The following is a 55,614-nucleotide window of genomic DNA, read 5'->3' as shown; positions in this document are numbered from 1 at the left end:
GGCAACCGGATCATCCATGTCCGTTGAACGTACCAGCCGCGGGCGGCGATAAATGGCCAGAAAGCCCAGGCGAACAGGAGTCGCGCCCAGCGTCCGATGGTACGGCCGATCAGCCTGAAAAAACCGGCGATCCGGTCGAGCATCGTTTTCTCCTTGCCGTGGTGGACCAACATTGTCTGCGCACTGACATATGCGCTCGCTCCGGCAAGGACAATATCGTGCTGATATTATTGTTTCTTCGGCGCGAGCTAGAACGGAAAGCGCAAGCGCAGCCGCTTGGAGATTTTCGTCGTATCGATGACCGGGTCTCCGGAGCTGTCTTCCTGATCCGGCCGGAACGCCTCGAACTTGCTCGCAAAGGCAGCATCCGCGGTCCGCTTGCGATGTTCCAGCTCCTGCGGCACCAGCATATTGCGCTCGAACAGTTCGATCGGCCCGGCAATGGCGGGAAAAAGTTCGGCTGAAATCTGGACCTTCGATCCCGGAATATCGGTGTCGACCTGTGCCTGATAAATCAACAGCCTTTCTTCGGTGTCGATGACGACCTTGCGCGTCAGCGCATTGCACCGACCAACCTGGGTATTGAGTGCATCGACGAAAACCTGGAACAGATTGATGAAGCGCTCGCGGCGCTGGCTATCCTCCCGCATGCCGCGCTCTTCGTCAGCAACGCGCTCGGCGTCCGCCTTCAGCGCGCGGCGCTCCTCTTCCATGCGCTCCCATTCGGCTTTGCTGCCGTAGAGGCCAATCCTGCCCTGCGTGGTGAGCGCCTTGGCATTCAATTCCCGGATACGAAGGCGCGCGATATCAATCTTGTCCACCAGCCGACGGCGCTGTTCGACGATGCCGATCAGGCCATGCTCTCCCAGCTTGTGAAAGTCGATCGCGATTGTGCGGTAGCTCGCGATAACATCAGCGGTGGCATCGGACTTGACCAGCAGGTTACGCAGCCGCTCCACGACAGGGGCAGCGCGCACCCGCGCGCTATGACGACGCCACATCCGCTGGCGCGAAAAGCGTCCGATGAATTTCTCGCCGGCGGTAAGGCCACGGAAGCTGTCGAGGTCCGCCGAAACCTTGATCGTCAGCGTGTCGAGAACGGATACGAGCTCCGCAAGCAGATTGGTCAGGCTCGTGCCGTTTGCCACAAATGCCTGGAAGCGGCCGTTCTCGACAAGGAAGCGCTCGTCGTCGACTGCCGCCCCTTGGCGGGCGAACTCGTTAATGAAATCGACGCAGACTCTAGCCTCAAGACGCAACTGTTCCACGAGCGCTCGCGCGGCTTCCAGCTGAGTGTCAAAGGAGAAAGGCTTGCGCACCGGGACGCCTCCATGAATCGGTTTCCGCGAAACTAGCGCATAAGCCGCCAATCCGGAATCGATTTGAGGAGTGCCTACACCGCCTCCGCTCGCCACTCCCCGTTCATGGCGTCATCCCAATGGCGCCGGCAGAGCGACACGTATTTTTCGTTGCCACCGACGTCGATCTGCGCACCTTCGTGCAGGACCCTTCCGTCCGCATCGAGGCGCACCACCATCGTCGCCTTGCGCCCGCAATGGCAGATCGTCCTGACCTCACGCATCTCGTCGGCAATCGCGAGCAGTTCTTCCGATGCCGGAAACAGCTTTCCCTGGAAATCGGTCCGCAGGCCGTAGACCATCACTGGGATGTTCATCCGGTCGACGATGCGCGCAAGCTGCCAGACATGCTCGCGCGTCATGAAGTGAGCCTCGTCGACGAAGACGCAAGCGATTGGCTCCCCTTCCTTGCCGAGCTCGCCGATCAAAGCCTGCAGGTCCGCGTCCGGTTCGAAGGCAATCGCGCTCGCCTGCAGCCCGATCCGGGAGCCGATAATTCCCTTTCCGGCGCGCTCGTCGAAGGCCGCGATCAGCAGAACGACGCGCATGCCGCGCTCCTCGTAATTGTAGGAGGCCTGCAGCAGCATCGTCGACTTGCCGGCGTTCATGGTCGAGTAGTTGAAATAGAGTTTTGCCATCGTTTTCTCCGTCTTTCGCTTCTTGGAAGCTCGAAACCGCGAAGAAAAGTCCCCCATTTTGATAATCACAAGAAATTCACGCCGGAAAATCGCCAAAACCCTTGAAATCCCGGCACTCCGCGAAAAAATGCCCTACGTCGCAATCGGGTACTCCAATGCGGCGCAAACGCACTCAGGTCGCTTGTAAAACTCGGCTATTGGTGATTGGCTTGGGAACGTAAGACTGGGAGTCTAAAATGAAAACGACAAGCGCATTCAAACTGACTACCGCCACCGCAGTTGCCGCTCTCTCTGTTGCAACAGCAGCATTTGCCGCGGACCCCGATAGCTGCTCCGCCGTCCGTCTTTCAGACGTCGGCTGGACGGATATCACCGCTACCACCGCCACCACAGCGGTCATTCTGAAGAACCTAGGCTACGAGCCCGACATTAAGGTTCTGTCGGTTCCGGTTACTTATCAGTCGCTCAAGAACAAGGACATCGACGTGTTCCTTGGCAACTGGATGCCGGCCCAGAAGAAGGACGTCCAACCCTACCTCGATGAGAAGACCGTCGATTCCCTCGGCGTCAATCTCGAAGGCGCCAAGTACACGCTCGCTACCAACGCCAAGGGCGCTGAACTCGGCATCAAGGATTTTAGCGATATCGGCAAGCACAAGGACGAGCTTGACGGCAAGATCTACGGGATCGAGCCCGGCAACGACGGCAACCGCCTCGTCATGACGCTGATCGAGAAGAACGAGATGGGAATGGGCGGGCTTGAACTCGTCGAGTCCTCCGAACAGGGCATGCTCGCGCAGGTCGCCCGTGCCGACAAGGACGGCAAGCCGGTCGTGTTCCTGGGTTGGGCGCCCCACCCCATGAACGAAAACTTCAAGATGACCTACCTTACCGGCGGTGACAGCACCTTCGGCCCGAACTTCGGCGGTGCGACGGTCTACACCAATACCCGTGCCGGCTACACCACCGAATGCCCGAACGTCGGCAAGCTCATCTCGAACCTGAAGTTCAATCTGGAAATGGAAAACCAGATCATGGGCAAGATCCTCAACGACGGTGAGGATCCGCAGGTTGCCGCGACCGAATGGCTGAAGGCAAATCCGAACGCAGTTGATCCGTGGCTGGCAGGCGTCACGACGAAGGATGGCAAGGACGCCCTTGCCGCCGTGAAGTCCGGCCTCGGCCTCTGAAACTGATGACGGGGCGGCCCTCGCCGCCCCTTCTTGTTTCACCTCGATCTTTGCTCTTTCGGATAGGCGCGCTCCTTGAATTGGATCACCGACTATAAAATTCCTATTGGCCCCTTCGCCAAAACGACCGTCGATTGGTTGACGTCGAGCGGCGAGTGGTTCTTTAACCAGCTTGCTTTCGTTTTATCGCACGTTATCAATGCGTTGCTCTTTATCTTGCAGGCTCCGCATCCCCTGATCGTGCTGGCCGCGATCGTCGGCATTGCATACTGGCTACGCCGCTCCATCGGCGTCGCGGTCTTCACCCTGCTCGGCTTGCTGCTGATCATGAACCAGGGCTATTGGAAGGAAACGACGGAAACACTGGCACTCGTCCTGGCGTCGACGTTCGTCAGCATGGCCGTCGGCATTCCGCTCGGTATCGCCGGTGCGCGGCGCGCATGGGTGTTTTCGATCATGCGGCCGGTCCTCGACCTCATGCAAACCATCCCGACCTTCGTCTATCTGATCCCTGCGCTCATCCTTTTCGGCCTTGGGATGGTTCCGGGCCTGATCGCAACCGTGATTTTTGCGATCCCCGCTCCGATCCGCCTGACCCGCCTCGGCATCATATCGACGCCGCCCTCTTTGGTTGAAGCCGCAGAGTCATTTGGCGCGACACCGATGCAGGTACTGCGTAAAGTCGAGCTTCCCTTTGCCATGCCGCAGATCATGGCCGGCCTCACGCAGACAATTATGCTCTCCCTCTCGATGGTGGTCATCGCCGCTCTGGTTGGCGCCGACGGTCTCGGAAAGCCTGTCGTGCGCGCGCTCAATACGGTCAACGTCGCCATGGGCTTCCAGGCGGGCCTCTGTATCGTCATCCTCGCAATTATTCTCGACCGCATGTTCCGCGCGACGGGTGAAGGAGAAAGCGCATGACCGCGGTCCGTTTCGACAACGTCAGCATCGTCTTCGGCGACAAGCCGGAGAGTGCCCTCGCCCTCGCGGACCAGGGCAAGAACCGTGACGAGATCAGCGCCGCAACCGGACTCGTGCTCGGCGTGGCAGACGCCTCCCTGAGCGTCCAGGAAGGCGAAATTCTCGTCCTGATGGGCCTTTCCGGTTCAGGCAAGTCGACCCTGTTACGCGCCGTGAACGGGTTGGCGCCCGTCGTGCGCGGCGAGGTGTCGGTCGCAACGCCGAATGGCCCCTGCAGCCCTTACAAAACGACGGCCAAAGGTCTGCGTGACCTGCGCATGCACACCGTTTCCATGGTCTTCCAGCAGTTCGCGCTGCTGCCATGGCGAACGGTCGCGGAAAACGTCGGCTTTGGCCTTGAACTCGCGGGTATGCCGGACGCCGAACGCAAGAAGCGCGTCGGCGAGCAACTCGAACTCGTCAACCTGACCAAATGGGCTGACCGCAAGGTCAATGAGCTGTCTGGCGGCATGCAACAGCGCGTCGGCCTTGCCCGCGCCTTTGCCACCGGTGCGCCTATCCTGCTGATGGATGAGCCGTTCTCGGCGCTCGATCCGCTGATCCGCACACGCCTGCAGGACGAGCTCCTCGAGTTCCAGCGACGCCTGAAGAAGACCATCCTGTTCGTGAGCCACGATCTCGACGAAGCGTTCCGTATCGGCAACCGCATCGCCATCATGGAAGGCGGGCGCATCATCCAGTGCGGCACCCCGCAGGAGATCGTGAAGAACCCCGCGGACCAGTACGTCGCCGATTTCGTCCAGCACATGAACCCGATCAGCATGCTGACGGCCGAGGACGTGATGCAACGCGGTCTCGGCCACGCGGCCGCCGGTGCAAGCGTCAGCGGCACGGCGCGTGCGGAAACGCCGCTCATCGACATCCTTGATGCGCTGTCGCGCCAGCCCGGCAGTATTGGCGTCGTGGAAAACGGCGCGATCATTGGGACCATCTCGGCGCAGGATATCGTCGAAGGCCTCACGCAGCATCGGCGCAAAGAACAGGCTTGATCCCTGCGTCCGCTTCCGCCAAGAAAGTGGACATGAAAGATCAAGCTTCCGTTCTCAGGGAAACGGACGGAGAAGCCCGCAAGCTCGCTCGCACGCTTCTCCGCTCCGCCCGTTATGCCGCAATTGCCGTTCTCGATCCCGGGACCGGCTTTCCCTTTGCCAGCCGGGTTCTCCTCGGCACGGACATTGACGGCGTACCCGTCATTCTCGTCTCAGGCCTGTCGACGCATACTCGTGCGCTCGACGCCGACCGCCGCGCGTCGCTTCTGACGGGCGAGCCCGGCAAGGGCGATCCGCTCGCCTATACCCGCCTGACGACCCAATGCCTAGCCGAACCGGTCGAGCGCGACAGCGAGATCCACGCGCGCATCCGCAGCCGCTTCCTCAATCGCCATGCCAAGGCCAAGCTCTACATCGATTTTCCGGATTTCCGTTTTTTCCGGCTCATGCCGCAGTCGGCCAGCCTCAATGGCGGCTTTGGTCGCGCCTATGTCTTGGAAGGCGAGGACCTGACGATTCGATCCCCCGGCAATGAAGCCGTGGCAGCTCAGTCAGACACGATAGTGCAAAAATTGCTAGCTGAGCGCCCAGATCTGGCAGCGACAGCCGCAGCGGGCCTCAAGGCTGGCAACGGCGATTGGCGCATTTGTGGAGTGGATTGCGCCGGTTTCGATCTCATTTCGGGTGATTTGCTTCTGCGCTGCGAGTTCGAGACCGTCGCACAGGGGGTCGATGATATTTATTCACATATATCTAACATGAAATACGCAATACCTGAAATTTAGCTATATACAATCTTGAAGCGGTATTGATAGTTTTCGCCGTCCGGCATTGAGCGGGAACACGCGTTCTTGAAATTAGTTTCACACCAGGAAGAAAATATGGACACAATCGATTTAACCGCCAATGCAAACGTTGCAGCTGCCCTTTTGTCGGCAATGGCAAACCCCAAGAGACTTCTGATCCTCTGCAACCTGGTCAAGGGCGAGATCCCCGTCGGCGCGTTGGCGCAGGAAGTCGGTTTGAGCCAGTCCGCGCTGTCGCAGCACCTATCCAAGCTGCGCGCCCAGAAGCTGGTCAAGACGCGACGCGACGCACAGACGATCTACTATTCAAGCAATTCCGAGCCGGTCCTCAAGATCCTCGAAGCCCTCACCGACATCTATGCTGTTCAAAGCCGCGCAAAGTCTGCGGCGTAAGGACGCGCTGACATAACGTCAGCCTATAAGCCCCACTGCCGAGGGATGCATCCGGAATAGTGCGGCACCTTATTTCAGTACGTCTTCATACTCTTAGACCGGCAGCAATGCCGGTCTATTTTTTTGCACTGCGCCAGCCGGCGCGAGCGCCCGCTGGCAACGGCAGCCGCTTGACGCCCGGACAAGCGCTGATAATTTGACCGGGCAGTAAAAAAACCGCCTCAGCCAATAACGGGAACGGCCTCCGAAACGGCCATGGAGAACAGCATGTCCAACCGCCTCAATACCACGCCAAACGACCTCCGGGCCTTTTGGATGCCCTTCACCGCGAACCGACAGTTCAAGAAGGAGCCGCGTCTCTTTGTCGGCGCGAAGGACATGTACTACCAGACCCACGACGGCCGCCAGGTGCTCGACGGCACTGCCGGCCTCTGGTGCGTCAATGCCGGCCACTGCCGGCCGAAGATCACCGAGGCGATCCGCGAACAGGCTGGCGAACTCGATTACGCGCCAGCCTTCCAGCTCGGTCATCCGAAGGCCTTCGAGCTGGCAAACCGCCTCGTCGACATTGCACCCGAAGGGATGGATCACGTTCTCTACACCAATTCGGGATCTGAATCGGTCGAAACGGCTCTTAAGGTCGCCCTCGCCTACCATCGGGTGAAGGGTAACGGTTCGCGGTTCCGTCTCATCGGCCGCGAGCGCGGCTATCACGGCGTCAACTTCGGCGGCATCTCCGTCGGCGGCATCGTTTCCAACCGCAAGATGTTCGGTGCCCTGCTGACCGGTGTCGATCACCTGCCACACACACATCAGCCAGGCAAGAACGCCTTTACCCGCGGCCAGCCGGAGCATGGCGGCGATCTGGCGACGGAACTCGAGCGCATCGTCACACTGCACGACGCTTCGACGATCGCAGCCGTCATCGTCGAACCGATCGCCGGCTCGACCGGCGTCCTGATCCCGCCTAAGGGCTACCTGCAGAAGCTCCGCGAAATCTGCACCAAGCACGGCATCCTGTTGATCTTCGACGAAGTCATCACCGGTTTCGGCCGCCTCGGTGCCCCGTTCGCCGCCCAATACTACGACGTCAAGCCTGACATGATCACCACCGCAAAGGGCCTGACCAACGGCGTCATCCCGATGGGCGCGGTTTTCGTGACGTCGGAGATCCATGACGCGTTCATGAGTGGTCCAGAACACATGATCGAGTTCTTCCACGGCTACACTTATTCCGGCAACCCGATCGCCTGCGCGGCAGCTCTCGGCACGCTCGACACCTACAAGGAAGAAGGGCTGCTGACCCGCGCCGCGGAGCTTGCGGACTACTGGGCCGACGGACTGCACTCCTTGAAGGATTGCCCGAATGTCATCGACATCCGGAACACCGGCCTGATCGGCGCCATCGAACTTGATCCGATCGCCGGCGAGCCCACCAAGCGCGCCTTCACCGCCTTCCTGAAGGCCTATGAGAAGGGCCTGTTGATCCGCACCACCGGCGACATCATCGCGCTCTCGCCGCCACTGATCATCGAAAAGCACCACATCGACGAACTCTTCGGAAAACTCCGCGAAATTCTTCAAAACAACATCTGATCGATGCGCTTTGGGGCCCGTTTTTGCCAGATCAGGCAAAAACGGGCCCCATTTCTTTATCTTCTTGCGAAATCCGCGGTAAATTCCTAAGAAACTTGCTGTGCACTCGCCGAAGCCAAACATGGCAGGCGGATGCTTCGGCCGTGCGGCTGCTCATCGTCTCTTGGCGCATCCCGCAAGGGCTGTTGTACGATCTGGGCACACTGCTGCGGTACTTAATCGCGGGTTTGAAAACCCACCCAAGGAGAAAGAAAATGAGTCTGAAGACTTTGTCGGCGGCCCTTGTCGCCTCGCTTGCCTTTGCGCCGCTCGCCCATGCAGATATCACCATTGGCCTCATCGCGCCGCTGACCGGTCCGGTTGCCGCCTATGGCGACCAGGTGAAGAATGGCGCACAGGCTGCTGTTGACGAGATCAACAAGAAGGGCGGCATCCTCGGCGAAAAAGTCATCCTCAAATACGCCGACGATGCCGGCGAACCGAAGCAGGGCGTTTCCGCCGCAAACCAGCTCGTCGGCGACGGCATCCGCTTCGTCGTTGGCCCGGTCACCTCGGGCGTCGCCATCCCGGCTTCTGACGTTCTCGCCGAAAACGGCGTGCTGATGGTGACCCCGACGGCAACGGCTCCCGATCTCACCAAGCGTGGTCTCGCCAACGTTCTGCGCACCTGCGGTCGCGACGACCAGCAGGCTGAGGTCGCCGCCAACTACGTTCTGAAGAATTTCAAGGACAAGCGCGTCGCGATCATCAACGACAAGGGCGCTTACGGCAAGGGTCTGGCCGACTCGTTCAAGGCAACCCTGAACGCCGGTGGTATCAAGGAAGTGCTCGACGACTCCCTGAGCCCCGGCGACAAGGACTTCAGCGCGCTCACGACCCGTCTGAAGGCCGAGAACGTCGATGTTGTCTATTTCGGCGGCTATCACCCGGAAGGCGGCCTGCTGGCCCGTCAGCTGCATGACCTCTCCGTCAAGGCCGTCATCATCGGCGGCGACGGCCTATCGAACAGCGAGTTCTGGAACATCGGCACCGACGCAGCCGGTGGCACGATCTTCACCAATGCCATGGACGCAACGAAGAGCCCGGACTCGCAGGCAGCTGCGGACGCACTTAAGGCCAAGGGCATCCCGGCCGAGGCCTTCACGCTCAACGCCTACGCCGCAGTCGAAGTCCTGAAGGCGGGTATCGAGAAGGCCGGTAGCGCTGAAGATTCGGAAGCAGTCGCCAAGGCGCTGAAGGGCGGCGAAGCGATCCCGACGGCAATCGGCAAGCTGACCTACGGCGAAACCGGCGACCTGACCTCGCAAAGCTTCGCGCTCTACAAGTGGGAAGCCGGCAAGATCGTTCCGGCCGAATAAGCCTTCGATCTCCCGATTTCGATCGCCGGGCGTCCCTCTGGGGCACCCGGTTTTCGTTTGTGGACCGGCCGACAAAGCCGATCTCGCTTTGTCGGACACATGGGCTATAACTGGTGAAACGCCAGCACGAGGATGCCATGACTGCCAAGCTTGAACGCCTCATCGACCAGGGAACGGGCCGCCTGCCCGCCGACATCGTTCTGAAAGGCGGCCGTTTCTTCGACCTTGTGACCGGCGAACTGGTGGCATCCGATGTCGCGATCGCACAGGATCTTATCGTCGGCACGTGCGGCAGCTACGACGGCGAAACCGAGATCGATATCTCGGGCAAGATCGTGGTGCCGGGCTTCATCGATACGCATCTCCACATCGAGTCGTCGCTGGTGACGCCACACGAATTCGACCGCTGCGTCCTGCCCTATGGCGTAACGACAGTCATCTGCGACCCGCACGAGATCGCAAATGTTCTCGGCACCGAAGGCATTCAGTATTTCCTCGATTCGTCCCTCGAAACGATCATGGACATCCGTGTCCAGCTCTCCTCCTGCGTGCCTGCGACGCATCTGGAGACATCGGGCGCCGACCTTCCGATCGAGCGCCTCCTTCCCTTCCGCCATCATCCGAAGGTAATCGGCCTTGCCGAGTTCATGAATTTCCCCGGCGTGATCCACAAGGATCCGATCTGCATGGCGAAGCTCGACGCCTTCCAGGGCGAGCACATTGACGGCCACGCCCCTCTGCTCTCGGGCAACGACCTCAACGGCTATCTCGCCGCCGGCATCCGCACCGAGCACGAATGCACGAGTGCTGCCGAAGCGCTGGAAAAGATCCGCAAGGGCATGCACATCCTCGTGCGCGAGGGCTCTGTTTCGAAAGATCTCGCAGCCCTGATGCCCATCATCACCGAGCGCCTGTCGCCCTACATCGCCCTTTGCACCGATGATCGCAACCCGCTCGACATCGCCGAGCAAGGGCATCTCGACTACATGATCCGTACCGCGATCAAGAGCGGGGTGGAGCCGCTTGCCGTCTACCGCGCCGCCTCGATCTCGGCTGCCCGGGCCTTCGGCTTGAGGGACCGCGGTCTCGTCGCCCCAGGCTGGCGCGCGGACCTCGTGGTCATCGACAGCCTCGAAAACTGCCGCGCGGATCTGGTCTTTGCTGCCGGCCGCCAGGTGACCACGGAACTTTTCGCCACACGCAAGCCGGTGGAGCCGGTCGGCCTCGACAGCGTCAAGGCCCGGCCCGTGAACGCCGCCCACTTCGGCGTTCCTGTGGCCGATGGCGAAACGCCTGTCATCGGTGTCACTCCCGGCAAGATCATTACCGAACACCGCCGCTACCGGCTACCGGTGAAAGGCAACCAGACCGCCGTCGATCTCGGCAACGACATCATCAAGGTCGCTGTGATCGAAAGGCACGGCAAGAACGGCAACCATGCCAATGGCTTCGTCCAGGGCTTCGGCCTGAAGAAGGGTGCGATTGCCTCCACCGTCGGCCATGACAGCCACAACATCTGCGTCGTTGGCGTCAGCGAGGACGACATGGCGCTCGCCGCCAATCGCCTCGGCGAAATCAACGGCGGCTTCGTGGTTGTGGAGGATGGCAAGGTCACCGGCGAGATCGCCCTGCCCATTGCCGGCCTGATGAGCCTCGAGCCCTACGAGACGGTGCGCGACACGCTCCACCATCTACGCAAGGCCGCCTACGCGCTCGGCACGACGCTTGAGGAACCCTTCCTGCAGGTGGCCTTCCTGCCGCTCCCGGTCATTCCGCACCTGAAGATCTCGGATCGGGGAATGGTCGATGTCGACAAGTTTGCGCTGATCGGCTGACGTCTAGCCAGCCACCCGCGCACAGAACGCGTCGAGCGCGACAAGCTTGATTGGGCCGGTTGCCGCTCCCGCCGCAAAGCCCGGCATAGCCAACCGTTCTCCTATCACCATTCCCGCCGGCGGAATGAACTGTGCTGGCTTGCGCGTCAGGTTGAAGACAAAGAGCAGCGTCTCGCTTCCCTTGGTGCGCGTGAAGGCGAGCAGGTCCTGATTGGTCCCGATGAACTCCATCGCGCCGTCAAGCAATGCCGGATGGCCTTTCCGGAATTCGAGCGTCTGCCGGTAGTGGTTCAGAACGGAATGCGGATCGCTCTCCTGCGTGTCGACGGAAAGCGCTGCCTGCTCGTAAGGAACAGGCAACCAGGATTTTTCGGCCATGGTAAAGCCGGCATGCGCCTTCGCAGCCTCCCAGGGCATCGGCGTGCGGCATCCGTCGCGTCCCTTGAAGGCCGGCCAGAAACGGATGCCGTAGGGGTCACGCAGATCCTCGAAGGCCAACTCGGCCTCCGGCAGGCCGAGTTCTTCCCCCTGATAGAGGCAGATCGAGCCGCGCAGCGTCGCCAGCACCGACATGGCGAGCTTGGCAACGACTGGCCGCTCCTCCGGGGTCTTTGCGAAGCGGCTCACATGACGGTTGACGTCATGGTTCGAGAAGGCCCAGCAGACCCAGCCATTGGCAACCGACTTCTGGAAGGCATCGACGCAACTGCGGATATGGGTAGCGGTAAACTCCGGTCCGAGCAGGTCGAAGGTGTAGCACATGTTCAGCTTGTCGCCGCCGGCGGTATAGGCAGCCACCGTCTTCAACGAGCGTGCTCCGTCGCCGACCTCGCCTACCGTCGCGCGCGCTTCGTAGTGGTCGAGCAAGGCCCGGAAGCGCTGGAGGAAGCCGATGTTTTCCGGCTGCGTCTTGTCATAGAGGTGGTTCTGCATGCCGTAAGGGTTCGTATCGGGCGCATCGAGACCGGCATCGCTCTCGTCGGGCGCATGCGGGGGATTGTCGCGAAGAAGCTTATCGCAGAAGTAGTAGTTCACTGTATCAAGGCGGAAGCCATCGACGCCACGGTCGAGCCAGAACTTCACGGTGGCGAGCACGGCATCCTGAACCTGTGGATTGTGGAAGTTCAGATCCGGCTGCGAGGTCAGGAAGTTGTGCTGGTAATATTGCCGGCGTACGCCATCCCATTCCCATCCAGGCCCGCCGAAGATCGAGAGCCAGTTGTTGGGTGCCGTGCCATCTGGCTTCGGATCTGCCCAGACATACCAGTCGGCCTTGGGATTGCTTCGGCTTGAGCGGCTTTCGACGAACCAGGGATGAACATCGGACGTGTGCGATATCACTTGGTCGATGATGATCTTGATGCCGAGCCGGTGAGCCGCCGCCATCATCTCGTCGAAATCATCGAGCGTTCCGAAGATCGGATCGACATCGCAATAGTCGGAAACGTCATAGCCCATATCGGCCATCGGTGACTTGAAGAATGGCGACAGCCAGATGGCGTCTACGCCGAGGCTGGCGATATGGGGCAATCTCCGGGTAATGCCCTTCAGGTCTCCGAGGCCATCTCCGTTCGTATCCTGAAAGGATCGTGGATAGACCTGATAGATAACCGCACCTCGCCACCAGTCCGCTGTTTTGCCCGCAACCGACATCAGCCGTCTATCTCCTACCTTCATTCGATGATGCCAACACTAAAGCGGGCGGGACAAAAAACAACCTTCAGCCGAAATCAGTCGAACATCCCAGCTTCTGCATTTTGCGCTTTAGCTTTTCGCGGTGCTTGATGTCCTTGCTAGGCAGCTTACCGCCCACCGTGTTTCGTTCCTGCAAGGCGAGTGTCTGACAATCCCACTTTCGCTTGCCTCCGCCTCCGTGTGCGGAAGCGAGACCGGTTGAAAGCGATAGCGCCGCAACCAGCGAAATACCAATCAGAGGGCCTGAGATCGTCTGCAAGCGTGTGTCCCCGTAACTGCGCGAGTGCCACTATGCGCGCTGCAGATAGGGTCAACAATCCGGCCTAGAGTCGCAGCCACATGCCGCTCGTGGCTTGTCAGGAACAGCCTCTACGCGTATCAGCGAAAGCGGGAAAATTCAGGGAGGCTTTCTGTGAGCGGGCGTTTTCTATCGATCGGTGAATGCATGGTAGAGCTTTCGCATGCAGGCGCCGGCTTGCTGCGCAAGGGCTTTGCCGGCGACACGCTGAATACAGCCTGGTACGCCCGCGCCTGCCTGCCGGCGGATTGGTCGGTCGAGTATTTTACCGCGCTCGGCGACGAAGCCATGTCCGATGAGATGATCGCCTTCTACAAGCAGGCTGGCATCGGCACGGAATTTATCAGGCGCATCAAGGGCAAGGCGCCGGGTCTCTACATGATCAGCCTCAAGGATGGCGAGCGCTCCTTTAGTTACTGGCGCGACAACTCCGCCGCCCGCCAGCTCGCAGCCGACGCGGAACTCCTTCGCGAGGCGATCGAGGCCAGCGACGTTGTCTACTTCTCCGGCATCACACTTGCGATCCTGTCTCGCAACGACGCCGACACCCTGCTCACCGAAGTCCGCCGCGCCAAGGCCGCCGGCAAGATCGTGGCCTTCGATCCCAATATCCGCCCGCGGCTCTGGTCGGGCTATGACGTGATGCATGCGACGATTAGCGAAGGTGCGCGTGCCTCTTCCCTGGTGCTGCCGAGTTTTGATGACGAGGCAACGCACTTCGGCGACGTTTCGATTGCAGCAACGATCCAGCGCTATCGCACCCTCGGCGCGACGGACGTGGTGGTCAAGAACGGCGCAGAAGGAGCAACGTTGAGCTTCGACGGCGTGGAGAGATTCGTCCCGGCTGAGAAGGTCGAGCAGGTCGTCGACACGACCAGCGCCGGCGACAGCTTCAACGGCGCATTTCTCGCCCGCTACCTCGAGACCAAGGACGCGCCCGCCGCCGCCGCATTTGCTGCAAAGGTTGCCGCACGCGTCGTCAGCGAACATGGAGCCCTCGTTGCCTGGGAAAAACTTGGTATCAACCACGCCTGAGCAACACCGGACGATCGGTGTAGCGCAACTGTAATATTTCCATCATCGACGGTCGCCAGAATGTGAAGCGCGGGAATCGAGTCCCCGGGTCTGCCGGGAGTTTGGCCGGCGCCCCCGCGGGCGCGGCTTGGATGGAATTGGGGCGTGCTGCAGCATATGTCGGATGTTGGGGGCAACGAAGGCCGGAACGCATCTCGGCCGGGGGTGGCGGAACGGCTGGTCATTGTCAGCGATGCCTGGCATCCGCAGGTCAACGGCGTCGTCCGTTCGATCGAGAACACCAACCGCGAACTGGCGAAAATGGGCATTGACGTGGCAATGGTGACGCCGCAGGGCTTTCACAGTGTGCCCTGCCCCACCTACCCCGAAATTCGTCTTTCCATCGCCAGCTACCGCCGCGTCGCGCGCGAGATCAGAAAACACATGCCCTCCTACGTTCATATCGCAACGGAGGGTCCTTTGGGGCTGACGGCGCGGCGCTGGTGCCTGAAGAACCGCATGCCCTTTTCGACCAGTTACCACACCCGCTTTCCGGAATATGTTTCGGCCCGTTTGCCCATACCGAAGAGCTGGCTTTATGCGTTCGTCCGTTGGTTCCACAATTCCGGCGCCGGTTGCATGGTCGCGACCCCAAGCCTCGCGCGCGAACTCTCCGACAAGGGCATTCGAAACCTCATGCCGTGGAGCCGCGGCATCGATGCCGATCATTTCCGCCCCATGCCCCTGGACGACGCGCCGTTCGGCCTTGCCCGCCCGATCTTCATGACAGTCGGCCGCGTTGCCCTGGAAAAGAACTTGCCGGCCTTCCTGGATCTCGACCTACCGGGATCGAAGGTCGTCGTCGGTGACGGGCCGGCTCGTGCCGAGCTCGAGAAGCGCTATCCAGATGTCCACTTCGCCGGCCTGAAGGTCGGCGAGGAACTGGCGAAGGCCTACGCCCAGGCGGATGTCTTCGTCTTCCCCTCGCTGACGGATACGTTCGGAAATACGATCCTCGAGGCCCTCGCGTCAGGCGTTCCCGTCGCCGCCTACCCTGTCACCGGCCCCCTCGACATCATCGCAGACGACAACGACGTCGGAGCACTCGACGACGACCTGAAAACGGCCTGCCTAACGGCGTTTTCAGCGTCGCGCGAGAAGGCACGCGAACTCGCGCTTCAATATTCCTGGGAAGCGGCGACGACACAGTTCATCAACAACATCCGCGCCGCCAACGGCGTCATTACGCCGAAGTGGAAGAAAGCCTGGCAATTTGCTGCCAAGTCGCTGCCAAGAACGAAAAAGCCCGGTGATGCCGCCGGGCCCGTCTCGTCAGGAACCTGAACCGGTTATTTGCTGAGCGCGTCGCGGAGCGTCTGGCTGGCAACGGAGATTGCGCTGCGCACAGCGGGCGTCTCGGCAATGGCGTTCAGAAGCACGAAGTCGTGGATCGTGCCGTTGTAGCGGATCGAGGTCACCTTCACGCCCGCCTGACTTAATTTGCGGCCATAGGCCTCGCCTTCGTCTCGCAGCACGTCATTCTCGTCGGTGATGATCAATGCCGGAGGCAACCCGTTCAGCTGATCGAGTGAAGCCTGGAGCGGGGAAGCAGTCGGCTCCCTGCGCTTGGCTTCATCGGGGAGATACGCATTCCAGAACCACTTCATCGCTTCCTTCGTTAGCCAAGGACCGTTGGCGAACTGATTGTAGGAGCCGGTCTCGAAGTTGGCGTCGGTCACGGGATAGAACATGACCTGCTGAGCGATTGCAGGACCGCCGCGCTCCTTGGCAAGCAGCGTGACCGCCGCGGTCATGTTGCCGCCGACGCTGTCGCCGGCCACCGCCAGGCGGGTGGCGTCGACATTGAATTCCTTCTGGTGTTCAGTGACGTATTTCGTTGCGGCGTAGGCCTGCTCGATCGCGATCGGATAGCGAGCCTCCGGCGAGCGCTCATAGTCGACAAAGACAACAGTGGCCTTGGCGCCATTGGCGATCTCGCGAACGAGACGGTCATGCGTATCGGCATCGCCAAGCACCCAGCCGCCGCCGTGGAAATACATGACGACAGGAAGCTTGCCCTTCACGCCTTCTGGACGAACGACACGCAGCTTGATGCTGCCGGTCGGTCCAGCCTTGATCGTCAGGTTCTCTTCCTTGGCGGCAAGCTTCTTGGCGTCACCCTTCTGCGCCCCGGCAAGGACATTGCGGGCGTCGGAAGGAGACAGTGCATAGATTGGCTTGGAGCCAGCGAGCGCATCGATGAACTTCTGGGTTGTCACTTCCAATACCGGATCGGCAGCGGCACCCAAAGTGGTTGCTGCGAGGATGGCTGCTGCGGAGAGTGCGGTCTTTGCGGTCGACATTGTCCTGTCCTTTTCGGTTGCTATTCGTCGTTGGCGCATCATCTATATATTGCACTATTATATATCGCACGATATAAACAGGCATAGCTCTCATGCAGAAAGATTGGTTGCGATTGTTTATTGCGCGATATATGTTGTCGCGCTTTCGGAGAATTGGATATGAGCGACGATCTGAACCTAGATGATTTTATGTGCTTCGCCCTCTACACCGCAAATCACGCGATGAATCGGGTCTACAAGCCACTGCTTGATGCGCTGGACCTCACATACCCGCAGTACCTGGCAATGGTCACCCTATGGAAAGAAGACAACCAGACAGTCGGCGACATCAGCGAGAAGCTTCACCTTGAATCGAGCACCCTCACCCCTCTCCTGAAGCGTTTGGAAACGGCCGGCTACGTCAAACGCGAGCGCGGCAAGGACGACGAGCGTGTAGTCATCATCCGGTTGACGAAGGAGGGTCGCGAACTCAAAAGACGCGCAGCATCCATTCCCGGCTGCATCCTCGATGCATCGGGCCGAGAATTTGCTGACTTGAAACGGTTGGCGGCAGACGTGATCGTATTGCGCGACACGCTGACGCGTCACTCAAAATAAGGAGCAGCGGACCTATCAGGACCGCTTTTTCTTCGACTCATACGGATTGTCCGGAGAACGATAGTGAATCCGGATCGGCACGCTCGGCATGTCGAAATCGTTGCGCAGACCGTTGATCAAATAGCGGGTGTACGATTCCGGCAGCGCGTCGGAGCGTGTGCAGGAGATCATGAACGCCGGCGGACGGGCCTTCACCTGCGTCATATACTTGAGCTTGATGCGGCGACCGGAGACTGCTGGTGGCGGATGCTGAACCTGCTGCTGCTCCAGCCAGCGATTGAGGCGGGCAGTCGAGATGCGCTTGTTCCAGACCTTATCCGTATCGATGATAGACTGCATCAGCTTGTCGAGACCACGGCCGGTCTGGCCGGAGATCGGCACGGCACGAATCCCGCGCGCCTGCGGCAGCAAGCGGTCGGTCTTCTCGCGCAGGTCCGCGAGAACAGCCTGCGGCTCCTCGATCATGTCCCACTTGTTGAAGGCGAGCACGGCAGCACGGCCCTCACGGAGCACGAGATCGACGATGTGCAGATCCTGCTTCTCGAACGGGATCGTCGCATCGAAGACGATGACGACGAGCTCAGCAAAACGGATGGCACGTAGCGTATCGGCCACCGAGAGCTTTTCGAGCTTCTCGATCACCTTCGCCTTGCGGCGCATGCCTGCCGTATCGAACATCTTGATGGTGCGGCCGCGCCAGTCCCATTCAACGGAGATGGAATCGCGCGTGATGCCGGCTTCCGGCCCCGTCAGCAGTCGGTCTTCACCGAGGAAGCGATTGATCAGCGTCGACTTACCGGCGTTCGGGCGACCGACGATCGCCACGCGCAGCGGCTTCGTGTCGTCATATACCGGTTCTTCCTCTTCCTCGCCTTCCTCATCGATCGGCTGAGGGATATCGACGTCGGTGACGGCGACATCTTCCTTAGGCGGAAATGCGCGGTCTTCACCAAGGGCGGCAACGATCGCATCCCTAAGGTCGAGCATGCCCTGCCCGTGTTCGGCCGAGATCGGAGTCGGTTCACCAAGACCGAGCGAATAGGCGTCGTAAAACCCGGCGTCCGAGCCACGGGCTTCCGACTTGTTGGCCACGAGAACCACGGGCTTGCCACGGCGGCGCAACATTTCGGCGAGCGCCGTGTCGACGGGCGTCAGCCCGGTCTTGGCATCGACTACGAACAAAGAAAGGTCAGCCTCGTCGATCGCCGCCTCTGTCTGGGCGCGCATGCGGCCCTGCAGGCTCTCTTCATGGGCCTCCTCAAGACCAGCCGTATCAACGATGGTGAAACGCAGGTCGACGAGCCGTGCTTCGCCCGGGCGGCGGTCGCGGGTAACGCCCGGCGTGTCATCGACAAGCGCCAGCTTCTTTCCAACCAACCGGTTGAAAAGCGTCGACTTGCCGACATTCGGGCGACCGACAATGGCGACCGTGAAGCTCATTGAAATTCCTTACATTCAGCCCTGTGCGGCGGGCGCCTTGCCGGATGCGGTGATGTTATCAAGCATCATCTGGGCACGATTGGCAACATTGCGCGGGCTCTGCGCATCGTCGGCAATTGCCTGGTACCATTGGCGAGCCTGCGCCATGTTGCCAGCCTTGTAGGCGGCAAGGCCGAGCGCTTCGCGGGAGGAGTGACGGAAGGCATTACCGGGAACAGCCATTTCCTCGACATGGGCGGAAACCTGGTCGTAGGTGCCGCTTTCAATCAGCAGCCATCCGGCGCGCATCTTGGCGGCATCGCGTACGGCTGCCGGAGCAGCGTTGTCCTTGCCGATCAAATCGAAGGCAGCAACGGCGCCAGCCGTGTCGCCCTTCTGGGCCAGAACGCTTGCGGCACGCAGGCGGGCAAGGATCGGATAGGCACCATGTCCTTCCTTTTCCAACGTCTCGAGCGCGGCCAGCGCCTCGTCGTTCTTGTTCTCGTCGGCAAGCTTCATCGCGGCGATGAACTTGTCACCCGTGCCGGAGGACTGGTTATCGTCCCAGTATTCGTAGACCTTGTAGCCGATGGTACCGAGCACGATCAGGACGGCGAGCGCAATCAGGTAACGACCAAACCGGCGCCATGCGCCCTTCACCTGGTCGGAACGCAGTTCCTCATTGACTTCACGAATGAAGCTGTCGTCGTTGAATGCCATTCTCGTCTCCGGCCGCGGATATGCTTCGGCATGCGGGTTGCACGCACATTGTGGGGCCTTCTACCCCATTTTTCAGCAGTTGTAAGGGGGATTGAAAAGATTCGTCACATAGCGATCGGGGCCACACCGATCAACAGCTCGTGCAGCTTGAACGTGATGAGCGCCCAGACAACCACACCGATGACGACGGCATATAGATCATACTTACCCGAGACGAAGGGACGAAGGGTGAGTTCGCCAGCACGTTCGCGCCTTTTCAGCGCAATGCGCAGGATGACGCCCCATGCAAGAAAGGCCGCAAACAGCAACACTGATGAGGTCTCGCCGTTGGCCAGGAGATGCGCGAAGGCCCAGATCTTCACCGACAGGACCATCGGGTGCTTCGTCTTCACCGCGATACGCCCCGCCGGCAGCAGCGAGGCGACTAGACAGATAAGGGCGATCAGCATCAGCGTAACGGCGATATGCGCCATCCAGACCGGTGGGGTGTAGAGCACGCCGGTCACCTGACGGGCCTGACCGAAGCCGTAGATCAACAGGATGAGCGATAGGATACTGAGGACTGAATAGACGCCCTTCCAACCGTTCTCGCCGAGCCTGTCGATCATGGACTGACGAAGGCCGGGGGCGATCACACGGATAAGATGAAGCCCGAGGAAAATAATGATGCCGACGATGAGCAATGCCATGACGATCTCCTGTGCGTTTTCCGAGACTTAGCTGGGCTGACAGAAAAACGCCAGCGCCACCGCAGCTTCGCCGCATTTCTGTAACAGGAAAGCCGCAAACAAATTGTCGCGGTGCCCATGTTTCGTTCGTTTTTCAAAGCCTCCCTCGCTCTTTCCTTGTTTGTCCCAAGCGTGGCGAGTGCCGGCGATCAGCCAAAGCAGCTGGTGATCATCTCGTTTGACGGTGCGCACGATAACGCGCTCTGGCAGAAGAGCCGTGAAATGGCGGCAAAGAACGGTGCGCATTTCACCTATTTCCTCTCCTGCACCTTCCTGATGAACCAGGCCGCTAAGAAAGCCTATCAGGCGCCGCATCAGAAAATGGGCAAATCCAACGTCGGCTTTGCCCAGAGCGATGACGAGATCCGCGAACGGCTGGGCAATATCTGGCATGCCCATCTCGAGGGCCACGATATTTCGAGCCATGCCTGTGGCCATTTCGACGGGCGGCAGTGGAGTGAAGTCGACTGGCGTAGGGAGTTCGCAACTTTCCACGCCACGCTGCGGAACGCCTGGAAAAGCGTTGACCTCGAAGAGCCGAAAGGCTGGCAGGATCTGGTCAATCATGGCATCCACGGCTTCCGCGCCCCTTACCTCTCGGCAACGCCGGGCGCCGACATGATCGCTGCGGAGAAGAAGGCCGGCTTCACCTACGACGCAAGCCTCGTGACCAAGGGTCCCGCCATGCCGGTCGAGGAAGCCGGCATCGTCCGCTTCGGCCTACCTCTCATTCCTGAGGGCCCCCGCGAGAAGCCGATCATCGGCATGGACTACAACCTCTTCGTCCGCCACTCCAACGGCACCGAGGACAAGGCCGACTCGAAGGCATTCGAAGACCGCTCCTACGCCGCCTTCAAGGAAGCCTTCGACAAACAATACACCGGCAACCGCATTCCGCTGCAGCTCGGTTTCCATTTCGTCGAGATGAACGGCGGCGCCTACTGGCGCGCGCTCGACCGACTTGTCAGCGATGTCTGCCACCGTCCGGACGTCTCCTGTGTCAGCTATTCCGAGGCGATCCCGATCATCGAGGCGCGCGGCAAGCTGCAGGAGCAGACGCAAACCTCGGGTCTTTAGGCGAGCGTTGCCGTTCGCTAGCCTTTGCCCAGGGTGGGCAACATCGCGCCAATTGAACGCGCTGTGTTTTCGCTGGGTCGTATCCACCAGTATCGAAGTGCGACCTGCTCCTGCTGCCCTGCGGTGCACGGTTGCTCGTCTCTGGTGCGTTTGCAATTAGCGCCGGCGCGACTACTTTTTAGCGACGCCACTCTTCTCAGTGGCAGCGAGAAGCAGACCAGGAGCAGATCATGTGCCGAAACATCAAACCCCTGTTCAATTTCGATCCGCCTGCTACAGATGAAGAGATCCATGATGCGGCGCTTCAGTTTGTGCGGAAATTGAGCGGAACGACCAAGCCATCGAAACGCAACGAGGCCGCGTTCGAGCGCGCAGTCAATTCGATCACGAAATGCGCCCAAGAACTGCTCAATTCACTGGAAACGTCCCAACCTCCTCGTGATCGCGAGGAAGTCGCCGCAAAAGCCCGGGCCAGAACAGCGATGCGGTTCGCGTAGGCCAAACCCATCGCACGCAGAAGGTCTCATTTCGACCCGTCGGGCAAGTGACTATCCGCCGCTCAAAGTCGCCGTGAAAGTCATCGCCAGAACATGGCGATGACCAAGGGTCGGCTTCTCCAGCCGGCGGCACTAGCCGTCGGCGTGGATGATGCCCGCTTCGCGCTCCAGATAGCGCTGGTCGATATCAGGCAACGGCTCGCCTTCGATCGCCGACTCGAACGTGCGCAAGCGCTTGTAGATCGACAACAGTTCGACGATCGTCGTCCACGAATTGACCAGATACTGGAAGGATCCGCGAACCTGATCAAAGACATTGTTGATCTGCGTCATCAGGCCGAGCGTCAGCTTGCCGGCGACGATCGATGGCACCAGCACGATCAGGCTGAACAGATTGTCGGCCTGCAGGTAGAAAATGCGGGCGACGTTGAAATACATGTAGTGGAAATAGAGCCGGAAATAGTTGCGGCGCACGTTGGCGAAAAGCTCAGCCACGGTCGGCGGCGTCGCGCGGTCAGCATGGTCTTCGCCGTAGACAAGCTCCTTGCGGTAGGACGCTTCCACGCGCTGATTTCGGAACTCCAGGCCAGGCAGCTTGATACCGACCAGACCAAGGAAAACCGTCCCGAAGATCGACCAGAACAGTGCGGCCCAGACCAGCGCGTGCGGCACTTCGCCGATCAGCGGCAGTTCCGTGATGTTGGTGCCAATCTTGAACAGCACCGGCAGGAAGGCAATCAGCGTCATGACCGAGCTGACCAGGCTGACGCCAAGGCTTTCCACCGTTGAGGAGAAGCGCATCGTGTCTTCCTGAACGCGCTGCGAAGCGCCTTCGATGTGCCGGAGCTTCGGCCAATGCGCCATGTAGTATTCGTTCATCGCCGTGCGCCAGCGGAAGATCCAGTGGCTGACAAAGAACAGATTGAGCACGCCAACGGTGATCGCCACGAAGGCAATGCCGGCAAAGCCAAGCATGCCGAGATAGAGCTGCGACGCGGTGACAGGTGCCGTCTTCGCGAGCGCCTGCTGGATCAGGTCATAGAACGGCCCGTACCATGCGTTGATCGCGACGCTGACCTGAACCGAAAAATACGTGTTGAAGATGATCAGCGCCGAACCCAGCACCGACCACATCTGCCAGCGATGCGGGCTGTAGGTAAACCAGAAAGCGGCAAAGAGCGCGACGGCCACCGTGTAGTAGATGTAGAACCAAAGGAACGGCGCCGACCAGAAGACCGAGACACCGATCGGAGATTCCTCGCCCGCCGCCAGCGGCGGCAAGCCAACGATGGCGCCGAGGCCGGATCCCACGAAATACCAAAAGAGAACGGCAAGAAGCGCCCAAGCAACAGCTGAGATAAAGAAGAGCCTGGGCTTGGGGAAATACGATACGAACACGGGAGAGCTTGCTTTCCTGAACTGGAGTCTTCGGAGTCTCTAAACAGACCAATTGCGGCGAAAACTACGGCAGTTCGCGAAGAGCGGCAATGGCCTCTCCCCATTGTTACGCACTTGTAACGCGCTATGACAGCTTCTTGACGACCGGTATCACCAGCATTGCGCACACCAGCAAAGCCCCCGCGGCGGCATATGTCGGCGTCGTGAAACTTCCGGTCCGCTCCGCCATCCAGCCTGCCACAATGGGGCCGACAATCTGCCCGACGCCAAATGCGGCTGTCATCGTCGCAAGGATCCTGCGCGGGCTCGCCGGGGATAACTTGCGGCCGATCTGCAGGCCATAAGCAGTGATCGCGAGGAAAGTTGCACCAAACAGCGCACCACCGATCAGCGGCGCCACCGAATGCGGCAAGAGAACGGTCGCGAGCACACCAACTGCCTCGATGAGGAGCGCAGCCACGTAGACCCACCCCAACCCGAGCGGGCGGACGAAGGGCTTCCAGGCGAAAAGCGCGACCGAAGCAGTCAGTCCGGCGATGAACCAGCAAAGAAATTCAATGATCGGTCCGGCAGCATCCATGCGGGCGATCGTAACCAGAAACGTGCCGGTGATCACATATCCGAACCCAAAGAGCCCATAAGACGCCGTCACGAGTATCATCGGCAGGCTCCAGGCGATCTTCGGCTCCTTGCCGGTCTGCGCGGCTGCCGCCGGGCCTGTCGGCAATAGCCACCAGACTGCCACCAGGCTGACCGCCGAATAGATCGCGCCGCCGATCCAGGATGCCCGCCAGGCGTCTGCGCTTCCGCTAAACAGCAGTCCGACCAGCAACACCATCACCGACGAGAGCGCGATGCCGGCGCCCGGACCGCCGAAATGCGCCGCCTGGACATGGTCGTTTCCGGCCATTGCTCCGTGGCTGAGCACGATCTGCGAGCTGAAGACAAGAGCAAAGGCACTCGCAACACCGGCGAGGAAGCGAATGACTGCAAAACCCATGACCGATGTCGTCATCGCCATGGCTGCAAGCAGCAACGCTGTTGCCGCAAGCGCAAGAAGCGCGACCTTGCGCTCGCGTCCTGTCGCCCAGCCATAGGCGGCGAGAACCGCGCCGACGAGATAGCCGACGAAATTCGCCGAAGCGATGAAGCCGGCATCGGCAGCGGACAGCGGCACGCCGCTGATCATGCTCGGCAGGATCGGGGTGTAGGAAAAACGGCCGAAACCCATGGCGGCAGCCATGGCGATCGCCCCTGCCAGTCCGGTTCGAAAGAGGCTTTCGGGAAGGTTTTCATTGCGTGCCAACATGGCATGCTTATCGCGCTGCAGCATGGCGCCGACAATCAAGAATTTCTGATCGAACGATCAATCGTACGAAATCATCTCCGAGTTCTTGAAAGCAATTATCGTAAGATATATGTTTTACGACATAGTGAACGATACATCAAAGGAGTGACCTATGAGAGGTTTTAGAGGCGGAATGATGGGTGGCGGCGGTTTTCGCATGGGAAGGAAGTTTGCGTCAGGCGATCTGCAACTGGTGATCCTGGCGCTGCTGGTGGAACAGCCCCGCCACGGCTACGAGCTGATCAAGCTCCTGGAAGAGCGTTCGGGCGGCTTTTATGTTCCAAGCCCTGGCGTGATCTATCCTGCGTTGACCTACCTGGAAGAAACCGGCCTTGCCGACGTGGAGAGCGAAGGCACCAAGAAGCTCTACCGCATCACGGAAAGCGGCCGCAGGCTTGTCGAAGAAAACCAGTCGATGATCGACATGACGCTTGGAAAGCTCGAGAAGATCGGCGCGAAGATGGCGCATGTGCGCAAGATCTTCGACCCGGAAAGCCGCAATGGCGATCGGGACGATGACGCCTTCCCGGAAGACAAGAGCGAGGTCGCAGCAGCCCGTATGCTGCTCAAATCGGCGCTCCGGCTGCGCTATCCCTGGTCGAAGGACGAGGCCAAACGCATTGCCGGCATTCTGGAGCGCGCTGCCGGCGAAATTCTTGCCGGCGGACGTTCGGGCGAATGAAGCCTCAGGCGCCGCCCTCCGGCAGCGTCAGGATCAGTGGACCATTTCGCGTGGCGACGACCGTGTGCTCGTATTGCACGGTCGGAGCCTCCGGGTCAGCGTAGAGTGTCCAGGCGTCGTCGCCTCCCTCCGCCCATGTCGCGCCAAGCGAGAGGAACGGCTCGACCGTGAAGACAAGGCCTTCCGTAATCATCCGCTTCTCGGACGGATCCGGCCAGGTCGAGAGCTCAGCCGGCTCTTCGTGCAGCGAACGGCCGATCCCGTGGCTCGCCAGATTGGCGACGAGCGTATAGCGATTTTTCAGCGCAAAGGCGCCGACCGCCTGGCCGATCTTGGCGAGCGGTTCGCCCGGTTTCACCTGATTGAGGCCAACCCACAGCGCCCTCTTGCCGTCACGGCAGAGCTTTTCGATCTTCGACTTGTGTGGTAGCAGGCTGAACGACGCGCCGGTGTCGGAAAAGAACCCGTCCTTCTCGGCAGATACGTCGATGTTGACCAAGTCTCCCGGTCGAATAACGCGCGGACCCGGAATGCCGTGGGCGATTTCCTCGTTGACGCTGATGCAGGTTGCACCGGGAAACTGGTAGCAAAGTTCGGGCGCCGAACGCGCGCCGGCGTCCTCAAGCATCTTGCGGCCGATCTGATCAAGCTCCAGCGTCGTAATGCCCGGTTCGAGCGAAGTGCTCATCACCTGCAAGGCATTGGCGCAGATCCGGCCGATTTCCTTCAGCTTGAGGAGTTCGTCTTCGCTTTCGATGATCATGAATGACTATCCGGCCTTCTGCGGCCGGTCGACCGGCACTCGATCAGGATGAGAGCACGACGACGCTCGGATTCCAACTCATCCTTTACGGCATCATGCTCCAATTTCAGGCCGTGGCTTTCGCCTCTTCGTCGCTTTCAGTCAATGCCTTTCTGACGATCGGCGCGACTTTCGTGCCGTACAGTTCGATGCCGCGCATGATCTGATCGTGAGGCATCAGGCCGATCGCCATCTGCAGCAGAAAGCGGTCGTTCTTGAACAGCCGATGATGCGCGATGATCTTCTCGGCCACCAGTCCCGGCTCGCCCACGAAGAGCGCGCCGTTCGGCCCGCGCGACATGTCGAAGTGCGCCCGGTTCGTTGGCCCCCACCCGCGCTCGCGGCCGATCCGGTTCATGACCTCGGCCTGCGGACCATAGAACTGATCGGCGGCGGCATCCGTTGTGTCCGCGATGAAGCCGTGAACATTGATGCTGGTCTTGAGCTTCGATGCCTCCTGCCCTGCCCGTCGAGCGGCCTCGCGGTAGAGATCGAACAACGGCGCGAAACGGCGTGGCTCGCCTCCGATGATCGCCAACGCTACCGGCAAGCCCATGGCGCCGGCGCGAGCAACCGATTGCGGCGTGCCGCCGACCGCGACCCACAAAGGCAGCGGGTCCTGCAGCGGGCGAGGATAGACACCACGCCCATTGATCGGCGCACGCAGTTCGCCTGACCAAGTGACGGTTTCCTGATCGCGGAGCGCCATCAGCAAGTCGAGCTTTTCCTCGAACAGCTGATCGTAATCCTCCAGATTGTAGCCAAAGAGCGGGAACGACTCGATGAATGAACCCCGTCCCGCCATGATTTCGGCACGGCCGTTGGACAGAAGATCGAGCGTTGCGAACTGCTGGAATACGCGAACCGGATCGTCCGAGCTCAACACGGTCACGGCGCTGGTCAGCCGAATGCGCTTGGTTTTCACGGCAGCGGCAGCCAAAGCGACTGCGGGCGCCGAAGCCGCATAGTCCGGCCGGTGATGCTCGCCCAAGCCGAAGACATCGAGCCCGACCTGATCGGCGAGCTCGATTTCCTCGAGCAGATGCTTCAGTCGTTCTGCGCCTTCCTCACCCTTGCTTCGGCTCGGAGTCGGGTTCACGTCGGCAAAGGTGTAGAGGCCTAGTTCCATGGCTCGCATCCCGTTGAATCTACAGATGGAGATAAGGATGGAGCGGCCTCAGCGCAAATACAAATTCTGGAACCGATCGTTCGAGAATATCGATAAGCAGCATCGCCGCAACTTGGCATCGCGGCGAACTTCTATCCTGAAATCAATGACTTCAGAGCTTGAACGGAATCATTTTTCGAACGGCCTCGCACCTGAGATAGAGGCCACCCCAGGCAATCAGCCCGAGATAGACGCCGAACAGCAGGTGCGAGAAGATCGGGCTCCCAACACGCAGATGTGTGGCGATTGCGCCGCCGAGCAAACCGGTGAGCAGGATCGCGCCTAGCACCGACGTTCGTGGAATGGCGTAAAGCAGCGCGCATAGAAGCGTCACGATCCCGAGGCCGCGGGCAAGCATCGGATCTCCCGAATAGCCAAGCGCAGTCATCGTCTCCGTGACCGGCGCGATCGGCACCAGCTTGATCGCGCCGTCGAAAACCAGGAAGGCAACGATCAGGCCGCTCATGACTGTGCCGGTGACGGTCTGCCAGCGCGGAAGCCGGGCCGTTGAATCAACAATTGCAGACATACCTCGATCCCCCTGTTTCGATTCCGATTTCAGATTCTCGGGAGCAGCTCAGCAAGCTGATCGGCGCATTTGCCCCAGCCCTCATGGAAGCCCATCTGCTCGTGCTGCTCCTTGTCGGCCGCCGTCCAGTGTCTCGCCTTGGCGGTGTATTTCGTCCGCCCGTTGCCCAGGTCCTCCAGCAGGATGATGCCGACGAAGAACGGCTTTTCGGACGGCACCCAGGAACTGGTAAAGGCGTCGGTAAAGACGATTTTCTCGTTTTCGACGATTTCGAGATAGACGCCGCGGTTGGGGAACTCCTGGCCCTCGGGGCTGCGCATGACGATGAGGTTCGAGCCGCCCGGCCGTGCATCGATCTGCACGTCAGCAATGCTCCAGGGACGTGGCACAAACCATTCCTTCATCAGAACAGGATCGGTCCAGGCTTTGAAAATTTTCTCGCGCGGGGCATCGAATTCACGCACGAGAACCAGTTCGTGTTGAGCTTCCTCGGTCATTTCAGCATTCTCCTGTTGAACGAAACCTGTTTTCGATCAGGTTGTTACAAGGACGTGGGAGGTTTTCCAGTTCCGACAACTAGACAGGATCTTTTTGAAGATTATTTCGCGATCGGCTGAGCGGCGGAATGAACGAGGCTGTCTATCTGCTGGCGGATGTGGGCGGCCTCGGCTGCCGAGTGAGCCAGCGCGATGGCGCGATCAAATGCCTCGTGCGCCTCACGGGCGCGCCCGAGTTGCTTCAGCAGGCCGCCACGCAAACCGTGATAGTAGAAATAGCCATCGAGCTTTTCACCAAGCGTTTCGACAAGGGCCAACGCCTCCTCTGGCCCTTTGAGCTTGGAGACAGCAACGGCGCGGTTGAGCGTAATCACGGGCGACGGCTGAACACGCTCAAGCGCCCGGTAAAGCAGCTCGATTTCCTCCCAATCCGTATCTTCGGCGCGCTTGGCGCGCGAATGCAGCGCGGCAATGGCCGCTTGCAGCTGGTAAGGCCCGGGCTGGCGATGACGGATCGCCTTGTCGAGCAACGCCAGCGCTTCGTTAATGAGCTCGCGGTTCCATAGCGAACGATCCTGATCCTCGAGCAACACGATGTCGTTCTCACCGTTGAAGCGGGCCTGGCGCCGTGAGATCTGCAGCAGCATCAGCGCCAACAGACCCATCAGCTCCGGCTCGCTGGGGAAAATGCGCAGCAGAAGCCGTGCAAGCCGGATCGCCTCGTCGCTGAAGGCGCAGGCCTCGTGCTTCGGATCGGCTTGACTATAGCCCTCGTTGAAGATGAGGTAGATCATCGTGCTGACGATCGAGAGTCGCTCGGCGCGCTCTTGCGCATCCGGCGTCTCGAAGGGCACACCGGCCTTGGCAACGCGCGCCTTGGCCCGCGTGATCCGTTGCTCCATGGCGCTTTCGCCAACGAGGAAGGCACGGGCGATCTGCTGCACGGTAAGTCCGGAGACGATGCGGAGCGCCAGTGCGATCTGTTGCGTGGCCGGCAGATCCGGATGGCAGCAGATGAACAGCAGTCGCAGGATATCGTCACGATAGTTGGAATCATCAAGCCGTTCGGCGATATCGCTTTCAGCGTCACTGGTGTCCGAAATCAGTTCCTCATCCGGAAGCGCCTGCGTCTTCGAGCGTTTGCGCACCGCGTCGATACCGCTGTTGCGGCCGACGAAGATCAGCCATGCCGTCGGATCGCGCGGCGGCCCCTTGTCCGGCCAGGTGCGGATGGCGCGCAGGCAGGCCTCCTGAAAGGCCTCCTCCGCGATATCGAGGTCGCGGAAGTATCTGAGCAGCGCGCCAAGCGCCTTCGGCCGGGCCGAAGCAAGCGTCACGTCGATCCAGGCAATGTCTGTCATGTCGAAGAATCTCCCGGCCGGAACACGTAGAACGGCCGAATTTCGTAAGAGGTCGAACCCGGATTGACCGAGGAAAGCTCCTTGGAGAAGGCAACGGCCTCCTCGAGAGTGTCGAAATCAACCACGTAAAAGCCGAGGAGCGCTTCCTTCGTTTCCGCGAAGGGACCGTCGAGAACGAGCGGTTCCTCTTTGCCCTTGCGCACGGTGGTCGCCGCCGTCGTCGGCATCAGCCGACCAACCGGACCAAGCTTGCCGCGTTCGGCAAGGGGTGCCTGGACGGCGTAGAGCTTCGCCATCACGGCGTCCTCTTCCTCCTTAGTCCAGGAGAACACGGTTTCTTCATTGGCATAACAAAGGATTGCATAAAGCATCTCTTACTCCTCTTCCCGAATGACGAAGGAGTAGCGCGACATCCGACAGGACGCAGCAAAAAAATACAGCTTGGAGAAGGAGATGGCTAAACGTGCGGCGACTGAAGGAGGCCAGCGCAGCACAAGAGAAACAACCGGCCACGCGCTGCGCGGCCGTTGTGGCAGACATCTGTCAGAGCGAGCCCTTTTCAGGCCTGTCTCAGCTAGCGGCTCCGACGGCAACGGCCTCTTGCACGGCCAACTCGGCCATCGCCAATGCGGCCTCGCGAGTCCGGGCAGCCGCCACGAAGCGGCCGTTGTGACAGAAGGTTGCGCCCTCGACGCCGCAGACAGCTTCGAGGTCGTGATTGGTCAGGCCGGCCCAGGCGGACGGCAGATCCGCGCGAAGCTCGAACCCCTCGTCCCCACGACGAATCCCGGTAACGCACCAGTCCTTTTCTCGCGGGTGAACGACAAGCAGAAGATGATCGGCGCCCGCCTTGACGATCGCAGGGCGGAAAGGCATTCCCATCGGAAGCTCGAGAACGCGCCCCCGCCCCGCGCGCTCGATGGCCTCAAGGACAAGTGTCTCCGCCCGCAATTTGGCAGCGCTTTGGGCGATCCTTGCCTCGACGAAACTGCGGGCAATCGCGACGGCGTCCTGAAATCTCCGATCATCGGCATTCGGATCAGTGTCGTCGAACACCGGCTTCAAAGTTTCTAGCAAAGCCGGCAGCGTCAGCCCGGCCAACGGCCCCGACGGGCTGAGGGCGCCGTTGTCCGTCAGGTCGATCGGCAGCACGAAGGCGAGATCGAACGAGGCATGCAATGCCTCGACGTGAGCTTCGGGAATGTCCGTGGCAACAAGGTAGTCGCGACCGTAATGCTTCCAAATCAGGCCGAACGAGCTATAGGGCTGCCCATCGTCGCGCAAAGGTGCGCCACGCTGATGGTGGTCGAAGATGCCCTGCGAGGCATCATACGCGCCGCCGACGTCATAGATGATCCGATCGGGGGCCGGTTTGATCCACTCCGGGGCTCTGCTCCGGATCACACGGGCCTGCGGGAAGAGCCGGGTCAGGATGACGCTCGACAGCACTTCATCGGCATGGAAGCCACCGGAATGAGTGACGAGGAAATCTGGAGTCATGCCAGGATGCACCTTGTTGTTTGCGAAAGCCGCTTGCGGTCGGCAGCACATACCTCTTGCTGATGGCTATCTCAACCCGTCACCGGTCCGGTTCTTGCTTTGATCCGGCGAGCAGCCAGCCTCTAGGTGCCTTAGTTGCTGGGGATTGCCCCAAGGTTCAGGTTCCTGTCCTTGTCAAAGGCTACTCGCTATTGGGATGGCGACCTGCGTCGGCTGTTGGGGCATGGTCAGCGGGAGCGCCTCGATCTCAGGCGACGGACCATCCACCATCCACCAGCAGGTTCGCTCCGGTGATCAGGCTTGCCGCCGGTGATGCAAGGAAGACGACGGCGCCCACCACATCATCGGTTTCACCGATCCGGCCGAGCGGAATGTGATCGAGCGTCGCCTTGCGATTGTCGGTGTCGGACAAGAACGGTGCTGTACCATCCGTGTGTATGAACGTCGGCGACACGGTGTTTACGGTGACGTTATAGCGTGCCCATTCGGCTGCAAGGCAGCGCGTCAGGTGATTAATGGCCGCCTTGCTCATGCAATAGATAGCCTCGCCGCGCAGCGCCACGGTACCCGCCTGTGAGCTGATATTGATGATGCGCCCCCCATTGCGCTCGATCATGTGACGACCAACGGCCTGCGTCATCAGAAAGGTGCCCTTGATGTTGACGTCAAGTATCTCGTCAAGGTCTTTCTCTTCAACGAGTTCCGCGAGATTGCCCGGAGCCACGCCGACGTTGTTGACGAGGACGTCGATCCGGCCGAACGTAGCAAGTGCTGCGTCGACGGCTTCTGCGATATGGGCCTTGTTGGGAATCTCCAGTCTAACGGGGAGAACCTTTCGTCCCACACTTTCCAGTTCGGCAACAAGGGCCGCCGAGGCTGCGACATCCCGCACCCCCAAAACAATATCGGAGCCTGCTGCAGCACATGCAGCGGCACAAGCTCGACCGATGCCGCGGCTTGCTCCCGTCACCAAAGTCACCTTACCAGCAAGGCTGAAGTCCGGCGCATTCTTCTGCATGGCGATACCTCCCTCGATGAACCTCATTTATGGCAGTGTCGGCGCGCGGATTCCAGACGTTCCGCTCATGCTGGCATGGGCCAATAAGCGATCCAGCTGTGGACATGAGCCTCCCGCCAAGTATCGCCACGCCTGCGCCATCAAGCCGCCCATTTTGCTCGGGATTGCTGAACCTCTCACGGCCATCCAGCGACCCCCAGAGAAATGTCGAGACTAGAATGAAGACCCCCCTCAGCCTGCTTGCCGCCTGCGCCCTTCTGTTTTGCATGCACAGCACGACAAGTGCGGCATCTGCGCCGGAAAATTTCATCTACACCAGCTCTGGCGATCTTGAAGGGGCGAGCATATTCATCAGCCGGCCGGACATCGGCGGCGTGCAGATCGTCTACAACTGGCGCCAGCTCGAGACGGCGAAGGGGCAATATGATTTTTCTGCCATCGAGGCCGATCTTGCCATCATCAAGCGTCTGAACAAGAAGCTCTTCATCCAAATCCAGGATCGCTTCTTCGAACCGAAAGCGAGAAACGTCCCTGACTACCTGATGGTCGACAAGGCGTATGGCGGCGGCATAACCGCGCAGTTCGACAATCCCGGCGAAAGCAAGCCCGTTGGATCCGGCTGGGTGGCACAGCAATGGAACCCCGCTGTGCGCGAACGCTATCAGGCGCTGCTGGCCGCCCTTGCCGCAAGGTTCGACGGCGAGATCTACGGCGTCAATCTGCCGGAGACGGCGATCGATCTCGATCCGAAACACGAGCCGGATGGCTACAGCTGCGACGCCTACTTCCAGGCCGAGATGGAAAATCTCGCCTTCGCCCGTAAGGCCTTCAACAAGAGCAAAGTCGTCCAGTACGTCAATTTCTGGCCCTGCGAATGGGAAAACGACCACAACTATATGGGACGGCTTTTCGAGTTCGCGGCAAGGAATGACGTCGGTCTCGGCGGTCCGGATATCGTTCCTTACCGCAAAGGCCAGATGAAGAACTCTTATCCGTTCTTCAACAAATACAAGGCCAAGCTAGCCTTCGTCGGCCTCGCTGTGCAGGAACCGACTTTGACCTACAAGAATCCGAAGACGAAGAAGCCGTTCACCAAAGAGGAGTTCACCGCCTTCGCCGACGATTATCTCGGTGCCGACGTGATCTTCTGGAGTACCGCCACGCCGTGGCTGCGTCGCTGATGCGGGCGAAAGGCGGCGGCACTTAAAACCGTACAATGCACGCTCGCAGTGCAATTTTTTCCCCACCCCTCGTTTTTGACGCATTTGATCTATCTATCTCGCTGCATTGCACAAATCGGAGAGCGGCCATTGCAGCAGAAAACCCGCATCGATTGGCTGGATATCGCCAAGGGTATGTCCATCATTCTCGTGGTGATCTACCATACCCTCCTCTATCACGACTTCCACAACATCGCGCCCGACCTTTATGCCCGCCTGAGCAGCATCATGACGCCCATCCGGATGCCGTTGTTTTTTACGGTCTCCGGCTTTCTGGCAGCCTCCGCCATGCGCGCGCCATGGGGCGATTTCCTGCGTCGGAAGATCTGGCTGCTCGTCTATCTCTTCGCGATCTGGAGTACCGCCCGCTGGCTGTTCTTCCGTTACATCCAGACCAATGTCCTGGTGCCGACGGAAGGAAGCGATCCCTATCAATTGCTTGAAATGTGGTGGGCACCGAACACCGGCATATGGTTCATCTGGGCGCTCGCTATCTTCATGATCGCGACGAAGCTTCTCTCCTCTGCCCACCGCCCGACCGCAATGGTTCTCGCGGCGTCGCTATCGATCCTGACCTTCGGCGAGCACCTGCCGATCGATCTCTTCACCCATCGCAACGTGCTGCAGTATTTCGTCTTCTTTCTCTTCGGCTGCTGGTACGGAAGATCCGTGGTCGACGCGATCACGGAGCGGCCACTGCTGACCGCCTGCGCGGGTTTACTCATCTTCACCGCGCTCTACGGGCTGCGCTGGCGCCTGCAGGCCATTGAGAAAGGCAGTTGGGCGTTGGCCTCCTCCATCGCCGGCCTGGCATGGCTGTGCGGAACGGCTGTGCTGATGTCGCGCCTGCAGCCAGTGCGCCACGCCTTCGCCTACTTCGGGCGCAACACGCTTCCCGTCTACGTGACACATGTCATGATCGTCTCGCTTGTAGTCGCGATGGTCGCCACCATCGTTGGAAGCAATGCTACAAGTGGCTACATCACCGCGCCGCTGGTGGTCGTCTTTGCGATTGGTCTCTCGCTTGCGATCCGGGCAATCGCCGATCGCAGCGGCGCCGCCTGGCTCTATACGCCACCCACGCGGCGGCAGCGGCAGGCGGTTCCCGCTTGATCGTAGCTAGGCAGCACGTTCGATCGAAACCGCCACGCCGCGGCGCAGGGAATTGGTCACCAGGGAGATCTCCTTTGCCAAAAGCTGCGCACCGTTGAAGCCGAGTCCCTGCCCGCCGGCTTTCCCCTCAGGACGATCGACGACAATGGTATGCGACCCGACCCATCCTAGCGCCGCCAGCGTGCCCTCGACATTCCGTAACTCCAGAGCGCGCCGCAGTTTAGGGCGACGTGGCGGGAAACTCGGTGCATATTGTGCGCATCGACCCGACGGGAGACAAGGACATGGCGCCCTCACCGTATTTGAATGACCCCAAGGTCTACATCGATACCGACACCTTTATCGATCTCGTCAGCGAAAGGACACGGTGCCTAATCTGCTGTGAACCTCTCAACGGCAAAGTGGCCAATCGGGAACACGTCCTGCCCAAATGGATCCTGCGGAAGTACGACCTTTATGACAAGGAAATCACTCTCCCGCATGATTACAAGGCCAGGCAGTACGGCGGCCATACGATGCCCTGCTGCAAGGATTGCAATTCGTTGCTTGGAAAGAAGCTCGAGCAGCCGGTGCGGCAACTGACACAAGGGGGCTATGCGAAGCTCCAGCGGCTTCTCGACGAGAACGGCCAGCGCCTGCTGTTTACCTGGCTTTCCTGGGTCTTCCTGAAGTTCTTGATCAAGGACGGCGCCATCCCAATCAACCCGGATCAGCGGGTAAAGGCCGTCATGCAGGACAAGGATACCGACTGGACGACGCTCCATCACATCCATTGCCTCGCCCGCTCTCCCTACACCGGCGCGCACCTTTCGCCGGAGGTCCTCGGCTCCGTCGTCATCCTGGCGATTGACGACGACCGCTATCGCGAGGACTTCGATCTGATAACCGTTCACGAGACGCAGACAATCATGGTTCGCCTGGGCGATCTCGCCATCATCGCCAACTTGAGCGACAGCGGCCGGTCGATGGATATCGTGCATCGCTTCGTCCTGCCCGCAAGGCAGGAGAGGTTCACCGTCCTGCAGGCTCTGGAAATCTGCGCCGACATGGCGGTAACGACCACGCGGATTCAGAGCAAGCCGGTCTACTTCACGCGTATCGACCGGGCCACGGGCCACCCTTCAATCCACGCAGACCTACCTGTCTACGAGGCGAACCCCGTCGATCCGGACACGCGCGCCGCAATATTCGAGCTCGTCTACAGAGAGCATTTGCCTCACCTGAAAATAGCGGGCAGCGACATGTCGGCTCTGCAGGCCATCAGGGAAAACCGTCTGACATTTCTGGAACATCGCATCAGCCGGGCGACCGGAGAAATACGGGAATAGACGCCCACCGACCTGCTCAGGAAACGATCGCGCTCGTCACACATCGGCGATCGTGCGCTTGACGGCACTACGCCAGCCCTTGAGCTTTGCTGCGCGCGTCTTCTCGTCCATAGCCGGCTCGAAGCGGCGGTTGCGTTGCCAACTCTTGGCAAAGCCTCCGCGATCCGGCCAGACGCCTGCCTTGCTGCCGGCAAGCCAGGCGGCGCCGAGCGCCGTGGTTTCGAGGATAACGGGCCGGTCGACCGGCGCGTCGAGAATGTCGGCGAGCCGTTGCATCGTCCAGTCGGACGCGACCATGCCGCCATCGACGCGAAGAACGGTGTTGTCCACACCGCCCTTCCAATCCTTGTGCATGGCATCGAGCAGGTCGCGCGACTGGTAGCAAACCGCTTCGAGCGCGGCACGTGCGAACTCCTTCGGGCCGCTGTTGCGCGTTAGACCGAACATCGCGCCGCGGGCGTTTGCATCCCAATGCGGTGCACCGAGACCGGTGAACGCGGGAACCAGATAGACGTCCTGCGTCGGATCCGCGGCGTCGGCGAGCTCGCCAGTGCGCGAGGCCGTATCGATGATGCCAAGCCCGTCACGAAGCCACTGCACGGCCGCGCCCGCAATAAAGATCGACCCTTCGAGCGCGTAGGTCGTCTCGCCGTTCAGCCGGTAGGCGATCGTCGTCAGCAACCGGTTCTTCGAGCGAACAATGTCGCTGCCAGTGTTGAGCAGCGCAAAGCAACCGGTTCCGTAGGTCGACTTCATCATGCCGGGTTCGAAGCATGCCTGCCCGATGGTCGCGGCGTGCTGGTCGCCGGCGACACCAAGGATCGGGATCTCCGCTCCAAGTATCCGCTTCTCGGTTGTACCGAAGTCGTCTGCACAGTCCTTCACCTCGGGTAGCATCGCCGCCGGAACCCGCAGGATATCAAGGAGATCCTTGTCCCAGCTGTTGTCGGCAATGTTGTACATCAGTGTGCGGGAGGCGTTCGTCGCATCGGTCGTGAACACCTTGCCGCCCGTCAGCCGCCAGATCAGAAAGGTATCGACCGTGCCGAAGCACAATTCTCCCTTGGCGGCGCGTGCCCGCGCACCCTTGACGTTGGCGAGCAGCCACGAAAGCTTGGTGCCGGAGAAATATGGATCAAGGAGAAGGCCGGTCTTCCTGGTGAAGGTCCTTTCGAGATCTTGCCTCTTCAGCTTGTCGCAATAGCTAGCCGTGCGGCGATCCTGCCAGACGATCGCGTTGTGGATCGGCTTACCGCTCTCACGCTCCCAGACGACGACAGTCTCACGCTGGTTTGTAATCCCGAGCGCCGCGATGTCCTTTGCCTCGATCCTGGCTTCGCGGATCGCCATCTTGATCGTCGAGACGACAGAATCCCAGATTTCCTCCGGATCGTGCTCCACCCAGCCGGACTGAGGATAGATCTGGCGGAACTCCTTCTGGCCCGCACCGGCGATCTGCATCTCGCCGTCGAAGACGATCGCCCGGGTCGATGTCGTCCCCTGATCGATTGCCAGAACATATCCGCTCATGCTTGTCCCCCCGCTGATCGTGATTGTCGGGAGAAATCAATAGGACAGGAGGGCGGGCGAGGAAAGAACCCCGCCTCTCTTCGACACAAGAGATTTGGCATCAGCGCAATTGCCAGCAACGATGCTTTGCGCATAACCTCATCTCTATTGCGTCGCAAAATGGCTTGAGGAGAAGAGAATGGCCAGAACAGTCGTCGTCACCGGATCCACCAGCGGCATCGGCCTTGCGATCGCGACAGCCTTCGCTGGCAAGGGCGACAATATCGTCATCAACGGCTTCGGAAAGCCTGAGGAAATCAAGGCGATAATCGAGAAACTTGAATCGACCTCGGAGGCGAAGGTTATCCACCATCCGGCAGACATGACGAAGCCGGTTGAAATCGCGGATCTGATCGAAACAGGCGCCAAGACCTTCGGCAGCGTCGATGTGCTGGTTAACAATGCCGGGATTCAGCATGTCGAGAAGATCGAGGATTTCCCGATCGAAAAGTGGGACCAGATTATTGCGATCAACCTATCGAGTTCGTTTCATACAATGCGGGCCGCTATTCCGCTGATGAAGACAAAAAAGCAGGGCCGCATCATCAACATCGCCTCTGCGCATGGCCTGGTCGCGTCGCCATTCAAATCCGCCTATGTCGCGGCAAAGCATGGTATATTGGGCCTGACGAAGACGGCGGCGCTGGAGCTTGCCGAGTTTGGCGTGACCGTGAACGCAATCTGCCCGGGCTACGTGCTGACGCCTCTCGTCGAGAAGCAGATACCGGATACGGCGAAGGCACGCGGCATCACCGAGGAGCAGGTCAAGACTGACGTGATCCTCAAGGCCCAGCCGACGCATGAATTCGTCAAGGCGGAAGAGATTGGCGCGCTGGCTCTCTATCTCGCAAGCGACGAAGCCCGGCAGGTAACCGGCACCCACATCTCGATTGACGGTGGCTGGACCGCGGCATAACCATTCAAAATAAAGATAAAAACCAGGGAACGACATGAACGACAGCATCCGCTTCATCCTGAATGGCGAGGACGTCTCGCTCAGCGCTGTCCGACCGACCGAGACTCTTCTTGACTATCTTCGGTTGAAGCGCCGGCTGATGGGCACGAAAGAAGGATGCGCGGAAGGCGATTGTGGCGCCTGCACCGTCCTCGTCGGTCGGCTGATCGACGGCAAGCTGCACTACGAGTCCGTCAATGCCTGCATCCGCTTCATGGGATCGCTGAACGCCACCCATGTCGTCACGGTCGAGCATCTGGCCGCCAAGGATGGCACGCTTCATCCGGTACAGCAGGCAATGGTCGATTGCCACGGTTCGCAGTGCGGGTTCTGCACGCCAGGCTTCATCATGTCGATGTATGGTCTCTGGCTTTCCAACGACAAGCCGAGCCGGGCCGACATCGAAAAGGCACTGCAAGGCAATCTCTGTCGTTGCACCGGTTACGAGCCGATCGTGAAAGCCGCCGAGCAGGTGAGCCACACCCGCCCGAGCGCGCTCTTCGACCCGCTCGAGAAGACCCGCTCCGAGATCATTTCGCGCCTCTGGGCGATGCGGACCAGCCAGACCATTTCGATCACCACGGCAGAGGGCCGGCTGGTCGTCCCGGCCTCGCTGGACGCGCTGGCGCGCGTTCTGGCCGAGGAACCAAACGCCACCATTGTTGCCGGCTCTACCGATGTCGGGCTCTGGGTGACCAAGCAGATGCGTGCCTTGGATCCGATTGTCTTCATCAACCATCTGACCGATCTGCAGTCGATCACCGCGGGCGATGGCGGTTTTACCATCGGCGCAGGCGTCACCTACAGCCGCGCCTTCGAGATCATTGCCAAGAAGGTGCCCACACTTGGCCGTCTCATCGACCGTATCGGTGGCGATCAGGTCCGCAACATGGGCACGATCGGCGGCAATATCGCGAACGGCTCGCCGATCGGCGATACGCCGCCACCCTTGATCGCCCTAGGCGCCACGGTGACGCTGCGCTCTGTTGCCGGTCCGCGGATGCTACGGCTCGAGGACTTCTTCATCGCTTACGGCAAGCAGGATCGGCGTCCCGGCGAATTCGTCGAGAGCATCTTCGTACCCTATCCCGCCGAGGACACGCGATTTGCCGTCTACAAGATCACCAAGCGCCGCGATGAGGACATCACCGCGGTTCTCGGCGCATTCTATCTGACGCTGGACGGCGAAGGCGACGTCAACGACATCCGGATTGCCTTTGGGGGCATGGCGGCAACGCCGAAGCGCGCGCGCCAGGTCGAGAACGCGCTGATGGGCAAACCTTGGAACGAACAGACGATCGAGGCGGTGCGGGCCGAGTTCGATGCCGACTTCCAGCCACTGACCGACTGGCGCGCAACGGCCGAATATCGCCAACTGACGGCGAAGAACCTGCTGATGCGCTTTTTCCTGGAAACATCAGGAACGCCGGCTGAACTCCACCGCTTCGAAGAGGTGGCATGATGGACAAGTCGACCTTCGGCGATCCAAAATTCATCATCAACGGCGCCATGCACGACGCACAGCGCCACGATTCCGCACACAAGCATGTCACCGGCTCTGCCGACTATATCGACGACCTGCCTGAGCCTGTCGACCTGCTGCACGGCGCCTTGGGCCTGTCAGACCGAGCCCACGCCGAGATCGTCAGCATGGACCTCTCCGAGGTCGAAGCCACACGAGGCGTCATCTGGGTGTTCACCGGCAAGGACGTCCCGGGCGTCAACGACGTCAGTTCAAACGGTAGCCACGATGAACCGTTGCTCGCGGAACAAAAGGTCGAATTCCACAACCAACCGATTTTCGCCGTCATTGCCGAGACGCGCGAGATTGCCCGGCGAGCCGCCCGCAAGGCGAAGATCGAATACCGCGAGCTGCCGCATTGGAGCGATATCGACGGCGCGCTTGCCAACGGCAGCCCGCTCGTCATCACCCCGATGACCCTGCAGCGCGGCGATGCGAAAACGGAAATGGAAAACGCGGCGCGGCGCCTGAAGGGCCAAATGCGGATCGGCGGCCAGGAGCATTTCTATCTCGAAAGCCATGTCGCCATGGCAATTCCCGGCGAGGACGACGAGGTTACGGTCTGGTCGTCAACCCAGCATCCGAGTGAGATCCAGCACATCGTCGGCCACGTCCTCGATATCCCATCGAATGCGGTGACGGTGAACGTTCGCCGCATGGGTGGCGGCTTCGGCGGCAAGGAAACGCAGGGCAACCAGTTTGCAGCCCTTGCTGCAATCGCCGCCAAGAAGCTGAAGCGTGCCATCAAGTTCCGGCCCGACCGCGACGAGGATATGGCTGCTACCGGCAAGCGCCACGATTTTCTCGTCGATTATGAACTGGGCTTCGACGACGATGGGCGGATCCACGCCGTCGATGCCACCTACGCCGCCCGCTGTGGCTTCTCCTCCGACCTCTCCGGGCCGGTGACCGACCGCGCGCTGTTTCATGCGGATTCCAGCTACTTCTACCCGCATGTTCACCTGGCATCCAAGCCGCTGAAAACTCACACCGTCTCGAACACCGCCTTCCGCGGTTTCGGTGGCCCGCAAGGCATGCTCGGTGCGGAACGCTTCATCGAAGAAATTGCCTACGTCGTCGGCAAGGATCCGCTCGAAATCCGCAAACTCAACTTCTACGGACAACCCGGTTCGGGTCGCACGCTCACCCCCTATCACCAGGAGGTCGAAGACAACATCATCGGCCGCATCGTCAATGAGTTGGAGGAAAGCGCCGACTATCAGGCGCGCCGCAACGCAATCATCGAGTTCAACCGCAACAGCCGCTTCATCCGCAAGGGCATCGCGCTGACGCCAGTGAAGTTCGGCATCTCCTTCACGCTGACGGCTTTCAACCAGGCAGGCGCTCTTGTTCATGTCTATCAGGATGGCTCGATCCACCTGAACCATGGCGGCACGGAGATGGGCCAAGGTCTCTACACGAAGGTGGCGCAGGTGCTGGCCGACAGCTTCCAGGTCGACATCGAGCGGGTGAAGATCACAGCCACGACCACAGGTAAGGTGCCGAATACCTCGGCAACGGCCGCGTCGTCCGGATCGGATCTGAACGGCATGGCGGCTTATGATGCCGCCCGCCAGATCAAGGAGCGGCTGGTCGCCTTTGCCGCCGAGAAATGGGCGGTGCCGCCAAAGGATGTCGTCTTCCTGCCGAACCGTGTACGAGTCGGCGACAAGGAATTCGCCTTTCCTGACTTCATCAAGCAGGCATATTTTGCCCGCGTTCAGCTTTCCGCTGCGGGCTTTTACAAGACGCCCAAGATCCATTGGGATCGCGCGGCCGGCCGAGGCACTCCGTTCTACTACTACTCCTACGGCGCCGCCTGCTCGGAAGTGTCGATCGATACGCTGACCGGCGAATACATGATTGAACGCACCGATATCCTGCACGATGTCGGGCGCTCGCTGAACCCGGCCATCGATATCGGCCAGGTCGAAGGTGCTTTCGTGCAGGGCATGGGCTGGCTGACGACCGAAGAGTTGTGGTGGGACGAAAAAGGCAGGCTGCGCACACATGCGCCCTCGACTTACAAGATTCCTCTCGCCTCCGATCGCCCGAAGAGCTTCAACGTCCGGCTGGCGGAATGGTCGGAAAATACGGAAGCCACCATCGGCCGCTCAAAGGCAGTCGGCGAACCACCGTTCATGCTGGCGATTTCGGTGCTGGAAGCACTCTCGATGGCTGTCGCCAGTGTTGCGAACTACAAGGTCTGCCCTCGGCTCGACGCGCCGGCAACACCGGAGCGCGTGCTGATGGCCGTCGAGCGTATGAAGCAGGCCTGAGAAAAAGCAGCACTCAAGTGCTGCCTTTTCTCCGTTGATGCCTACTGCCAGAACTCCCTGTCGAAACGCGGCTCCCGCCCGTCCAGGAAACCGAGGTCGCGCTTGACGCGATCAGGCATGCCTTCGAGGTCCAGCCGGTCCCATTCCGAAAACCGCCGCAGCAGTCTGCGGCCAAGGCCTGAGAGCCAATTGGAAGTCTCGGAAACCCTCGCATGGCTCTTGTGCTCGATAACGACGCAATCCATAACATCACCTCAACAATCTGATCCGTTGGGTTGCAGATTGCGCCAATAAATGCTGCAATTCCAATCGAACAATCGTTGGAACGCATAAAGAGAACTTATCCATGAAGCTGTCAAAGCAGTTTCCTTTGAACGCCCTGCGGGTCTTCGAGGCCGTGGCGCGGCTCGGCAGCTTTACGCGTGCGGGCGAAGAACTCGGCATGACGCAGACCGCCGTTAGCTACCAGGTAAAACTACTGGAGGAGAATGTCGGCGAGCCGCTGTTCCTGCGTCGTCCACGCCACATCAGCCTGACCGAGACCGGAGAACGGCTGGCCCCGCAGGTGACCGAAGCTTTCGAAATGCTGCAACTCGCCATGGCCGAGGCGCGTGGGGAAACAGAGGTAACCCTACAGATCACCTGCCTGGCGACGTTCGCGTCCCAATGGCTTGCGCGCAAGCTTGGCAATTTTCAGCTCGCCAATCCGAATATCGCCGTGCGGCTCAGCACCACGGATTCGCTGGTCGATTTCGGCCGCGAAGCAGTCGATGTCGGCATCCGCTCAGGCAGGGGAGAATGGCCGGGGCTGCGGGCGGACAAACTGATGAACGTCTATTTCACGCCTATGCTGAGCCCGGCACTGGCGGAAAGTATTGGCGGGATTCATGAGCCTGCCGACCTCTTGAAGCTTCGGATTTTCGATCCCACCGATCCTTGGTGGCACCAATGGCTCGAAGCTGCGGGCGTACCGATTCCCAGCTTCGAGAAGAGAAGCACGAGCTTTTATGGCGCCCAAGCCTATGAGGCCGCGGCCGCGGTGGCCGGCCAGGGCGTTGCGATCCTGACACCTGACTTCTATCCGGAGGAACTTGCGAGCGGGAAGCTGATCCGCCCATTCGAGCTTCAATGCACCGATGGCCGCGGCTACTGGCTGGCTTATCCGGAGAACCGCCGCAACGTCCCTAAGATCAAGGCATTCCGAAACTGGGTTCTTGCTGAAATGAACGTCGCCGGGACCGGCGGCAGCTAATAACCCATCTGAGGCGCGTAGAAGCAGCGTGGCGTGTCCTCGTTCGGGAACAGACAAAGGTGATAGTCACCATCACCGGAACGCATTGCCTTGCCCATGGGAAGAAGGAAGACATGTGCGTGTGTAACAAGCCTATGATCACCCGGTAGCAGCGTGACCCGATATCCGTGCGGCGTGATCGCGACGCTCTTGGGAGGAATCATCTGGCAGTCCCCGTTCTCGCTGTCGCCATTGCAACAAAAGGGCTCATAGCTCCAACCCGACGGCGCATCGTGCGCGTAGGCACATGATGCAAATGCAATCATCACACACACAAGAATGCTGCGCATTGGCATCATCTCCGTCGATGAATGCGCCGTCGGAATGGCGTGATTCTCACCTCATTCCGACGGCCTCAAAACTGAAATTGTAATCGAACCGTGACATTTCAAGCCACTTTCCATGCTGCAAAGCGGCGTCGACACACGCACTTTGAACCGCGCTTTACCATTCCGCGTGCTTGCGAACGGCGGCCCGCAAGCACGCTTCGTGATCGACCCGATCACGACCATCAGGAGAGCATCCGATGCAAAAGCGTCGACATCTTGGCTTGCCACATATTCTTTTTGACGCGCTCCTGCTCGGAGCGCGGGAACACCTGTTCCCGAAAAAGGCTTTTGGGGCGAAAGAGCCCTATCGGCTTGCCATCTCATCGGCCAATCCAAGGGCCTTGATATGGTTTGCATATTACAATGCCGATCAAGCTTGGCCCTTCGCCCCGATCCGGGAGTAGGACAGCGGCCCGATGCCTGCCTCAAGCCGCTGAAAGCGACGCGTGCCGAGTGCTGTTTGGGTCTCTAGGCGCAACCGAGCACGGCGAGAATGGCGGGAGCCCCCCTGAACGCCGAGCAGGCAGTCGGAGCTTCGAACGCTGCGAGCTTTGCGTGTGTACCCGGTCCGTACGGGGCATTTTCACAAGTTCGTTACTGCGAGGGATGCTGGCCCGCTTACTGTTGATGCTCAACCGACGCTTATCCCCTTTCCTCGGGACGCCACTTTCTGCAATGTGAAGAGTCGAGGGAAGTACAGGGGAACTCAATGTATGAATATGCCATCGCGTGGGAATGGCTGGCCTTTGCGGCCCGCTGGTTCCACGTCATTACCGCGATTGCCTGGATCGGCTCGTCCTTTTATTTTATTGCGCTCGACCTCGGGTTGGTGAAACGGCCGCACCTTCCGCCCGGAGCCTATGGCGAGGAGTGGCAGGTGCACGGTGGCGGCTTCTACCACATCCAGAAGTATCTCGTGGCCCCGGCGCAGATGCCGGAACACCTGACCTGGTTCAAGTACGAGAGCTATTTCACCTGGCTCTCCGGCTTCCTGATGCTCTGCATCGTCTACTATGGCGGTGCCGACCTCTTCCTCATCGACCGCCATGTGCTCGACATCAGCGCGCCTGTGGCGATCCTGATCTCGCTTGCCTCACTCGCCGTCGGCTGGATCGCCTACGACCTCTTGTGCAAATCGCCGCTCGGCAAGAACACTTGGGGCCTGATGGTGGTGCTCTACGCCGTGATCGTCTTCATGGGCTGGGGCTATACGCAACTTTTCACCGGCCGCGCCGCGTTCCTGCATCTCGGCGCTTTTACGGCAACGATCATGTCGGCCAACGTCTTCATGATCATCATCCCGAACCAGAAGATCGTGGTCGCTGACCTGATCGCCGGACGTACGCCCGATGCGAAATACGGTGCGATCGCCAAGCAGCGTTCGCTTCATAACAACTACCTGACGCTGCCTGTCATCTTCTTCATGCTGTCGAACCATTATCCGCTGGCTTTCGGCACCGCCTATAACTGGGTAATAGCAGCTCTTGTTTTCCTGATGGGCGTGACCATCCGCCACTGGTTCAACACGACGCATGCCCGCAAGGGCCGTCCGACCTGGACCTGGATCGTGACCGTCATCCTTTTCATCCTGATCATGTGGCTGTCGACGGTGCCGAAGGTGCTGACAGGCGAGAAAGACGCCCAGGCCGTCGCTCCCGCGTTCCAGCAATTCGCCGGCGACGCGCATTTCCCCGCAGTCAAGCAGCTTGTCGGCACGCGCTGCTCCATGTGCCATGCCGCCGAGCCTGTCTATGAGGGGCTGGCGCGACCGCCGAAGGATGTCGTTCTGGAAGCCGATGCCGAAATTGCCGCTCGTGCGCGCGAGATCTATATACAGGCAGGCCGCAGCCACGCCATGCCACCCGGCAACGTGACCGACATCACCCCGGACGAACGCAAGCTGTTGGTCGCCTGGTTTGAAAGCGCAATCGAAGGCAAGCAGGAATGATGTCAGCCGCCCTTCGCTTCATGCTCCTCGCCTCCACCCTGACCGCTTGCGGCCAGAGCGGCGCAGATGCGACTACGGCGAAGGGCAGTCCGGCAGCAGCCACAGGGAATTTTGACGGCGACCTCAACGCCCTCGGCACTGAGCCTTTCTGGGCGATCAAGATACGCGCCGACGGCATCACCATCAGCCGCCCGGGTGTGGAGGACATCAAGAGCGCCAACTCCGGCCCGGCGATCGAGAAGGATAGCGCCACCTGGACAATCGCCGGCGGACCTGCTCCCCTCAGGCTGACACTAACCAAGGGGGCTTGCTCGGACGGCATGTCTGACCGTCACTACCCACTCAACGCAGTTCTGGCATTCGGAGACAAGACCATGTACGGCTGCGCCGCCACACCGGCGGCTATCGCCGCCCAGCCGGCGCCCTGATGCATTCGAGAGGTAGAAAGCCATGACACACACCCTTCTTCGCGGCCGCCTCCTCTCCTTCCTGCGCGCACCTCAAGATCTTGGCGATAGCGGTAGCTATCTCTACGAAAGCGATGGCGCCCTGCTGATCAAGGATGGCCTGATCGTTGCCTGCGGCACCTATGACCAGGTCAGCGCGCAAGCCCCGGCCGACGTGGTGACCATCGATCATCGCCCCCACCTGATCATGCCCGGCTTCATCGACATGCACCTGCATTTCCCGCAGATGCAGGTGATCGCCTCCTACGCCGCGAACCTCTTGGAATGGCTGAACACCTATACCTTTCCCGAGGAGTGCCGCTTCGTCGAAAGCGCCCATGCTCAGCGGATAGCCGGGCATTTCTACGATGAACTCGTGCGCCATGGCACGACGACGGCCGTTGCCTACTGCTCCGTCCACAAGGCCTCCGCCGACGCCTTTTTCGCCGAGGCGCTGAAGCGCAACATGCGCATGATCGGCGGCAAGGTGATGATGGATCGCAATGCCCCGCAGGGTCTGCTCGACACCCCACAGATGGGCTACGACGAGACCCGCCAGATCATTGCCGAATGGCACGGCAAGGGCCGCAACCACGTCGCCATCACCCCGCGCTTCGCCATCACGTCGACGCCGGCGCAGATGGAAGCCACCCAGGCGCTCGCCCGCGAGTTTCCTGACCTGCACATCCAGACGCATCTCTCCGAGAACCACGACGAGATCAAGTTCACCTGCGAGCTCTATCCCGAGGCCATAGACTACACCGATATCTATGCCCGCTACGGCTTGCTCGGCGACAAGACGCTCTTCGGCCACTGCATCCACCTCTCGGATCGCGAGGCCGATGCGATGAGCGAAGCAGGGTCGGTCGCGGTGCATTGCCCCACCTCGAACCTCTTCCTCGGCTCCGGTCTCTTCCCGCTGAAGGCGCTCGCACGCCGCGACAAGCCGGTGCGCATCGGCGTCGCCACCGATATCGGCGGCGGCTCCAGCTATTCGATGCTGCGCACCATGGACGAGGCCTACAAGATCCAGCAGCTGCTCGGCGAACGCCTGAACCCGCTGGAGAGCTACTACCACATGACCCTTGGCAACGCCCGCTCGCTGTCGCTCTCCGACCGGATCGGCACGCTCGACGTCGGCTCCGACGCCGATATCGTCGTCCTCAATGCCGCCGCGACGCCCGCAATGGCGCTGAAGATGGAGGTCGTGAAGGCGCTGCCGGAAGAGCTCTTCCTGCTGCAGACCATGGGCGACGACCGCGCGATCGTGGAGACTTACGTGGCAGGCGTCGCGGCCAAGAGCGCGATCTGAGATCTGCCCGTTGGGGTCGGCATCTGCCCGCAACCAGCGGGCTGGATTTCGTGTGCCTCACTCCCGGTAGCGAAGTGCATTGACCAGCAAGGCGAAGGCCGGCGAGGTTTGCCGACGGCTCGTATAGTAAAGATGATACCCGGGGAAAGGCGCACACCAATCCTCAAGCACGCGAACGAGCCGTCCATTGGACAGAGGCTGCCGCACCAGCGCCTCCGGCACGTACGCCAGACCGAGCCCCGAAAGTGCTGCGTTCAACCGTAGCTGCGCGTTGTTGAACACCAGCTGCCCCTCCACGCGCACCTTCACCTCACGTCCGTCCTTCTCGAACTCCCAGGCATAGACCCCGCCATAGGTCGGCAGGCGCAGATTGATGCAGTTGTGGTCGGTGAGATCAGAAGGCGTCTGCGGCTTCGACCGCCGGTCGAAATATGCAGGCGCTCCGACGACCGCCATCCGCATATCAGGCCCGATACGCACGGCGATCATGTCCTTCGCCACCTGCTCGCCAAGGCGGACGCCGGCGTCGTAACGCTCGGCGACAATGTCGGTCAGCCCATAATCGACGATGATCTCGACATTGATATCGGGATAATCAGGCAGCAGCTTCTCCAGGGCGGGCCAGAGTATGGCGTCGGCGGCATGCTCTCCCGCCGTGATGCGGATCGTACCCGCCGGCTTCTCGCGAAATTCGCTGAGTGCTGCCAGCTCACTCTCGATCTCGTCGAAACGTGGACCGATCGAACCCAGCAGCCGCTCGCCTGCCTCGGTCGGCGACACGCTGCGCGTCGTGCGCGTCAGCAGCCGAAGACCGAGGCGTGTTTCGAGGCCGCGGATCGTATGGCTGAGCGCCGATTGCGACACCCCGAGCTTGGCAGCGGCCTTCGTGAAGCTTCTCTCCCGCGCCACCGCCAGAAAGGCGATAAGATCGTTGATCGATTGCCGCGTCATTCATGAATCCTACTCATAAGATCATGCCGTTTATACCATCTAATCGTAGGAAAGCATCCGCACTAAATCTTCTTCCGAACGTCAGCCGAGCAGCACGCTCCTGAGCTCACGAAAGGACGAAAGATGAAAATCAAGCGAAACGGCTCCGATCCATCCGCCAAGGGACCGGCGGACTATTTCACCGGAACGGTCCGCATCGACGCGCCGTTCAGCGGGGCGCCGCCAGCACGCGTCGGCGGTGCAACGGTGACCTTCGAGCCCGGCGCCCGCACCGCCTGGCACACCCATCCACTCGGTCAGACGCTGATTGTCCTCTCAGGCAACGGTCGCGCGCAGCGTGACGGCGGACCTGTCGAAGACATCCGCGCCGGCGACATCGTCTGGTTCGAACCGGGCGAGAAGCACTGGCACGGTGCATCCGCAACAACAGCCATGACCCACATCGCGATCGCCGAAGCCCTCGACGGCAAGGTGGTCGACTGGATGGAAAAGGTCAGCGACGAACAATATCAGGGCTAGGAAAGGAAAACTCCATGCAAAAGCGCACACTCGGAAAAAGCGGCCTCGAAGTATCCGCCCTCGGCCTCGGATGCATGGGCCTGAGCTACGGCTACGGCCCGGCAACCGACACCGCGGACGCGATCAAATTGATCCGCGCCGCCTTCGAACGCGGCGTCACCTTCTTCGATACCGCGGAAGCCTACGGTCCCTACAAGAACGAAACCCTGCTCGGCGAGGCGCTTGCGCCCTTCCGCGACAAGGTCGTCATCGCCACCAAGTTTGGCTTCAACTTCGGCCCGGATGGCGGCCAGAGCGGTATGAACAGCCGCCCCGCCCATATCAGGGAGGTTGCGGACGCGGCGCTGAAGCGCCTCAACACCGACGTGATCGACCTCTTCTACCAGCACCGCGTCGATCCCGATGTGCCGATCGAGGACGTCGCCGGCACGGTCAAGGACCTCATCAGCGAAGGCAAGGTCAAGCATTTCGGCCTCTCCGAAGCGGGCGCCAGGACGATCCGCCGCGCGCATGCGGTGCAGCCCGTCGCCGCCCTGCAGAGCGAGTATTCGTTGTGGTGGCGCGAGCCGGAACAGGACATCCTGCCGACGCTCGAGGAACTTGGCATCGGCTTCGTTCCCTTCAGCCCGCTCGGCAAGGGCTTCCTGACCGGCGCGATCAACGAAGCGACCACCTTCGACAGCAAGGACTTCCGCAACGTCGTTCCGCGCTTCTCCGCCGAAGCTCGCAAGGCCAATCAAGCGCTCGTCGATCGCCTCGGCGAAATCGCCCGCGACAAGGACGCGACACCGGCACAGATCGCGCTTGCCTGGCTGCTGGCACGCAAGCCCTGGATCGTTCCGATCCCCGGCACGACAAAGATGCACCGTCTGGAAGAGAACATCGGCGCCGCCGCAGTCCAGCTGACGGGTGACGATCTTGCCGCCATCGAAACCGCGCTCGCCGGCTACAAGGTCGAGGGCGACCGTTACCCGGCACATCTCCAGGCAAGGGTCGACCGCTGACCGGCGGCGAAGCGAAGGGAAAGGATCTGTCATGACTGACGGCATCAAGGACAAGGTCGTCGTGATCACCGGCGCAAGCAGCGGCCTTGGCGAAGCTGCGGCCCGGCGCCTGGCAAGGGACGGTGCCAAACTCGTTCTCGGTGCCCGGCGTCTCGACCGGCTGAATGCGATCGCTGATGAACTCGGCCTCGCCTCGGATGCCGTCGTCGAGACCGACGTAACCAAGGTCGATCAGGTCAGACGCCTGGTCGATCACGCTGTTCGGCTGCACGGCCGCATCGACGTCATCATCAACAATGCCGGCCTGATGCCGCACTCTCCGCTGGAGCGCGGCAAGGTCGAGGATTGGGACCGCATGATCGACGTCAACCTCAAGGGCGTGCTCTACGGCATTGCCGCGGCGCTGCCCTATATGAGGGAGCAGAAGAGCGGTCAAATCATCAACGTCTCGTCCGTCGCCGGCCACAAGGTCAATCCGGGTGGGGCCGTCTATGCCGCGACCAAGCATGGCGTTCGCGTGATTTCGGAGGGGCTGCGGCAGGAGGTGAAGCCCTACAACATCCGCACGACGATCATCTCGCCGGGCGCCGTTGCCACCGAACTGCCCGACAGCATCACCGAACCTGACGTCGCCGAGCGCGTCCGCAAGGTCTACGAGATGGCGATCCCGGCCGATTCTTTTGCGAGCATGGTGGCCTTCGCCATGAGCCAACCGGAGGATGTCGACGTCAATGAAATCCTGTTCAGGCCGACCAGGCAGGAATATTGACATTGAAGGCGGCCGCATCTGGCCGCCTCTCACCACCGACCACCTTTACCCGCGACATGCGCGCAGCTGCTAACTTGACCACGCGATCGATTTCAAGGCGTCCATCACAACCCGGATGACCGGCACGTTGCGGATATCCGCGTGCACGACCAGCCACAGCTCCCGCGTCAGAGGCTGCGGCTGCGGGATCGCCTCGATGAGACCATCGACACCAGCGAGCATGAAATTCGGCAGCATGGCGATGCCACCGCCGGCGCGCGCCGCCGCCAGCTGAAATTCCAGCGTCGTGGCCCTTAGCGCCACCTTCCTCCCCTCGGTTGCCTCGGCAAGCCGGATCGACTGCGGTGCGCTCGCCATCGTTTCGTCATAGGCAATGAAGGTTCTCTGCGCCTCCGGCGTGGCGGCCAGATAACCGGCGGTGGCATAGAAGCCGAAGCCGATATCTCCGAGCTTGCTGATGACGAAATTGCCTTGCTCCGGCTTCGTCATGCGAACCGCAATATCCGCCTCCCGCCTGTCCAGCGAGGCGTAGCGCGTCTCTCCGACGATGGTGATGCCGATGTCAGGATGCCGGACCCGCAAGGCGACCAGCCCTGCCGGCAGCATCGCAGCCGCAAGTGTCGGCGGCGCGCTGATCCGGACCTCCCCAGCGAGCGTCGCACCCGCGGCAAGCCCCAGCCGTTCGACGGCCTGCGCCTCCAGCCCCATTCGCTCTGCCATCCCGGCGACCCGCTCGCCCTCCGGTGTCAGCACGATGCGGCGACCGCGCCGGTCAACCAGCTTCACGCCCATCTGCTCTTCAAGCCCGGCAACCCGGCGGGCAACGGTGGCATGTTCCACGCCTAGGGCGCGAGCCGCCCCGAGCAGCGTTCCGGCGCGCGCGAGCGCCGCGAAATAACGGAGGCTTTCCCAATCGATCATTGTTAATTTTTTCCTATTTAATGAGAGGTAATAGGGAATTTTCGATCAGAATGCCATGCGCGATGATGCTTGCAACAGCAATCGGAGAGTACTCATGGACAAGGTCATTACGCTTCTCGCCCCAGGCGGCATCGAACAATTACAGGTTTCGGAACAGGCGTTGCAGTCGCCCGGTGCAGACGAGATCCGCATCCGCCACGACGCGATCGGCATGAACTTCCTCGACATCTATCACCGGCGCGGGCTCTACGCCTTGCCGGCCTATCCCGCCATACTCGGCGTCGAAGGCGCCGGCACTGTCGAAACCGTGGGGAGCGCGGTCACCGACCTGAAGCCCGGCGACCGCGTCGCCTATGCCGGCGCCCCCGTTGGCGCCTATGCCGCAACACGCCTTCTGCCGGCAGTCCGCGCCATTCGCCTGCCCGATAACCTGCCTTCAAAGGTCGCGGCCGCGTCCATGCTGAAGGGGTTGACGGCCTACATGCTGCTGACGAAGACCTATCGCGTCGGGCCGGGAACCACCATCCTCATCCACGCCGCCGCCGGCGGGCTTGGAAGTCTTCTCGTGCGATGGGCAAAGCATCTCGGCGCCACCGTCATCGGAACCGTAAGCTCGGAGGAGAAGGCCGATCTCGCCCGCGACTACGGCACGGACCATCTGATCGTCGGTCGCGATGCCGATCTCGTCGCCGCGGTCGAGGCGCTCACCGACAATGGCGGCGTCGATGTCGCCTATGACGGCATCGGCGCCGGCACGCTTGCAAAATCCATAGCATCCGTCCGTCCGTTCGGCGTCGTGGCGACGATCGGACAGGCGGGCGGGCCGATCCCGCCTGTCGCCGTCGACGCACTTCGCCCCGGAAAATCGCTGACGCATCCAAGTATCATGGCTTACATCACGGACACTTCGGCTTACCTGACGGCGGCCGAGACCGTGGTCAAAATGCTGGCAGCTGGCATCACCGCAACGATCGCCCGCGAATACGCGCTGGAGGAAGCTGCAGAAGCTCAGCAATTCCTCGAAGCGGGACGTGCCGCAGGAAGCCTGATTCTTGTTCCATAGGCGAGGAAAGAGATACACAAAGCCTCGGAAATCATGTTAAGGGCCATGGCGTTATTCAGATGTGAAAGTCTTATCCATGGCCACGCCTCTCACGATCGCCGACCTGAAAACCCTCGCCCAGCGCCGTGTCCCGAAAATGTTTTTCGACTACGCGGATTCCGGCGCCTGGACGGAGTCGACCTACCAGGCGAATGAGAGCGATTTTGCCAAGATCAAGCTGCGCCAGCGCGTGCTCGTCGACATGACGAACCGCACGCTGGAGACGACGATGATCGGCCAGAAGGTGTCGATGCCCGTCGCCCTTGCGCCCACAGGTTTGACGGGCATGCAACATGCTGACGGCGAGATGTTGGCCGCTCGTGCAGCGGAAGACGCGGGCGTTCCGTTCACCCTGTCGACGATGAGCATTTGCTCGATCGAGGATGTCGCGTCTGTCACGACCAGACCCTTCTGGTTCCAGCTCTACGTGATGCGCGACAAGGATTTCGTGCTCAACCTGATCAACCGCGCCAAGGCGGCGAAGTGTTCGGCCCTCGTGCTGACCGCCGACCTGCAGATCCTCGGCCAGCGCCACAAGGACCTGCGAAACGGCCTCTCCGCGCCGCCGAAGTTTACGCCAAAGCATATCTGGCAGATGGCAACACGCCCCTTCTGGTGCCTGGACATGCTGCAGACGAAGCGCCGCACCTTCGGCAACATCGTCGGCCACGCGAAGAACGTCTCCGATCTTTCCTCGCTCGCCTCCTGGACCGCCGAGCAGTTCGATCCGCAGCTCTCCTGGGCCGATGTCGCTTGGATCAAGGAACAATGGGGCGGCCCGCTGATCATCAAAGGGATCTGCGACGTCGAGGACGCCAGGGCGGCAGCCGAGACCGGTGCCGACGCCATCATCGTCTCCAACCATGGTGGTCGCCAGCTCGACGGCGCCCCCTCGTCGATCAGCATGCTGGAACCGATCGTCGATGCCGTCGGCCACAAGATCGAGGTGCATCTGGACGGCGGCATCCGCTCCGGCCAGGACGTGCTGAAGGCAATCGCCCTCGGCGCCAAGGGTACCTATATAGGCCGCCCCTTCCTCTACGGCCTCGGCGCCATGGGCAAGGAAGGCGTGACCCTGGCGCTTGGCATCCTCCGCAAGGAAATGGACATCACCATGGCGCTTTGCGGCAAGCGCGACATCAACGAGGTCAACTCGTCGATCCTGCTCGGTCGCCAGTAAGAACGAGCTACTACGGCAACCAGCCCGTCGCGAGCGCGCCTGCCCAATCCGGGCGGGCGTCCGCCTCCAGAGTGAGGTGGTTGCCGTCCGCGGCCGCGATCGCCGCAAACCGCATGGTCAGCTGCCGCGATAGGTGGAATAGCCGTAGGGCGAGATTAGCAGTGGCACGTGATAATGCGCGCTGAGGTCGGCGATACCGAAGCGGATGGGCACGAGATCCAGAAACGCCGGGTGCGGCAACGCGACGCCCATCCCGCGCAAATAGTCGCCGGCGTGGAAGTGCAATTCGTAGGTTCCGACCTTGAAGCCATCGCCAACTAGGATCGGGCCGCCGTCGACGCGGCCGTCGGAATTGGTCCGCACGGTCTTGATGTGGTGGCGAAAATCGCCATCCATCTGGAAGAGATCGATCCGCAATCCCTCTGCTGGCTTGCCGGACGCAGTATCGAGAACATGGGTCGTCAGTCCGGTCATAGGCTCGGCTCGCTGATGATGTAAGGGGCTTCGAAAGCGTACTCTTCCAGATTATTGCCGGGGCCGTCGCGGTCGACAACGAGGAAATCGCTGGCAGCACCAAGCGACATCAACGGATGGTGCCAGACGTTGCGGCGATAGTTCACGCCCTGATCGCCACGCGCGAGGAATACGCGGGGACGACCGGGCCTTCCGCCCTCGTCCTCAGAGGCGACGACGAGATAGGGCCGACCCGAGATCGGCGAAAAGCTCTGACTGCCGAACGGATGCCGCTCCATCATGCCGATTTCATACGGAAACGCCCGCGGCTGACCACGAAAGAGATTGATGATGACGTGCGCGCCCTCGCCGACTGCTTCGGCGGCCGCGAGCGCATGGAAACGTTCCGTCGTGCCGTTGTTGATATAACGCATCGTCGCCGGATCGGCTTCGATCACATCACCGAACGGCGCAAAGGCGGATTTGGTCAGGGGAAGGATGTCGAGGAATTGAGGCATGTCGTTATTCGCCTTCGGCGCGCCAATTGCGCACGAGGTCAAGCCTATTGAGGAGATCTGGGACGTCGTCTTTCGCCGTAGCCCAAACCTTGTCGAGGTCGATGTCGAAATAGCCGTGTGCAATACGACTGCGCATCCCGCGCATCGCACCCCAAGGAAACTCCGGGTGTTCCAGCGTAAACTCGGGATGGATCTTTATCAGTTGCGAAGCGATCTCCGAAGCCATCAGGAGGCTCATTCCAACTGCCCGCTGAAGGATAACATTCGCTAGGAACTCTTCCTTGTTGACACCATCGATCATGAACTGGGCATCGGTCGCGGCTTGCCGCATGCGCTCCAGCAGATAGGGAATTCGCTCCACGCTCATATCGGCTTCGCTTCAGAAAGGACACGCATCCGCACGGCTTCGGGAAAGTCGCCGGGCGTCAACAGATGGATGGATTTGCCGAGCATCATCTGTTCCAAGGCATCCTGTAAGCCGCCTAACGTTAACAATGTACTGCCGGGTAGCGCGTCCACCAGAATATCCAGATCGCTATCAGCCCGATCTTCGCCGCGCGCAACCGAACCGAAAACACGCGGGTTCGCCGCGTTGAAGCGCTTCGTGGCTTCGCGGATTGCCTGCCTGTTCTTCTCCAGCACTTCCGAAGGTTTCATGACGCGACTATAAGTCACGGATGCAAAAGAGAAAAGCACCAGGAATCGTGCGTCAGCGTCCCGCTAGCATAGTTTCCAGCCGCAGGAACGCGATACGCTCGACTTGAGCGGTGGCCGTTTCAAACTCCTCGTCGCTCGTATTGCCGATGCGCCTTTCGAACGCCGCCAGAATATCGTCCTTGCTCAAGCCCTTCACCGCAATGATAAACGGAAAGCCGAACTTCTCGACATACGCCGTATTGAGCTCGGTGAAACGGTCGTGCTCCTGCGCATTAAGTCGGTCGAGCCCGGCGCCCGCCTGCTCCTTCTTGCTGTCCTCGGTCAATTCACCTGCGATTGCGAGGCGTCCTGCAAGATCGGGATGGGCACGCAG

The 55,614-nt window shown here is 60.6% G+C and carries 58 protein-coding genes and 1 pseudogene (1 of these 59 only partly in view); 29 read left to right on the top strand and 30 right to left on the bottom strand.

The features are described from left to right. The 3 genes from FHX16_RS16405 to FHX16_RS16395 all read right to left on the bottom strand — a co-directional run. On the bottom strand, window positions 1–143 hold the 5' end (the start) of the coding sequence (locus FHX16_RS16405) for a DUF2333 family protein (RefSeq protein WP_183861247.1). It extends 976 nt beyond the left edge of the window; only the first 143 of its 1,119 coding nucleotides appear in the window; the start codon lies at window positions 141–143; its stop codon lies beyond the left edge, outside the window. 105 nt (window positions 144–248) lie between these two features. Further along, the gene (locus FHX16_RS16400; protein WP_183861249.1) at window positions 249–1,319 is read right to left on the bottom strand and encodes a hypothetical protein; all 1,071 of its coding nucleotides are present in this window, start codon (window positions 1,317–1,319) and stop codon (window positions 249–251) included. A 74-nt stretch (window positions 1,320–1,393) separates the two neighbouring features. Further along, entirely contained in the window at window positions 1,394–1,996 is a 603-nt protein-coding gene (locus tag FHX16_RS16395) for a thymidine kinase (protein ID WP_183861251.1), read from the bottom strand. 236 nt (window positions 1,997–2,232) lie between these two features. On the opposite strand from FHX16_RS16395, the gene FHX16_RS16390 reads away from it, so the two are divergent. From FHX16_RS16390 to ade, 8 genes are all read left to right on the top strand, one after another. Further along, window positions 2,233–3,186 (top strand): choline ABC transporter substrate-binding protein, encoded by a 954-nt coding sequence (locus tag FHX16_RS16390; protein ID WP_183754104.1) that lies wholly within the window; start codon window positions 2,233–2,235, stop codon window positions 3,184–3,186. A 75-nt stretch (window positions 3,187–3,261) separates the two neighbouring features. Then, window positions 3,262–4,107: a choline ABC transporter permease subunit gene (choW, locus tag FHX16_RS16385; protein ID WP_114713399.1), complete on the top strand. Its 846-nt coding sequence runs from the start codon at window positions 3,262–3,264 to the stop codon at window positions 4,105–4,107. Continuing rightward, the gene (gene choV, locus FHX16_RS16380) at window positions 4,104–5,156 is read left to right on the top strand and encodes a choline ABC transporter ATP-binding protein (protein WP_183861253.1); all 1,053 of its coding nucleotides are present in this window, start codon (window positions 4,104–4,106) and stop codon (window positions 5,154–5,156) included. The genes choW and choV overlap by 4 nt, the downstream gene beginning before the upstream one ends. 32 nt (window positions 5,157–5,188) lie before the next feature. Then, window positions 5,189–5,941 carry a HugZ family protein gene (locus FHX16_RS16375; RefSeq protein ID WP_183861255.1) on the top strand — a complete coding sequence of 251 codons (753 nt, stop codon included), beginning with the start codon at window positions 5,189–5,191 and terminating at the stop codon, window positions 5,939–5,941. Between the two features lie 96 nt (window positions 5,942–6,037). Continuing rightward, window positions 6,038–6,355 carry a helix-turn-helix transcriptional regulator gene (locus tag FHX16_RS16370; protein WP_016554762.1) on the top strand — a complete coding sequence of 106 codons (318 nt, stop codon included), beginning with the start codon at window positions 6,038–6,040 and terminating at the stop codon, window positions 6,353–6,355. A 267-nt stretch (window positions 6,356–6,622) separates the two neighbouring features. Continuing rightward, window positions 6,623–7,951: an aspartate aminotransferase family protein gene (locus FHX16_RS16365; protein ID WP_183861257.1), complete on the top strand. Its 1,329-nt coding sequence runs from the start codon at window positions 6,623–6,625 to the stop codon at window positions 7,949–7,951. Window positions 7,952–8,205: 254 nt separating this feature from the next. After that, complete coding sequence (locus tag FHX16_RS16360) at window positions 8,206–9,309, top strand: branched-chain amino acid ABC transporter substrate-binding protein (protein ID WP_016554764.1); 1,104 nt, start codon at window positions 8,206–8,208, stop codon at window positions 9,307–9,309. A gap of 137 nt (window positions 9,310–9,446) precedes the next feature. Further along, on the top strand, window positions 9,447–11,144 hold the full coding sequence (gene ade, locus FHX16_RS16355) for an adenine deaminase (protein WP_183861259.1): 1,698 nt from the start codon (window positions 9,447–9,449) through the stop codon (window positions 11,142–11,144). A 3-nt stretch (window positions 11,145–11,147) separates the two neighbouring features. Here ade and FHX16_RS16350 read toward each other — a convergent pair whose 3' ends face one another. After that, window positions 11,148–12,797 carry an alpha-glucosidase gene (locus FHX16_RS16350; protein WP_183861430.1) on the bottom strand — a complete coding sequence of 550 codons (1,650 nt, stop codon included), beginning with the start codon at window positions 12,795–12,797 and terminating at the stop codon, window positions 11,148–11,150. A 454-nt stretch (window positions 12,798–13,251) separates the two neighbouring features. Between FHX16_RS16350 and FHX16_RS16345 the strand changes: the two genes are divergently transcribed. Both FHX16_RS16345 and FHX16_RS16340 read left to right on the top strand, forming a co-directional pair. After that, complete coding sequence (locus tag FHX16_RS16345; RefSeq protein WP_259129448.1) at window positions 13,252–14,172, top strand: sugar kinase; 921 nt, start codon at window positions 13,252–13,254, stop codon at window positions 14,170–14,172. Between the two features lie 156 nt (window positions 14,173–14,328). Next, on the top strand, window positions 14,329–15,495 hold the full coding sequence (locus FHX16_RS16340; RefSeq protein WP_183861432.1) for a glycosyltransferase family 1 protein: 1,167 nt from the start codon (window positions 14,329–14,331) through the stop codon (window positions 15,493–15,495). Window positions 15,496–15,500: 5 nt separating this feature from the next. On the opposite strand, the gene FHX16_RS16335 is transcribed toward FHX16_RS16340, so the two are convergent. Next, on the bottom strand, window positions 15,501–16,514 hold the full coding sequence (locus tag FHX16_RS16335; RefSeq protein ID WP_183861262.1) for an alpha/beta hydrolase: 1,014 nt from the start codon (window positions 16,512–16,514) through the stop codon (window positions 15,501–15,503). A gap of 159 nt (window positions 16,515–16,673) precedes the next feature. Between FHX16_RS16335 and FHX16_RS16330 the strand changes: the two genes are divergently transcribed. Continuing rightward, window positions 16,674–17,111, top strand: coding sequence for a MarR family winged helix-turn-helix transcriptional regulator (locus tag FHX16_RS16330; RefSeq protein WP_183754086.1), 438 nt, complete (start codon window positions 16,674–16,676; stop codon window positions 17,109–17,111). A gap of 15 nt (window positions 17,112–17,126) precedes the next feature. Here FHX16_RS16330 and der read toward each other — a convergent pair whose 3' ends face one another. The 4 genes from der to FHX16_RS16310 all read right to left on the bottom strand — a co-directional run bounded on the left by der (window position 17,127) and on the right by FHX16_RS16310 (window position 20,224). Continuing rightward, window positions 17,127–18,551 (bottom strand): ribosome biogenesis GTPase Der, encoded by a 1,425-nt coding sequence (gene der, locus FHX16_RS16325; RefSeq protein ID WP_183861264.1) that lies wholly within the window; start codon window positions 18,549–18,551, stop codon window positions 17,127–17,129. Between the two features lie 15 nt (window positions 18,552–18,566). Continuing rightward, on the bottom strand, window positions 18,567–19,250 hold the full coding sequence (locus FHX16_RS16320) for a tetratricopeptide repeat protein (RefSeq protein WP_183861266.1): 684 nt from the start codon (window positions 19,248–19,250) through the stop codon (window positions 18,567–18,569). Window positions 19,251–19,354: 104 nt separating this feature from the next. Further along, the gene (locus tag FHX16_RS16315) at window positions 19,355–19,939 is read right to left on the bottom strand and encodes an NnrU family protein (RefSeq protein ID WP_183861268.1); all 585 of its coding nucleotides are present in this window, start codon (window positions 19,937–19,939) and stop codon (window positions 19,355–19,357) included. Between the two features lie 27 nt (window positions 19,940–19,966). Continuing rightward, window positions 19,967–20,224 (bottom strand): hypothetical protein, encoded by a 258-nt coding sequence (locus FHX16_RS16310; RefSeq protein ID WP_259129503.1) that lies wholly within the window; start codon window positions 20,222–20,224, stop codon window positions 19,967–19,969. On the opposite strand from FHX16_RS16310, the gene FHX16_RS16305 reads away from it, so the two are divergent. Together FHX16_RS16305 and FHX16_RS16300 are read left to right on the top strand one after the other, a co-directional pair. Continuing rightward, complete coding sequence (locus FHX16_RS16305) at window positions 20,111–21,055, top strand: polysaccharide deacetylase (protein WP_259129502.1); 945 nt, start codon at window positions 20,111–20,113, stop codon at window positions 21,053–21,055. The genes FHX16_RS16310 and FHX16_RS16305 overlap by 114 nt on opposite strands. A gap of 230 nt (window positions 21,056–21,285) precedes the next feature. After that, complete coding sequence (locus tag FHX16_RS16300) at window positions 21,286–21,552, top strand: DUF2277 domain-containing protein (RefSeq protein ID WP_114713413.1); 267 nt, start codon at window positions 21,286–21,288, stop codon at window positions 21,550–21,552. A gap of 132 nt (window positions 21,553–21,684) precedes the next feature. Here the strand turns inward: FHX16_RS16300 and sbmA are convergent, their stop codons facing one another. Then, window positions 21,685–22,950, bottom strand: coding sequence for a peptide antibiotic transporter SbmA (gene sbmA / locus FHX16_RS16295; protein WP_183754076.1), 1,266 nt, complete (start codon window positions 22,948–22,950; stop codon window positions 21,685–21,687). Window positions 22,951–23,074: 124 nt separating this feature from the next. Next, window positions 23,075–24,283, bottom strand: a complete 1,209-nt coding sequence (locus FHX16_RS16290) for an MFS transporter (protein ID WP_259129447.1) — start codon at window positions 24,281–24,283, stop codon at window positions 23,075–23,077. Window positions 24,284–24,410: 127 nt separating this feature from the next. Between FHX16_RS16290 and FHX16_RS16285 the strand changes: the two genes are divergently transcribed. Further along, the gene (locus tag FHX16_RS16285) at window positions 24,411–24,980 is read left to right on the top strand and encodes a PadR family transcriptional regulator (protein WP_183861274.1); all 570 of its coding nucleotides are present in this window, start codon (window positions 24,411–24,413) and stop codon (window positions 24,978–24,980) included. A 4-nt stretch (window positions 24,981–24,984) separates the two neighbouring features. On the opposite strand, the gene map is transcribed toward FHX16_RS16285, so the two are convergent. From map to FHX16_RS16245, 8 genes are all read right to left on the bottom strand, one after another. Beyond that, on the bottom strand, window positions 24,985–25,743 hold the full coding sequence (gene map, locus FHX16_RS16280; protein ID WP_183861276.1) for a type I methionyl aminopeptidase: 759 nt from the start codon (window positions 25,741–25,743) through the stop codon (window positions 24,985–24,987). A gap of 106 nt (window positions 25,744–25,849) precedes the next feature. Next, window positions 25,850–26,911 carry an LLM class flavin-dependent oxidoreductase gene (locus FHX16_RS16275; protein WP_183861278.1) on the bottom strand — a complete coding sequence of 354 codons (1,062 nt, stop codon included), beginning with the start codon at window positions 26,909–26,911 and terminating at the stop codon, window positions 25,850–25,852. A 151-nt stretch (window positions 26,912–27,062) separates the two neighbouring features. Then, a complete protein-coding gene (locus FHX16_RS16270) occupies window positions 27,063–27,479 on the bottom strand; it encodes a DoxX family protein (protein WP_183861280.1) in 417 nt (138 codons plus the stop codon). Between the two features lie 29 nt (window positions 27,480–27,508). Continuing rightward, on the bottom strand, window positions 27,509–27,976 hold the full coding sequence (locus FHX16_RS16265) for an SRPBCC family protein (protein WP_037132577.1): 468 nt from the start codon (window positions 27,974–27,976) through the stop codon (window positions 27,509–27,511). A 101-nt stretch (window positions 27,977–28,077) separates the two neighbouring features. Next, on the bottom strand, window positions 28,078–29,337 hold the full coding sequence (locus FHX16_RS16260) for an RNA polymerase sigma factor (protein WP_183754064.1): 1,260 nt from the start codon (window positions 29,335–29,337) through the stop codon (window positions 28,078–28,080). Beyond that, the gene (locus FHX16_RS16255) at window positions 29,334–29,708 is read right to left on the bottom strand and encodes a YciI family protein (protein WP_016554785.1); all 375 of its coding nucleotides are present in this window, start codon (window positions 29,706–29,708) and stop codon (window positions 29,334–29,336) included. Before FHX16_RS16255 ends, FHX16_RS16260 begins: the two co-directional genes overlap by 4 nt. 199 nt (window positions 29,709–29,907) lie before the next feature. Beyond that, on the bottom strand, window positions 29,908–30,837 hold the full coding sequence (locus FHX16_RS16250) for an MYG1 family protein (RefSeq protein ID WP_183861282.1): 930 nt from the start codon (window positions 30,835–30,837) through the stop codon (window positions 29,908–29,910). 247 nt (window positions 30,838–31,084) lie between these two features. Next, entirely contained in the window at window positions 31,085–31,855 is a 771-nt protein-coding gene (locus tag FHX16_RS16245) for an SDR family NAD(P)-dependent oxidoreductase (RefSeq protein ID WP_183861284.1), read from the bottom strand. 218 nt (window positions 31,856–32,073) lie between these two features. Here FHX16_RS16245 and FHX16_RS16240 point away from each other — a divergent pair, with 218 nt between their 5' ends. Next, window positions 32,074–33,036 (top strand): hypothetical protein, encoded by a 963-nt coding sequence (locus FHX16_RS16240; RefSeq protein ID WP_259129445.1) that lies wholly within the window; start codon window positions 32,074–32,076, stop codon window positions 33,034–33,036. 129 nt (window positions 33,037–33,165) lie between these two features. Then, complete coding sequence (locus FHX16_RS16235; RefSeq protein ID WP_183861288.1) at window positions 33,166–34,188, top strand: acyltransferase family protein; 1,023 nt, start codon at window positions 33,166–33,168, stop codon at window positions 34,186–34,188. 66 nt (window positions 34,189–34,254) lie between these two features. Here FHX16_RS16235 and FHX16_RS31555 read toward each other — a convergent pair. Then, window positions 34,255–34,395, bottom strand: a pseudogene (locus tag FHX16_RS31555) (OsmC family peroxiredoxin); the annotation flags it as partial. 38 nt (window positions 34,396–34,433) lie between these two features. On the opposite strand from FHX16_RS31555, the gene FHX16_RS16230 reads away from it, so the two are divergent. Next, complete coding sequence (locus FHX16_RS16230; protein ID WP_259129443.1) at window positions 34,434–35,516, top strand: hypothetical protein; 1,083 nt, start codon at window positions 34,434–34,436, stop codon at window positions 35,514–35,516. 36 nt (window positions 35,517–35,552) lie between these two features. On the opposite strand, the gene glpK is transcribed toward FHX16_RS16230, so the two are convergent. Continuing rightward, complete coding sequence (glpK, locus tag FHX16_RS16225; RefSeq protein WP_183861290.1) at window positions 35,553–37,046, bottom strand: glycerol kinase GlpK; 1,494 nt, start codon at window positions 37,044–37,046, stop codon at window positions 35,553–35,555. A 178-nt stretch (window positions 37,047–37,224) separates the two neighbouring features. On the opposite strand from glpK, the gene FHX16_RS16220 reads away from it, so the two are divergent. Genes FHX16_RS16220 through xdhB form a run of 3 tightly spaced genes read left to right on the top strand, consistent with a single transcriptional unit; the run spans window position 37,225 to window position 41,841 of the window. Continuing rightward, on the top strand, window positions 37,225–38,001 hold the full coding sequence (locus FHX16_RS16220; protein ID WP_183861292.1) for a 3-hydroxybutyrate dehydrogenase: 777 nt from the start codon (window positions 37,225–37,227) through the stop codon (window positions 37,999–38,001). 34 nt (window positions 38,002–38,035) lie between these two features. Beyond that, window positions 38,036–39,502, top strand: coding sequence for a xanthine dehydrogenase small subunit (gene xdhA / locus FHX16_RS16215; protein WP_183861294.1), 1,467 nt, complete (start codon window positions 38,036–38,038; stop codon window positions 39,500–39,502). Further along, a complete protein-coding gene (gene xdhB / locus FHX16_RS16210) occupies window positions 39,502–41,841 on the top strand; it encodes a xanthine dehydrogenase molybdopterin binding subunit (protein WP_183861434.1) in 2,340 nt (779 codons plus the stop codon). Before xdhA ends, xdhB begins: the two co-directional genes overlap by 1 nt. A gap of 41 nt (window positions 41,842–41,882) precedes the next feature. On the opposite strand, the gene FHX16_RS16205 is transcribed toward xdhB, so the two are convergent. Further along, on the bottom strand, window positions 41,883–42,086 hold the full coding sequence (locus FHX16_RS16205) for a hypothetical protein (protein WP_183861296.1): 204 nt from the start codon (window positions 42,084–42,086) through the stop codon (window positions 41,883–41,885). A gap of 101 nt (window positions 42,087–42,187) precedes the next feature. Here FHX16_RS16205 and FHX16_RS16200 point away from each other — a divergent pair, with 101 nt between their 5' ends. Continuing rightward, window positions 42,188–43,093, top strand: coding sequence for a LysR substrate-binding domain-containing protein (locus FHX16_RS16200; RefSeq protein ID WP_259129441.1), 906 nt, complete (start codon window positions 42,188–42,190; stop codon window positions 43,091–43,093). Here FHX16_RS16200 and FHX16_RS16195 read toward each other — a convergent pair. Beyond that, complete coding sequence (locus FHX16_RS16195) at window positions 43,090–43,422, bottom strand: hypothetical protein (RefSeq protein ID WP_016554797.1); 333 nt, start codon at window positions 43,420–43,422, stop codon at window positions 43,090–43,092. The two genes, FHX16_RS16200 and FHX16_RS16195, sit on opposite strands and share 4 nt — an antisense overlap. 748 nt (window positions 43,423–44,170) lie before the next feature. On the opposite strand from FHX16_RS16195, the gene FHX16_RS16190 reads away from it, so the two are divergent. From FHX16_RS16190 to guaD, 3 genes are read left to right on the top strand one after another with little or no spacing between them, the layout of a single operon-like run. Next, window positions 44,171–45,409, top strand: coding sequence for a urate hydroxylase PuuD (locus FHX16_RS16190; RefSeq protein ID WP_259129438.1), 1,239 nt, complete (start codon window positions 44,171–44,173; stop codon window positions 45,407–45,409). Continuing rightward, window positions 45,406–45,837: a COG3650 family protein gene (locus FHX16_RS16185; protein ID WP_259129436.1), complete on the top strand. Its 432-nt coding sequence runs from the start codon at window positions 45,406–45,408 to the stop codon at window positions 45,835–45,837. Before FHX16_RS16190 ends, FHX16_RS16185 begins: the two co-directional genes overlap by 4 nt. 22 nt (window positions 45,838–45,859) lie before the next feature. Then, window positions 45,860–47,167, top strand: coding sequence for a guanine deaminase (gene guaD / locus FHX16_RS16180; protein ID WP_259129434.1), 1,308 nt, complete (start codon window positions 45,860–45,862; stop codon window positions 47,165–47,167). 57 nt (window positions 47,168–47,224) lie between these two features. On the opposite strand, the gene FHX16_RS16175 is transcribed toward guaD, so the two are convergent. Continuing rightward, complete coding sequence (locus FHX16_RS16175) at window positions 47,225–48,118, bottom strand: LysR family transcriptional regulator (RefSeq protein WP_259129433.1); 894 nt, start codon at window positions 48,116–48,118, stop codon at window positions 47,225–47,227. A gap of 123 nt (window positions 48,119–48,241) precedes the next feature. Between FHX16_RS16175 and FHX16_RS16170 the strand changes: the two genes are divergently transcribed. From FHX16_RS16170 to FHX16_RS16160, 3 genes are read left to right on the top strand one after another with little or no spacing between them, the layout of a single operon-like run. Beyond that, window positions 48,242–48,637: a cupin domain-containing protein gene (locus tag FHX16_RS16170; protein WP_259129432.1), complete on the top strand. Its 396-nt coding sequence runs from the start codon at window positions 48,242–48,244 to the stop codon at window positions 48,635–48,637. A 14-nt stretch (window positions 48,638–48,651) separates the two neighbouring features. Then, window positions 48,652–49,641 (top strand): aldo/keto reductase, encoded by a 990-nt coding sequence (locus FHX16_RS16165; RefSeq protein ID WP_259129431.1) that lies wholly within the window; start codon window positions 48,652–48,654, stop codon window positions 49,639–49,641. A gap of 31 nt (window positions 49,642–49,672) precedes the next feature. Beyond that, a complete protein-coding gene (locus tag FHX16_RS16160) occupies window positions 49,673–50,410 on the top strand; it encodes an SDR family oxidoreductase (RefSeq protein ID WP_259129430.1) in 738 nt (245 codons plus the stop codon). A gap of 69 nt (window positions 50,411–50,479) precedes the next feature. Here FHX16_RS16160 and FHX16_RS16155 read toward each other — a convergent pair whose 3' ends face one another. Next, the gene (locus tag FHX16_RS16155) at window positions 50,480–51,331 is read right to left on the bottom strand and encodes a LysR family transcriptional regulator (RefSeq protein WP_183861315.1); all 852 of its coding nucleotides are present in this window, start codon (window positions 51,329–51,331) and stop codon (window positions 50,480–50,482) included. Window positions 51,332–51,425: 94 nt separating this feature from the next. Here FHX16_RS16155 and FHX16_RS16150 point away from each other — a divergent pair, with 94 nt between their 5' ends. Beyond that, complete coding sequence (locus FHX16_RS16150) at window positions 51,426–52,394, top strand: quinone oxidoreductase (RefSeq protein WP_183861317.1); 969 nt, start codon at window positions 51,426–51,428, stop codon at window positions 52,392–52,394. A 76-nt stretch (window positions 52,395–52,470) separates the two neighbouring features. Next, the gene (locus tag FHX16_RS16145) at window positions 52,471–53,613 is read left to right on the top strand and encodes an alpha-hydroxy acid oxidase (RefSeq protein WP_183861320.1); all 1,143 of its coding nucleotides are present in this window, start codon (window positions 52,471–52,473) and stop codon (window positions 53,611–53,613) included. 117 nt (window positions 53,614–53,730) lie between these two features. Here FHX16_RS16145 and uraH read toward each other — a convergent pair whose 3' ends face one another. From uraH to uraD, 5 genes are all read right to left on the bottom strand, one after another. Continuing rightward, window positions 53,731–54,087: a hydroxyisourate hydrolase gene (gene uraH / locus FHX16_RS16140; RefSeq protein ID WP_183754028.1), complete on the bottom strand. Its 357-nt coding sequence runs from the start codon at window positions 54,085–54,087 to the stop codon at window positions 53,731–53,733. Beyond that, window positions 54,084–54,584 (bottom strand): ureidoglycolate lyase, encoded by a 501-nt coding sequence (locus tag FHX16_RS16135; RefSeq protein ID WP_183861322.1) that lies wholly within the window; start codon window positions 54,582–54,584, stop codon window positions 54,084–54,086. The genes uraH and FHX16_RS16135 overlap by 4 nt, the downstream gene beginning before the upstream one ends. A 4-nt stretch (window positions 54,585–54,588) precedes the next feature. After that, the gene (locus tag FHX16_RS16130; protein WP_183861324.1) at window positions 54,589–54,951 is read right to left on the bottom strand and encodes a DUF86 domain-containing protein; all 363 of its coding nucleotides are present in this window, start codon (window positions 54,949–54,951) and stop codon (window positions 54,589–54,591) included. Continuing rightward, complete coding sequence (locus FHX16_RS16125; RefSeq protein WP_183754020.1) at window positions 54,948–55,241, bottom strand: nucleotidyltransferase family protein; 294 nt, start codon at window positions 55,239–55,241, stop codon at window positions 54,948–54,950. The genes FHX16_RS16130 and FHX16_RS16125 overlap by 4 nt, the downstream gene beginning before the upstream one ends. A gap of 52 nt (window positions 55,242–55,293) precedes the next feature. After that, a partial coding sequence (gene uraD / locus FHX16_RS16120; RefSeq protein ID WP_259129427.1) for a 2-oxo-4-hydroxy-4-carboxy-5-ureidoimidazoline decarboxylase occupies window positions 55,294–55,614 on the bottom strand: 321 nt, incomplete at its 5' end.

It is taken from the genome of Rhizobium sp. BK661 (assembly GCF_024808825.1).
In the GTDB taxonomy this organism is placed as follows: Bacteria; Pseudomonadota; Alphaproteobacteria; order Rhizobiales; family Rhizobiaceae; genus Rhizobium.
The sequence above is the reverse complement of the archived record's forward strand: the minus strand, read 5'-3'. Positions and strand labels throughout refer to the sequence as shown.

Coding starts and splice junctions, on each gene's coding strand:
- FHX16_RS16395 (WP_183861251.1), bottom strand. CDS start 1,996: ATGGCAAAACTCTATTTCAACTACTCGACCATGAACGCCGGCAAGTCG.
- FHX16_RS16390 (WP_183754104.1), top strand. CDS start 2,233: ATGAAAACGACAAGCGCATTCAAACTGACTACCGCCACCGCAGTTGCC.
- choV (WP_183861253.1), top strand. CDS start 4,104: ATGACCGCGGTCCGTTTCGACAACGTCAGCATCGTCTTCGGCGACAAG.
- FHX16_RS16375 (WP_183861255.1), top strand. CDS start 5,189: ATGAAAGATCAAGCTTCCGTTCTCAGGGAAACGGACGGAGAAGCCCGC.
- FHX16_RS16370 (WP_016554762.1), top strand. CDS start 6,038: ATGGACACAATCGATTTAACCGCCAATGCAAACGTTGCAGCTGCCCTT.
- FHX16_RS16365 (WP_183861257.1), top strand. CDS start 6,623: ATGTCCAACCGCCTCAATACCACGCCAAACGACCTCCGGGCCTTTTGG.
- FHX16_RS16360 (WP_016554764.1), top strand. CDS start 8,206: ATGAGTCTGAAGACTTTGTCGGCGGCCCTTGTCGCCTCGCTTGCCTTT.
- ade (WP_183861259.1), top strand. CDS start 9,447: ATGACTGCCAAGCTTGAACGCCTCATCGACCAGGGAACGGGCCGCCTG.
- FHX16_RS16350 (WP_183861430.1), bottom strand. CDS start 12,797: ATGTCGGTTGCGGGCAAAACAGCGGACTGGTGGCGAGGTGCGGTTATC.
- FHX16_RS16340 (WP_183861432.1), top strand. CDS start 14,329: ATGTCGGATGTTGGGGGCAACGAAGGCCGGAACGCATCTCGGCCGGGG.
- FHX16_RS16335 (WP_183861262.1), bottom strand. CDS start 16,514: ATGTCGACCGCAAAGACCGCACTCTCCGCAGCAGCCATCCTCGCAGCA.
- FHX16_RS16330 (WP_183754086.1), top strand. CDS start 16,674: ATGAGCGACGATCTGAACCTAGATGATTTTATGTGCTTCGCCCTCTAC.
- der (WP_183861264.1), bottom strand. CDS start 18,551: ATGAGCTTCACGGTCGCCATTGTCGGTCGCCCGAATGTCGGCAAGTCG.
- FHX16_RS16320 (WP_183861266.1), bottom strand. CDS start 19,250: ATGGCATTCAACGACGACAGCTTCATTCGTGAAGTCAATGAGGAACTG.
- FHX16_RS16315 (WP_183861268.1), bottom strand. CDS start 19,939: ATGGCATTGCTCATCGTCGGCATCATTATTTTCCTCGGGCTTCATCTT.
- FHX16_RS16310 (WP_259129503.1), bottom strand. CDS start 20,224: ATGCGCACCGTTCTTTGCCGCCATTTCACGGCTCTTCTGCCAGAGCGC.
- FHX16_RS16300 (WP_114713413.1), top strand. CDS start 21,286: ATGTGCCGAAACATCAAACCCCTGTTCAATTTCGATCCGCCTGCTACA.
- FHX16_RS16290 (WP_259129447.1), bottom strand. CDS start 24,283: ATGCTGCAGCGCGATAAGCATGCCATGTTGGCACGCAATGAAAACCTT.
- FHX16_RS16285 (WP_183861274.1), top strand. CDS start 24,411: ATGAGAGGTTTTAGAGGCGGAATGATGGGTGGCGGCGGTTTTCGCATG.
- map (WP_183861276.1), bottom strand. CDS start 25,743: ATGATCATCGAAAGCGAAGACGAACTCCTCAAGCTGAAGGAAATCGGC.
- FHX16_RS16275 (WP_183861278.1), bottom strand. CDS start 26,911: ATGGAACTAGGCCTCTACACCTTTGCCGACGTGAACCCGACTCCGAGC.
- FHX16_RS16270 (WP_183861280.1), bottom strand. CDS start 27,479: ATGTCTGCAATTGTTGATTCAACGGCCCGGCTTCCGCGCTGGCAGACC.
- FHX16_RS16265 (WP_037132577.1), bottom strand. CDS start 27,976: ATGACCGAGGAAGCTCAACACGAACTGGTTCTCGTGCGTGAATTCGAT.
- FHX16_RS16260 (WP_183754064.1), bottom strand. CDS start 29,337: ATGACAGACATTGCCTGGATCGACGTGACGCTTGCTTCGGCCCGGCCG.
- FHX16_RS16255 (WP_016554785.1), bottom strand. CDS start 29,708: ATGCTTTATGCAATCCTTTGTTATGCCAATGAAGAAACCGTGTTCTCC.
- FHX16_RS16250 (WP_183861282.1), bottom strand. CDS start 30,837: ATGACTCCAGATTTCCTCGTCACTCATTCCGGTGGCTTCCATGCCGAT.
- FHX16_RS16245 (WP_183861284.1), bottom strand. CDS start 31,855: ATGCAGAAGAATGCGCCGGACTTCAGCCTTGCTGGTAAGGTGACTTTG.
- FHX16_RS16240 (WP_259129445.1), top strand. CDS start 32,074: ATGAAGACCCCCCTCAGCCTGCTTGCCGCCTGCGCCCTTCTGTTTTGC.
- glpK (WP_183861290.1), bottom strand. CDS start 37,046: ATGAGCGGATATGTTCTGGCAATCGATCAGGGGACGACATCGACCCGG.
- FHX16_RS16220 (WP_183861292.1), top strand. CDS start 37,225: ATGGCCAGAACAGTCGTCGTCACCGGATCCACCAGCGGCATCGGCCTT.
- xdhA (WP_183861294.1), top strand. CDS start 38,036: ATGAACGACAGCATCCGCTTCATCCTGAATGGCGAGGACGTCTCGCTC.
- xdhB (WP_183861434.1), top strand. CDS start 39,502: ATGGACAAGTCGACCTTCGGCGATCCAAAATTCATCATCAACGGCGCC.
- FHX16_RS16205 (WP_183861296.1), bottom strand. CDS start 42,086: ATGGATTGCGTCGTTATCGAGCACAAGAGCCATGCGAGGGTTTCCGAG.
- FHX16_RS16200 (WP_259129441.1), top strand. CDS start 42,188: ATGAAGCTGTCAAAGCAGTTTCCTTTGAACGCCCTGCGGGTCTTCGAG.
- FHX16_RS16195 (WP_016554797.1), bottom strand. CDS start 43,422: ATGCGCAGCATTCTTGTGTGTGTGATGATTGCATTTGCATCATGTGCC.
- FHX16_RS16190 (WP_259129438.1), top strand. CDS start 44,171: ATGTATGAATATGCCATCGCGTGGGAATGGCTGGCCTTTGCGGCCCGC.
- FHX16_RS16185 (WP_259129436.1), top strand. CDS start 45,406: ATGATGTCAGCCGCCCTTCGCTTCATGCTCCTCGCCTCCACCCTGACC.
- guaD (WP_259129434.1), top strand. CDS start 45,860: ATGACACACACCCTTCTTCGCGGCCGCCTCCTCTCCTTCCTGCGCGCA.
- FHX16_RS16175 (WP_259129433.1), bottom strand. CDS start 48,118: ATGACGCGGCAATCGATCAACGATCTTATCGCCTTTCTGGCGGTGGCG.
- FHX16_RS16170 (WP_259129432.1), top strand. CDS start 48,242: ATGAAAATCAAGCGAAACGGCTCCGATCCATCCGCCAAGGGACCGGCG.
- FHX16_RS16165 (WP_259129431.1), top strand. CDS start 48,652: ATGCAAAAGCGCACACTCGGAAAAAGCGGCCTCGAAGTATCCGCCCTC.
- FHX16_RS16160 (WP_259129430.1), top strand. CDS start 49,673: ATGACTGACGGCATCAAGGACAAGGTCGTCGTGATCACCGGCGCAAGC.
- FHX16_RS16155 (WP_183861315.1), bottom strand. CDS start 51,331: ATGATCGATTGGGAAAGCCTCCGTTATTTCGCGGCGCTCGCGCGCGCC.
- FHX16_RS16150 (WP_183861317.1), top strand. CDS start 51,426: ATGGACAAGGTCATTACGCTTCTCGCCCCAGGCGGCATCGAACAATTA.
- FHX16_RS16145 (WP_183861320.1), top strand. CDS start 52,471: ATGGCCACGCCTCTCACGATCGCCGACCTGAAAACCCTCGCCCAGCGC.
- uraH (WP_183754028.1), bottom strand. CDS start 54,087: ATGACCGGACTGACGACCCATGTTCTCGATACTGCGTCCGGCAAGCCA.
- FHX16_RS16135 (WP_183861322.1), bottom strand. CDS start 54,584: ATGCCTCAATTCCTCGACATCCTTCCCCTGACCAAATCCGCCTTTGCG.
- FHX16_RS16130 (WP_183861324.1), bottom strand. CDS start 54,951: ATGAGCGTGGAGCGAATTCCCTATCTGCTGGAGCGCATGCGGCAAGCC.
- FHX16_RS16125 (WP_183754020.1), bottom strand. CDS start 55,241: ATGAAACCTTCGGAAGTGCTGGAGAAGAACAGGCAGGCAATCCGCGAA.